Genomic DNA, 57,671 nt, shown 5'->3' on the forward strand with positions numbered 1-57,671 from the left:
TTACTGAAGAGTGATACCATAAAATAGTGTATGTTTTTTCTTTTTGTAGACTACGAGTGTCCATAATATTAAGAACAATTTCTTTTGATTATGAGTACCTTAATTATCTCTTTACTTCTGTTATTTCATCTCCATTCAGATACGATTGATTATTCAAATTATTATAAAGAAGTTATTGAAATAGAAGAGATGATTGCAGATGAACTTTATAGTGATGCATTAAATCTATATCAATCATTATTCAATCAATACCCTTTTATTTTTAAAAGAGACCTAATCATTGCAGCTCAATTGGCCTTATTTTTAAACGAGAAAACAAAAGCCGAGGCATTGATTTTAAGATGTTTTAAATCAGGTTGGGAATGGAAACATTTTAAGAAGAATAAGTGGCTTGATGAAGTTTTTTCAGCTGAAGAAATTAAAGTTTTCAAAGAAAAAGCTGCTCAGTTCAACAAAGATTATTTTTCTCAATTAGATCTTTCTACAAGAGAAAAAGTACATTTGATGTTTAAAAAAGATCAGCAGAAAGCTTTAGGTGCTTTTTTTAAAATGGGAGATAAAGCATATGATAAATACACCAATACTAAATTTGCTCCTCACAGTGAAAATCAGTTGGCGACTTTGAAGGAAATTATGAAAGTGAAAGGTTATCCTGGTGAACAATTGATAGGTAATAGCTATTGGGGTTCTACTATTCTTTCACATCATAATTCAATTTCATATGAATATGTTAAACAGGACACATTGTTTGATGATTTGAAACCTTATTTAAAAAAATCACTTAAAAATGGACAGATTTCCCCTTATGAATTAGCTTTGATGGAAGATTGGAAAAACGCCGTGTTAAATGATACAACCACTAAACCTTTTGGCTATTTAAATCCACCTATTGAAACCAATATTAACCAAATTAATAATAATAGGAGGGGAATCGGGTTGAGATCTGTAGAATTAAGAAATCAATTGGTGAAAATAGAGGAAAAAACGGGCCTCAACTTTTATTTGCCTGATTGGGTGAAGGGAGAAATTAAAATATTAGAAAACTAGATGATCAAATGAACATAACAATATCGAATACAAGAACTATTGATAAAAATAAAATTGTTAAACTTTATGAGTTGAATGAATGGAGTGCGGCTCAAAAGCCAGATGTGCTTTATCAGGCTTTAATAAATTCACATTCTTTAGTTTCTGCTTGGGACGGCGATGAGTTGGTAGGCATTGGAAATGCCATTTCAGATGGTTTTTTAGTAGTATATTATCCGCATTTATTGATTCACCCTGAATATCAAGGGAAAGGAATTGGTAAAATGATCATGGAGAAAATGTTTCTAAAGTACAAGGGTTTTCATATGCAGATGTTGACTTCAGATGGCGAAGCCGTTCGATTTTATGAAAAGATGGGCTTTACTAAGGCTGGAAATACCACGCCAATGTGGATTTATGATGGAAAGGAACATTAATAAAAACTCCAATTACTAATAAGAAGTAATTGGAGTAACTGTAGTTAGGCTAAACTGCTTCTAATTCTGCAATTAAAACATCTGGATTGGGACGTTTTGTGTAATCCACAGAATATTCAGCATACTTTATAATTCCATCCGTGCCGATGATAAATCTTGCAGGAACTGGCAGTGTCCATGAGTCATCACCATTATATTCGTCTAATTTGATTTTGAATGTATCGCGGTATAATGACTTCAATGGATCAACCATTTCCCATTTCAAACCAAATTGACCTGCGGTTGTATTTTCAGTATCTCTCAAAAGGTCGAAGTTCAAACGTTGTTGTTCTACAATCTTAAGGTTATTTGCTACAGTTTGTGGGGAGATGCTTACCATATTGACACCCATTTCATCAAACTGTTTTTTAAATCTTTTCAAGAAGGCCAAATCCGTATTACAGTAAGGACACCAAACACCTCTGTAGAAAGTGATGACCAAAGGACCTTTTTGTAAAAGTTCCTCACTCGAAACCATTTCTCCATTGTGGTTTGGCAAGGAGAAAGCAGGTGCTTCGTCTCCAGCTTTTAAAATTCCGTCACCAATACCTGATGCTTCCAAATCACGAGTGGCTTGGTGCATAATTTTTACAAATTCAGGAGGCATTCCACCTTCAATTTTCTCTTTGAGTCTACTAAGTGATTCTTGTAATTCCATGACTATGCTTTTTGGATTAATTCTTCTTTAATATGTTTTTCAAATCGGATGAAGTCATTTTCCACTTCAGGATTTTTCATCACATCATAAGCAAAAAATGTTTCCATTGGTTCCAATCCAAACCATTTGAAATTAAGGTGCATTGGCAACATCAAATCATCTTCACTGATGCCATTAAAGAATTTTTCATTAGGATTATTAAATGCTTCTTTAGGTGCATTGGCTGTAACTGAGATCATATATTTCCCTTTCAGCAAACCACCTAAACCATAATTTTGTTTTGGGTTTTCAGCAGTTCTGCCGTCGCCTTGAGACATTTTGCCCATCATACCTGCAGTGAAGACATCGTCCAAGTATTTTTTAAAACTCCAAGTGATTCCCATCCAGTTGAGTGGAGTTTGCAGTAAAACAACATCTGCCCAAAGAAACTTCTCCATTTCTTCTTCCACATCATATTCTTTTTCTGATGCAGTGTATTTGATTTCAAAATCAGCCTCTTCCAGCCAATCAGAAGCTTTTTCAATGAGAGTATTATTAAGCTTTCCCTCTGCAAAAGGGTAGTATTGGTGTCCGTTAATAATTAATATTTTTTTCATCTTTTTTTCGATTAATGTTATATTTGTTTCGTAAAGGAACTAACATTGGTTTAAAAATGAAACTAATGAGTTTGATAACTGAAAAAATAGTGGTTACAAAAAGGTGACTTATGGGAAGAAAAGTAATAGATAACCCCAATTTGTGTTCTTTAGTGCATGCAATGAACATTATTGGAGGCAAGTGGAAGCCAATCATTCTTTATTTATTGGCCAATGGAGGTTTACGTTTTGGAAAACTTTTGATGTTTACTCCAACTATCTCTAAGAAAGTATTGACAGAACAGCTAAAAGAATTGGAGGAAGATGGTTTGATTATCCGAAAGAAATTTCCAGAAATACCTCCAAGGGTAGAATATTCTTTATCAGAAAAAGGAAAAGCATTATTGCCTGTTTTAAAAGCGTTGAGTGATTGGACAACGGAAACTTATGGAGATGAAATAGGTTTTGAGCAATGTAGAATTGTTACTATATAGTAATATGAAAGCAGTAATTATTGTAGGAAGTGCTAGAAATGAAAGTAATACATTAAACCTAGCTAAGAGACTTCAACAAAAAACGGATTTTGATGTTGTCAATCTTCTAGATTACAAAATTGGACATTTTGATTACGAGCATCAGAATAGAGAAGATGATTTTCTCCCTTTAATGAAAAAAATTATTGAAAAGTACGATACTCTGATCTTTGCAACACCCGTTTATTGGTATGCGATGAGTGGAAGGATGAAAGTCTTTTTTGATAGAATTACAGATCTCATAACCATTGAAAAGAAATTAGGCAGGCAACTGAGAGGGAAAAACATGGCAGTCATCACTACTTCCAACGGAGGCAACTTAGGGGAAGATTTCTGGCACCCTTTTAAACACTCTGCGTCTTATTTAGGTATGCATTTTTTGGGTGGACAGCATACTGTTAATGAAATGGATTCGGAAAGTGCTCTTCTATCATTTCTTGATTTCTTCAAAAGAAAATAGAACAATTGGTCGTTTCTACAGTTAGTTAAAGACATTATAAACCTACTTAGTAACGATAATGAAAAAAGAGATTTCAATTTTTTGGTTCAGAAGAGATCTTCGTCTATATGATAATGCGGCTTTAAGTTATGCCCTGAATAATGATCACCCCACTTTACTGCTTTTTATTTTTGATACTGATATTATCAACGAATTAGATAGGGATGATGCAAGAATTACATTTATCTATGATCAATTGGAAAAAATAAACCATCAACTCAAAGTAATAAACAGCAGTTTGCTTGTGAAGATGGGTAAACCTCTGGAAGTTTATAAAACACTAGCGGAGGAATATGATATCAAAGGAATTTATACTAATGAGGATTACGAACCTTATGCCATCAAAAGAGATCAAGAGATTGTTGATTATTTCTATCTGAAAAATAGACCTTTCTATCATTTAAAAGATCAGGTGATTTTTGCCAAAAATGAGGTTTTAAAAAAAGATGGCAAGCCTTACACCGTTTTTACACCCTTTAAGAATCAATGGTTAAAACAATTTGATTCCTCAAAAACTTTAGAGTATAAAGTGGACCTAGACGCTTCAAAAGTGATTCAGCATCAATTTGAATTTCCTTCTTTAAAAGATGTTGGGTTTTCAAGGTCTCCGATTAAGGTACTCGATTATAAAATTGATCATTTAGAACATTATGATATAGATAGAGATATTCCTTCAATAAAGGGAACAAGTAATTTGTCAGTACATCTCCGATTTGGGACAGTAAGTATTCGTGAATTGGTACAGAAAGTACAAAATCATCCCAGTTTCTTGTCGGAGTTGATTTGGAGAGAATTCTTTATGCAAATCCTTTTTCATTTTCCAGATGTGCTTAATGTTAGCTTCAAGAAAAAGTATGAACATATTGAATGGAGAAATAATGAAGCTGAATTTGAAAAATGGAAAAATGGACAGACGGGGTATCCAATAGTTGATGCAGGGATGAGGGAACTGAATCAAACCGGTTACATGCATAACAGAGTAAGAATGATTGTAGCAAGTTTTCTCTGCAAACACCTGTTGATTGATTGGAGATGGGGAGAGGCCTATTTTGCTAAAAAGTTATTAGATTTTGAATTATCGTCCAACAACGGAAATTGGCAATGGGCGGCAGGTACAGGTTGTGATGCAGCGCCTTACTTCAGAGTATTTAATCCTACTGCACAAACTAAAAAATTTGATCCTGACTTCAAATACATCAAAAAATGGGTTCCTGAATATAATGGATTTGGCTATCCACAACCTATGGTGGATCACAAAATGGCAAGACAAAGAGCTTTGGATGTCTATAAGTATGGCTTAGCTTTGAGTGAGCAGTAAAAATCCAATTTGTAGGTTACAATAGCCAACCACTCTACTAATAATACGGTGTAGAGTGGTTTTGTATTTATAATAGGTTCTTAAACATTTTTCTTTGCTCATAAAAATTTTTGTTCCAGTGTTTTATTCAATTGGTTTGATGATTTAGAATTTTGGGAATTAAAAAACTCCCTCATAAAAATGAGAGAGTTTTAAGAATTTTAGGTAACCATATGTAAGTGTTCGGAGTACATGAGAATTACAATATTTTAAAGCTGGTGACGAAACTATATTCTGTCAATAAGCCAATTATTACGTTTAAACCTAGTTTTAAAATTTAACTATTTTATTTGTCGCTAGCTCTCCAATGTCACAATTCAAATACTCTAAAATTGAGCAGTTTCTGTACTACCTTCCATTGCTGTTGTAGAAGCGGTACCAGCGGTCACCGTATTCTGAATAGCATCGAAATAAGTAGTACCAACAAAAGTTTGATGTTTCACTGCTCTGAAGCCGTCTGTTTGTAAGCTAAACTCTTTTTCTTGTAGTTGAGAGTAACCGGCCATTCCTCTCTCTTTATATGCTTTGGCCAATTCAAACATACTTGTGTTCAAGGCATGGAAGCCTGCCAATGTGATGAATTGGAATTTATAACCCATATCTGCAAGATTTTCTCTGAAAGTCTCCATTTCCTTTACGCTCAATTTTGAAGCCCAGTTGAAAGAAGGAGAACAGTTGTAGGCTAACATTTTCCCAGGGAATTTTGCATGAATAGCATCTGCAAACCTTTTCGCTTCCTCTAAGTCAGGAAGAGATGTTTCACACCATATCAAATCAGCGTATGGTGCATATGAAAGCCCTCTTGATATGGCCTGATCGATTCCATGTTTAACTTCATAGAAACCTTCAGCAGTTCTTTCACCATGAATAAATTCACGGTCTCTTGGATCAATATCACTTGTCAGTAAATTTGCGGCATCTGCATCAGTTCTTGCAATAATGATAGTTGGTACACCACAAACATCTGAAGCTAGACGAGCGGCTACTAATTTATTAATCGCTTCTTGAGTAGGAACTAATACTTTGCCTCCCAAGTGACCACACTTTTTAGCAGAAGAAAGCTGATCCTCAAAATGTACTCCAGAGGCACCAGATTCAATCATCATTTTCATTAATTCAAAGGCATTCAAGTTGCCTCCAAAACCAGCCTCAGCATCAGCTATGATTGGCACCATATAGTCCGTATCATCTTTACCCGCTACTGACTGAATTTGATCTGCTCTTCTCAATGCATTGTTGATTCTTGCAACTACTTTAGGTACACTGTCGGCAGGGTATAATGATTGATCTGGGTACATTTGCCCAGCTAAATTAGCATCAGCGGCTACTTGCCAACCTGATAAATAAATAGCTTTTAAACCTGCTTCAACTTCCTGAATTGCTTGATTGCCTGTCAATGCACCCAAACCTGCCATAAAATGTTCTGTGTGTAATCCTTTCCAAAATTTCTCAGCCCCTTGACGTGCAAGAGAATGCTCCACAAAAACATTTCCTTGAAGTTTAATTACTTCTTCAGCGGAATAAGGACGTTCAATGTTAGCCCATCTTGGATTTGTTGCCCAATCTTCTTTTAGTGCATTGATTCTTTCTTGCTTTGTCATTTTGTGTTAAATTTACTGTGTTGAAAATGTATAAATGTGTATGCATTGGACCCCCATCCAGCATTCACTTTCATTCGGGGCACTACAATCTGCAGTGCCCTTTTTTATAAATAATGTATTGGTTATTGGTATTTCTGTAAGAAGATGCTCTTCTTTATATTTGTTGATAAGCTGGTAACGTTAAGAATTCAACGAACTCATCTGTTGTTACTAATTCATCAAAAATATTCTTAGCTTCTTGGTATTTACCTTTATTGAAGTAGTCTTCACCTACGTATTCCTTGATGCTATCCATAATCTCAGGAAGCAAATTTCTATAGAGTTCTGTGGTGATTAATGTGCCATCTTCCATGGTAGCTTTATGTTTGATCCATTGCCAAACTTGAGTTCTAGAAATTTCGGCAGTAGCAGCATCTTCCATTAAGTTATATATAGGTACTGCACCTTGACCATCAAGCCATCTAGCAATATATTGAATCCCTACGTCGATGTTGTTTTTCAATCCCTCCATAGTAATATCACCTTCAGGTACTTTCAATAAATCTTCAGCAGTGATTGTTTTATGTGAAATAGGCTTTTTAAGATTGTTAGGACCTCCCATATATCTATCAAAAACGTCTTTTGCAGTCTGAACCAAACCAGGGTGAGCCACCCAGGTACCATCATGACCCGCCATTGCTTCACGCGTCTTGTCTTTTGCAACTTTTTCAATTGCTCTTTGATTGGCTTTCTCATCTTCCTTAATTGGAATTTGAGCCGCCATTCCACCCATTGCAAAAGCTCCTCTCTTGTGACAAGTCTGAATAAGAAGTTCATAATACGATTTCATGAAATGAACTTTCATCGTTACCTGAGCTCGATTTGGTAACATGTAGTTCGGGTCATTTCTGAATTTTTTGATGTAAGAGAAAATATAATCCCATCTTCCGCAATTCAATCCCGCTGAATGATCTTTTAAGGCATATAAAATTTCATCCATCTCAAAAGCGGCCAAAATAGTCTCAATCAAAACCGTAGCTTTAACACTACCTTGTGGCACATCCATATAATCTTGAGCGAAAACAAAGATGTCATTCCATAGTCTTGCCTCTAAATGACTTTCTATTTTTGGAAGATAAAAATAAGGAGCGCTTCCTTTTGCTAGCAAAGCTTTTGCATTATGAAAGAAGTAAAGACCAAAGTCTATCAATCCCCCAGAAGCAGGCTGACCATTGATGATAATGTGTTTTTCAATCAAATGCCATCCTCTCGGACGCACCATCAACGTTGCGATTTTCTCATTTAGCTGATATTTTTTTCCTGTTTTTGGGTGAGTGTAGTTGATTGTACCTCTTACAGCATCTCTTAAATTGATCTGACCATTGATGTTGTTTTCCCAAGTAGGTGAGTTCGCGTCTTCAAAGTCCGACATGAATACATTAGCTCCACTATTTAGGGCATTAATAATCATTTTTCGATCTACAGGGCCAGTGATTTCTACTCGACGATCTTTCAAGTCATCCTTTACCTCAGCAACAGTCCATTCGCTGTTACGGATATAAGCCGTTTCTGCCAAAAAGTTAGGTCGTTTGCCCTCATCAATCATTTGTTGTTTCTTGATTCGAGCTTCCAAAAGAGCAATTCTTCTCTTGTTGAATTTCTCATGTAAACGGACTACAAACTCTAAAGCCTCTGGAGTTAGGATCTCTTCGAATTGTTTAGAAATTAAACCTTTAATCTCTAAATTTTCAAGCTGTGTTATTGGTTGTGCTCTCATAGTATTTAAAGTTTTGTCTGGGTGAATGATGTCTCAAAGATATAAAAAGCGAATTGAATAAAAAAAGCGAAAATTCGCTAGTGAATAATCATTCAAAAATAAAATATATAAATAAAAAAATATGTATGTTATATTTTAAGTGAAATAAACTATTATAATTATTAATATATTTAGTTAAAAAAAATTGCGAAATTTCGCAAAAAAAATAATTTTTTATTTAAAACAAAACTTAAGTCATCTTTTAGGCTTTGAATTAACATATTTGGTTGAATAGTTTTTGAAGTGAAAAAAATAATGTATTTTTATAATAGGCTCCTTGAAGTTGACAATTATATGAAGTGTCACGTTGGTTTAAAACTGTAACATAAAGCAGTCTAAAACTAAATCTTCTTTTGTCTTGTTTTAATTTATACATACTGATATTCACTGAACTTGAAAAAAGCATGCATATGAAATTTATAAAAGCACTAACCTATTTACTTTTTTTTATACTACCATTATCTGTCTCAGCTCAAGATTTTCCATCCGAATACTGGCATCAAGGTGAGGTGGATTTGACGAACGGAAATTCGATGAGAGGAAGAATTAAATATTCATTAGAAGAAGGAGTTGAATCAATTCAAGTGATTGTCAATGGTGTTATTAAATCATATGGTGCCCAAAATGTGCAGTCGTTTGAGATTATGGATGCCATGACTAAAAGACAGAGAGTATTTTTCTCTTTACCCTTTAAAAAATCAAAAGGATATGTTAAGAATCATTTTTTTGAACTGATAGAAGAAGGGGAGCCTTATATTTTATTCGCAAGGGAAAGAATTGCTGAAGTATCAGAGACATCGTATGATCCTTATTGGGGAAGTAATTTTAATACCCGTAGAAGGGTGTTAGTTCATGATTTCTATTTAATGGATATGTTTGCTGATATCAGGCAAGTAGATATGAGGAAGGAAGAAACTATGCTGGCTTATTTTGGAAAGTATAAAGACAAAGTAAAGGCATTCATTAATATTAATAAGTTGGATTATAAAGACCGAGAAGATTTTCTTCAGATTGTCAGGTATTATGATTCGCTAGTAGAAGAAAAAGAAATTTCAAATTAAAAAACTAAATTAGGGCTGTTAAATCAATAGCCCTTTTTTAAGCATCTATCGTGAAAGATGAGATGCTTTTATTAAAACAAAAAAAACTTATGAAACCTTTAATTCTGATTTCTAATGATGATGGAATAACATCAAAAGGAATTAAATTTTTAGCAGATATAATGCGTGAACTAGGGGAAGTGGTGATTGTTGCTCCAGACAGTCCTCAGTCAGGTCAAGGTCACGCCATTACAATTGAAGATCCATTAAGATATCATAAATCAGACTTGTTCAGCGATTGGGGTATTGAAGCCTACCAATGTTCTGGGACTCCAGCCGACTGTATAAAGTTGGCTAAAAATCATATTCTGCCTAAAAAACCAGATTTGGTAGTTAGTGGAGTGAATCACGGTAGTAATACTTCAGTAAGTGTTTTGTATTCAGGTACAATGTCGGCAGCCTTAGAAGGAACAATAGAAGGATTGTCTAGCGTAGGCTTTAGTGTTTGTGATTATAGCTATGATGCAGAGTTTGAACATACTAGAGAATGGGTGAAGAAAGTAGCATTGTCTGTACTTGAAAACGGTTTACCACAAGGTACGGCCTTAAATGTCAATTTTCCAAAATACAATGGAGAACCTATTAAAGGTATGAAAGTAGGAAGACAGGCAAAAGGAAGATGGCATGAGCAGTTTGATGAAAGGGTGAACCCTAGTGGAAGAAAGTACCTTTGGTTGACCGGTAAGTTTGTTAACCCTGATACTTCTGAGGAAACGGATGAATTTGCAATTGAAAATAATTACGGAAGTATTGTTCCTACAAAAATAGATTTAACAGATTATAATTACCTTTCCAGTCTGAAAGAAACCTGGGAGGATTAATTATTAGAAATAAGAGAGGGGCAGAGGGAGAAAAGTCAGTACTGATTTTAGTAATATTATTTTCTTTTCGCTCTACAAAGGGGCTGATTTAGTAAAAAACTGATAGGTTAATCTTGAAGTAATACACTAAAAATGCCTGTACATTTATTGTTTGTCCCTCTTTTATTTGGCTCTATTGTAAGTTTACATTTATTATTTCAAGAATTTCTACCTATGATTCAAGGGATTAATAAAAGATTTTCTTTTTAGGGTATTTACTGTTTGTTTTCTATAAATTAACCTTGCATATTTGCATCGCTTTAAACGAAAAGCATGTACGAAATATAGAATGAACCGCCTAGGTGGTGGAATTGGTAGACACGCTAGACTCAAAATCTTGTGAGCTTTGCTCGTGTGGGTTCGAGTCCCACCCTAGGTACTACGTTCATTTTTTTATATTTTCGCTTGAGTGGTGGAATTGGTAGACACGCTAGACTCAAAATCTTGTGAGCTTTGCTCGTGTGGGTTCGAGTCCCACCTCAAGTACATTTTGTCCATATTGAAGAAATTAAAAAACAATTTGCCTAGGTGGTGGAATTGGTAGACACGCTAGACTCAAAATCTTGTGAGCTTTGCTCGTGTGGGTTCGAGTCCCACCCTAGGTACTACGATTGTTTTTTTATTTCCGCCTGGGTGGTGGAATTGGTAGACACGCTAGACTCAAAATCTTGTGAGCTTTGCTCGTGTGGGTTCGAGTCCCACCCCAGGTACTAACAAGAAGCATTGGTAGAAATATCAATGCTTTTTTTGTGTTTGAATTTTATAGGCTAACGGTTTTTTACCCCTTTAATTTTTTGGAGTATTTCTATACTTATAGTAAGAGTGTACAAGTACATGTGTTTTCATTTTACAAAATTCTTGATTTTAATCTCCCATGTTTTTCTTGTCCTTTTTGGGGTAATGATGGTTTTGTAGGACAGTTAATTGTCAATTTTTTGAAATAAAATCAGATTATATTCGTACATTTTGGTAAATCGTGTTGTCTAGGATTAGTGAAGAATACTTAAAATATTTGGATTGATTAAATATTAATTCCTTGTATTAGGAATAGTTAACAAGTCTATTTAGACCCCTTTAACAAAAGTTGAAAAATAGTTAAAATTAAACGTAAAAAAGTCCTATATTTGTAACACGATAAATGAATAGAGATTACATGTCAATAAAAAATTTCATATACGGATTATTTTTACTGCTACTATTTAGTAGTTGTGACGAGGAAGCGATTGAAGAATCGCTTGCTGAAGACGTATTGTATATGAAAAAATATGAGTTGACTTATTCTCAGCCACTCAAGTTGGATACATTTAGTGCAGAGTTATCCGGAGATGACCTAAATTCTTCTATCCTTCACTTTAAAATTGTCCGTTTCGATGGAATGCTTTTATATGAAGAGTATGTAGATGGTGAAAATGTGATAGGGGATGATAAAGATCTGGATAGTTTAGATATTGATACAAGAAACAAACTAGTACACAGTAGAGTTGATAATTTTTTACAGGATAAAGCAGAAGTGATTATTCTACTTGAAAAATTAAGACCTAAGGTGAAAGCTAAGATTTAAAAAAAAGTATGGATTATAAAAAAACCTTCTCAATTCAATTGAGAAGGTTTTTTTTATTTATAAATGAAATGTCTTAGCATTCTTTTAATCTTACTGTAATGGCATTTTTATGAGCATCTAATTCTTCTGCAGCGGCCATTCTTTCAACATGTGGTCCAAGTGTTTTCAAACCTTCTTTGTCAATCTTTTGGAAAGTGATTTTTCTGTAATAACTATCTAAAGATACACCAGAATAGTTTTTTGCGTAACCATAAGTTGGTAAAGTGTGGTTGGTGCCAGAAGCATAATCTCCTGCAGATTCAGGAGTGTAATGCCCCACAAACACAGAACCTGCGTTGATAATCTTCTCTGCAACCTCTTCAGCATTGCTCAGAGATAAGATCAAGTGTTCTGCAGCATATTCATTGACAAGATCCAAAGCAGTAGCTTCGTCTTCAATCAAGAAGCTTCTGCTGTTGTTTAATGCTTTTCTAGCAATTTCTTGACGAGGTAAAACTGCTAATTGTTTCTCTAATTCCTCTTCCGTCTTACGGATTGTCTCTTCAGACGAAGAAACTAAAATTACTTGGCTGTCTGTACCATGTTCTGCTTGAGATAATAAATCAGCAGCAATAAATGAAGGATGTGCTGTGTCATCAGCCCAAACCAATACTTCAGATGGGCCAGCAGGCATATCAATAGCAATACCCTCTTTAGTGGCTAACTGCTTAGCGGCGGTAACATATTGGTTACCAGGTCCAAATATTTTTGAGACTTTTGGGATACTTTCAGTACCGTAAGTCATGGCAGCAATAGCTTGAGCACCACCTACTTTAAATACTTTGGTCAATCCAATTTTCTTTGCAGCATATAATATGGCAGGGTGGATTTTTCCTTCAGAGTTTGGAGGTGTGCATAAGAATACCTCCTCACAGCCAGCGATAAGTGCTGGAGCACCAATCATAATTACTGTAGAAAATAAAGGAGCAGTACCACCTGGGATGTAAAGACCTACTTTTTGAATGGGAACGCTTTTTCTCCAGCATTGGATCCCTTTCATAGTCTCTACTTTCAAAGTTTCTGTTTTTTGGGCAGCATGAAACTTTGTGATGTTTTCAATGGCGATTGAAATAGATTCTTTTAGTTCTGGAGCAACTAGTTTTTCGGCTTCTTCAAATTCTTCATTACTTACTAAAAAAGAATCAATATCTGCTCTGTCAAATTGTAAAGAAAAAGCACGTAAAGCAGCATCACCTTCATTTTGTACAGCTTTTAAGATAGGCTGTACTTGTTTTTCAATTTCCTCAATGCTCATTGCGGGTCTTAATAGTAACTCAGACCAGCTTTCTCTTGAGGGGTTTTTATATAATTTCATATTTCGTCTTCATTTAGAAGAGAAGTATGATAGAATAAAAAGAAGTTATGATGAGCAGGTTTAGCCCATCATAACTTCAAAACTAATTTTTATAAAATCATCTTCTCGATTGGAACAACAAGAATACCTTCAGCACCAGCAGCTTTCAGTTCTTCAATTTTTGACCAGAAATCATCTTCTGCAATCACTGTGTGAACAGAAACGAAATCTTCATCTGCCAAAGGAAGGATAGAAGGGCTACGCATTCCAGGTAATAAATTTAAGATCGTGTCCAAGTTTTCTTTTGGAGCGTTCAAAAGAATGTATTTGTTGTTGTCAGCTGTTTGTAAAGCATTAATTCTAAACATCAACTGATCAATAATTTCTTTTTTCTCTTCAGAAAGACCAGGAGTGGCAATTAATAATGCTTCCGACTTGAAGATGCTTTCTACTTCTTTCAAGTTGTTTTGCATTAACGTACTACCTGTACTTACTAAATCACAGATAGCGTCAGCCAAACCAATATTTGGAGCGATCTCCACAGACCCTGAGATCTCATGAATATCACAGTTTACACCTTTTTCAGTTAAGAAATCTCCTAAGATTTTTGGGTAAGAAGTAGCGATACTTTTACCGTCTAAATCTTGAATATCATTGTATTCTTGTTCTTTAGGTATAGCGATTGAAAGTCGACATTTTGAAAACCCAAGATGATGGATAGTGTCAACGTTTTTGTCTTTTTCAACAGCCTCGTTGGCACCGACAATGCCAAGGTCAGCTACGCCATCTTGGACGTATCCTGGAATGTCATCGTCTCTTAGGAATAAAAATTCTAGAGGGAAATTACTCGCTTCCGCTTTTAAAGCTCCCTTCATTCTAGGAATTTTGATTCCGCATTGACGGATTAAGTTAAGTGACCCATCACTCAACCTTCCTGACTTTTGGATTGCAATCTTAAGTTTTTGCATAATCTTTTAAATTGTGTCTTACACTTTTAGTGTTTACACACGAAGTGTTAAATGTTCATTTAGTTTTATAATGAAGTGGATAATCCCACACTTCACTCTAATATTAAATTTTATATCAAAGCTACTTATTTTTTTACAAAATCATATTAAAAAAATCTATTAATCGACATATTTATAAAAAATTAATGTATAGTTTGATAATTGTTGATTTAACCGATTGATAATAAGAGCTTGTGTGAACTATCAACGAACCGCGAAGATAATAGCATTATATTTAAGATGCATGATTCAAGTAGGATAATGCATTAAACTTCACTCTTTAATTTCACAAAATAGCCTTTTTTGGCCCTATTTTTATGTTTTATAAAGTATTCTGCATAAATGAATACTTATAAAACTTTTAATAAACTATTATAATATTCATTTTTGTTTAAATTAATAGTAAAATCTATTTTGTATCCACTCCATTGAATTACAAAAAAAAGATAAACCCTAAAAATATATTTTTTAAAGCAATGATCAATTGTCTAAAAAAGAGCTTCAGGATTCTAATTTTATTACTGTCAACCTTTTCATTTGTACCTTCAATGGCACAAGAGTCATTATATTTTTCTGATGAGGTTAAACTGTTTAATAAAGGAATTGTTTTATTTAATGAGAACAATTTTTCTGCAGCTAGAAGGTATCTTTCTCGTTTTCAACAAAAACATTGTGGTGAAGATGAAAAATGTATCGAAACAGCCTATTATATAGCAGTTTGTAATCTTGAATTACAACACCCTGATGCTGAAAGACAGATCGTTGACTTTGTCAATCAATACCCTGTTCACCCTTTTTCTAATAAAGCTTACAAGGTGTTGGGAGGATATTATTTTGAAAAAGGTGAATATGCCAAAGCATTAGAAGCTTTTAATAAGGATCCACTATTTGATTTCTTTGATGATGATGATGTTCGAGTAGCTTATCAGGCCGCTTATTCAAATTTTGACCAAGGGAATATTGATGAAGCTAATAAACTTTTTCAGATCATAAAAAGAGGAACTCATGCTTATGCTTTAAAAGCGAGTTATTATGCCGGATATATAGAGTTTGATAAAGGAGAATTTGAAGCAGCAATTGCTGATCTTGAAAAGTCAACAACAGATCCTTCTATTAGAACTCATGCCTATGCTTTGTTGCCAATTGCTTATTATAAAACAGGGCAAGAGAATAAAATGCTAGAAATGGTCAATGAGGCCAAAGAATCAGGTATTCATCTGCCACCAGATGCATTTTTATTTACTGGTAAAGTGTATTATAAGAAGCACAATTATGATAAGGCCCTTTTTTATTTTGATGCTTATATGTCTGAAGTTCCAATTCAAGCTATCGATAGAGTGACAGCTTATCAGATCGGTTTCTCTAAATTTAAGATGAAACTTTATCATGAAGCCATTCAACCTTTATCAATAGCAGCCGACGAGAAGGACGAGTTAGCACAAGTAGCGTCTTATGATCTTGGGGTAACTTCCTTGTCGATAGGAGAAAAGGATAAGGCCCTTTTGGCTTTTGAACAATCAAGATATTTAACTTTTAATAAAGAGTTGCAAGAACTAGCGGCTTATAATTATATCAAAGTTCTTTTTGATGTGGGGTTGTATACTCAAGTACCTGACGCTTGTGACTTCTTTGTGGCCTATTTTCCAAATTCAGGAAAAAAAGACGAGATAGATCATTTGCTTCAGGTGGCTTATGTAAACTCAGGTGATTACACAAAAGCACTTGAGATGTTTGATAAAATGTCTTATGTCAATGTAGATACAAGACGTGCATATCAAGAGGCTGCTTTTAATAAGTCAGTGGAAAATGCAAATGATGATGATTGGAGGGGAGCAATTAATTACTTACTGAAATCACAACGTTTTCCAATTAATGAAGACTTATTGAATGCCTCCAATTATTGGTTGGGAGAGGCATATTCTTTCTTAGAAGTTTATGACTCCGCTGTTCTATCCTATAATAAAGTTCCTGTAAGCTCTCAGTTTTACGTACCTAGTTTATTTGGTAAAGGTTATGCAAATTATGCTGATGAAGAATATGAGTTAGCCATCAATGATTTAACGGATTATATCAATAAGGGAAGAAATATTGAGTCGAGAGAGAAAATAGGTGAAGCGATGTTGAGAAGAGCAGATTGTTATTTCGGACTTCAAAATTATAAAGTGGCCATCCGTTCTTATAATATGGCCATTTCTTCTGGGGTGGATGAATTGGATTATGTCAACTATCAAATGGCTCAGAATTATAAAGCATTAGGGCAACTGGATAATGCCATTCGTTTGTATCAAAAAGTAGGAAATGATTATAAGAGTTCTACTTTTGCCCCATTAGCTTATTATCAAATTGGTTTGGTGTATGCGGAAGAAGATCGAAATGCAGAAGCAATCAAGAGTTTCACACAAATCATCAATAGATACAAAAACACTGCGGTTTACATTCCTAGTTTGGCAAAGCGAGCTTTATGTTTTCAATTAGAAGGTGAGATGTCTTCGTCAGAAAGGGATTATAAAGAAGTGATTGACACAGATCCTACTTCACAATATGCGGAAGCCTCAATTACAGCATTGCAAGATATCAATTCTAGTGGGTATGCGGTAAGTGAAATCAGTAACTATCAAACGAAATTCAAAGAGGCCAATCCGGAAAGTACAGCAACACTAAGAGGTGATTATGAATTGGCTATTCAGCCTTACCAAAATAAAGATTACGATCAGGCCATCATCACTTTACAGCAGTTTATTGATAATTCACCTTACTCTCAATATACTGATGATGCGGCTTTTGCATTGGGTGTAGCTTATAAATTCAAGAATGAAAAAGAAAAAGCAATTACAGCTTTTCAGATTGTTCAGAAAATGCCGACCAAAGAAAAAGCTTTAAGATATATTGGAGAGTTGCAGTTGCAGACTGAGAAATTTGATGACGCAATTGTGACATTTGTGGAACTAGAAAAAATAGCCACTAGAAAATCTACTTCATGGGCTGTATATGTTGGTTTGATGAAAGCTAATTATGAAGTGAAAGATTATGGAGCTACTAGAGCTTATGCAGATAAAATCATTGAGAATAATGTAAAAAGAAGTCTTTTGGAGGCTGAATTATACATTGCGAAAGTACATCTGCAAGAAGGTAAATTGAATGAAGCGTTGACATTGTTTGATGAAGTAGCTCAAAAAGCAAGCTCAAAAATTGGTGCTGAGGCTCAATATTTTGTGGGATATACTTTAAGAGCCAAAGCCTTGAAAAACGAGACTTCAAAAGAGGTTTTAAAAACAGGGATTGATCAAAGTACAACGGCATTGATTGATGTTCAGAAAAGATTTGCAAGTTACACAGATTGGACCAGTAAAGCTTATTTGTTGATAGCTGAAAATTATATCAGTTTAGAAGATTTTTATCAAGCAAAAGCAACACTAGAATCCATTTATAATTTTACTTCTTCTTCAGTGGACAAAGAGTTTGCAAAGAGAAGAATTGCAGAATTGGAAGAATTGAAAGAGAATGCAAGTAACCAACAACCGTCCAACTAAGAAAATGAAGAACTTTAATAGATATATAATTTTCGCTTTTTGTCTCCTGATTGGTACTCCTCTGATGGCCCAAAACAATGATAACTCCAATCTTGATAATGCTGAGGTTGTGATTGAGAAAAACTCAAGCTATGAACTGCAGACCATGGGCAGGGAATACGATAAAATCCAAAGAATTGAAAAGAAAGTAAAACCTTCACCTCAAAATTATGAGTTGGAATTAATTGGGATGAACTTGAATGATTCATTACCTAAGCAATTGCCAGCCGTAATTGATGATCATGAAGAAAAGAAATATTACAGCAAATACATCAGAGTAGGGTATGGTAATTTTATTACTCCTTACATTGAAGGTGGTTTGAATAGTAATCGTAATCCTGATTTTGATTATGGAGTAAACTTTTTACATCGTTCTTCACAAGAGGGCAGTGTTTCTAGGAAACTTTCTGCGGGAAGCCATAATGCGGTTGATGGTTTCGGTAAGTATTTTTCAGATTATGGTACGTCTTCTTTTTCAGTTGGTTATGATAGAGTAGGGACCCATTTTTATGGTGCTGAAGGAGATGAAACACAGATTAGTCAAGATAGTATCAAACAAATCATTAATAATATTAGCTTAAAAGTTGGCCATGAAATGCCATCTTATCTTACAGGAAATAGCTATTCGCTAAAAGGAGATTTATTCTTTGATTATACTTCTGATAAATTTGATGCTAATGAATTGGAAATTGGAGTTGATATTCATGGTGAGTATGAGTTATTGAATGACGCTAAAATTCATTTAAACCTTATTGGTGCATTCAATCAATATAAAAATCAGTCAACCACAGATCAGGCTATTGAATTAAACAGAAGCTGGATGAAATTTGGAGGTGTTTACGAGGCTAATTTTGATGAGTGGTATATTAAAGCGGGAGCAAAAATAGCTTACAGTGCTGATACCATTTCTTATGATAAAAACTTTTATTTCTATCCTGATGTTTTTGTAGAATATACGATTTCAGAAGATGAATTGGCCGCATTTTTAGAAATCAAGGGTGATTTAAATCTTGTTGATTATAAATCGTTGACCAATGAAAACCCATGGGTGAGTAATGATTTAACTTTGTTGCATGAAAACCGATTAATTGATGTGAGATTAGGTGCTGATGCCATTGTAGGTGGAGATGTTGGGATAAGAGGCAGTATAGGATATGCTGTAGTCCAAAATATGGGATTTTTCATCAATGATCCTACAGATGTTTCAAGGTTCTTAATGGCTTATGCGACAGAGGGAAATACAGGTGTTTTCAATGTGAATGTTGCAGGGTCTTGGACCCAGCGTGAATGGATGGTTACAGCATCTACAAACTGGAATATGTATTCGATCAGTGATGATTTGATCTCGGATCCTTATCATAAACCTCTTGCCGTTAACAATGTTTCTGTAGCCTATAAGTATCTTTCAAACTGGACTTTTAAAGCAGATATTTATAATAAGATTGGTTTGAAGGCCTTGGAGGTAGATGCTCAGACTGCTGAACAGAAAACAATTTCACTCCCAATGATCTTTGATTTAAACCTATCTGCTCAGTATAATATCAATGAAAATTTGGATGCTTTTGTATTGGTTAATAATCTTTTTGCTCAAACTTATGAGAATTATTACCGATACAATGTGAAAGGATTCCAATTGATGGCAGGTGTAGGTTACCGTTTTTAGTCTTATAAAGGTTTAATTTCAGTCGTTTTTTATGGTTTTTATTCCCTAAATGGCTAAATTATCAATCGAATTACAAAATTAATACAATAAACTCTATTACTTTATACCAACATGTGAGTGATTCTACTGAGTAATAGTGTTGTAAAGAAAATTGTTGCATGATTGCTGATGCTATTAAAAATGCTCTCCTTGATTGGGGTGTTGTAGTTGTTCCAGATCTAGGTACATTTTGGTCTGAGGAAAGTGGTGCGGAAGTTTCTCCTTCAGGAAATATCATAAAACCTCCACATGTTACCATCTCCTTTTCAAAATCTGAGGATGATGTTGAGATGTACTCATTGGTGGTATATATCTCCAAAACGGAAGATTTGGATGAAGATGAAGTAGCGATTCAGGTGAGTATGTTTGTGGCTAATCTTCAGCAAAGATTGGAAGATGGTGAGACGGCGCCGATTGGAGATCTTGGGTATTTTATTCAGGATGATAGTGAAGAGATAATTTTCCGTCAGAGAAATGAAAGTAATATCACACCAGAAAGTTTTGGTTTACCTAAAATCACGGCAACTCCTTTGATGGAAGATGAGATTGAAGAAGAGGAGGAAGAATACAATCAGTATGAAGAGGAACCACCGGCCAAAAGACCTATTTGGTTGTTTATTGCAATACCAGTAATTATTATTCTGACTGCTGGAGGATATTATTTCCTGAAACCATCTTCAGAAACTCCTCAAGAAGAAATCACGCAAGAAGAGGTGATTGAAGTAGAAGGTACAAATGAAGGAGAGGTTGTAAAAGAAACAACAGTAACGGAAGAAGAGACGGGGGAAAGTACAACGACAACTGTAGAAGAAACCGTAGTGGAAGAAGCTGAAATAGTTGTTGAAGAGGAAAAACCTCAGTCAGTTGCTTCAAGAAATGGTAATTATCATATTGTTATCTCTTCTTTTGGTGATAAGGCCAAAGCTGAATTGGCAGTGTCACAGGCTGAAAAGAAAGGTTTTGAGCATGTAGGAATTATAGTATCCAAAGGAAAATATAGAGTAGCCTTGAAAGGATTTAATTCTCATCAAGATGCAAAAGAAGAACTGCCTCATGCACAGTCTAAGTTTAAAGGTGCATGGATTTGGAGAAATTAATTTCCAAATCATTTTCATTATCCATATTTATGTCGAAATAAAACACTAACAATAAATCATGAATTTTTTATCGATTTTACAAGGCACAGAAATGCCCGAACAAGGAATGCAAGGTACATTTGAAGAGAGTGTATCATTGTTTCAACTTCTAGAAAAAGGAGGAATTACTATGGTTATCCTTGGGGTATTATTTATTCTTGCCATGTATATTTTAGCGAATAGAGTACTAACGATTCGAAAGGCCAAAAAAGATCCAACTTTATTACTTGATAAAGTAAAAGCACAAGTTTTGAAAGGAGATATTGAAGCCGCTAAAAAATATTGTGCTAGAGATACTACTCCAATGGGAAAAATGTTGGAGACAGGTTTAAAACATATTTCTTCTAATCTGAATACAATTGAGAAAAGTATTGAGAACGTAGCGAAGATTGAATTATATAAGTTAGAAAAAAATGTGGGTATGGTAGGTATGATTTCAGGTGCGGCACCAATGATTGGTTTCTTTGGTACTGTAATCGGTATGATCAACGCCTTTATTGCCATTTCACAAGAAGAAGGGTCAGTAAGTCCTAAGTTGCTATCATCTGGTATTTATGAAGCTATGATTACAACGGCAGGTGGTTTGGCAGTAGGTATTTTTGCTTATGTTTCTTACAACTATTTAGTACGTCAAATAGAAGATGTTGTACATAAAATGGAAGTGGTGACGATTGATTTTATTGAACTATTACAATCACCAAACTAGAGGACTATGGGATTAAAACCTGAAAATAAAATCGACCCTACTTTCAACATGTCCTCTATGACTGACATGATCTTTTTATTGTTAGTCTTTTTTATGTTGACCTCTAACTTTGTAACTCCTTCCGGCTTACCAATTGCTGTACCAAGTAGTAAAGCATCAAAAAAAGTAATGCCTAAAGTGTATGTGAGTATTACAAAAGATCTGCATTATTATGTGAATGAGGTAGAAGTACCTCTTTCTTTTCTAGAAGATGAATTGAAGGCAGTTTTGCCTGCAAAACAAGAAGGTGTTGTTGTTTTAACGGTAGATAAAGATGTACCTGTGCAACATCTTGTAAACGTAGCAGGTATTGCAACGGCACTTAAAGCTAAAGTATCCATCGCCACTACACCGACTTCTTCGGTAGGAAAATAGTTTTGCCATGAAGAAAACGGAACAAGAAAAAAAGCAGGAACGCAAGAATAGAAACCTATCACTATTGATAACATTAATATCTGTAGTGATTTTAGGTGTCTTTGCTTGGTTTACTGTGGTTTGGTCTCCACCAGATCCTCCTATTCCTCAATACGGTATAGAAGTGAATTTCGGTTTGGATGATGCAGGAAGTGGAGATGTTCAATCAAAAGCTCCTTCAACTGAAGAGAGCGAGTCGATTGAAGAACCAAAACCGACTCCAGAAACAGAGACAGTGGAACAACCCGTGGAGGAAGTGGTAGAAGAAGTTGTTGAGGAGCCAATTCCGGCTGAAACAACACCAGAACCTACTCCAGTGGAAGAAGTTGATCCTACACCACCTGCTGTAACGGATGCACCAGTGGAAGAAAGTGTGGAAACAACAAAAGAAACCATTCAACCGAAGGAAGAAAAGGTGGAGGAGAAAGCTCCTGTTGAAGAGAAAAAAGTGGTTCCAGAAAAAAAGGAAGTTCCCAAAATCAATACTCCAGTCACGGGAACATTATTGAAAAAGCCTGAAGGAGGAGATGGAAATTCATCAACTCCCAAAGAAAATAATAATGGAAATGTAGAAGGAGCAAAAGGTGATCAAGGGAGTAAGAAAGGTACTCTAAACGCAGATGCACTTTTAGAATCTGCTGGTGGTGCTGGAGGAACTGCATTAGATATGCCAGGTTGGAACTGGATTGATCCTCCTGAAGTAGATGATAGCTCCAGAGAAACCGGTAAGATTATTTTTGAGATTCAGATAGATGATTTTGGCGAAGTTATTTCTGTAAAGACAATTTACAGGTCAGTCACAAAACAGGTAGTAGATCAGTACAGAGAAGCCGTGGCTGAACTAACATTTGAACCAACTGATGCAGATACTAATATCCAAAGTATCACAACAGGTAGAATTACATTTATTATTCGATCGAAATAATATTCGCAATAAAAATTTTATTATTTATACCCCGAAAATTTCTTTAAAGGTTTTTTCGGGGTTTTCTTTTCAAAGATGAGTTTCAATATTCATTACTATGATTTTTTATTTAATCGTCTTTCTTGTATTCTTCTTTAGTATAGCCTTTTGGATTTATAAAATTATTCAACACTATAGAAGAAGAAATACGATGTCGTTCATTATAAACATCTCTTTATTCTTCTCATTGGTGGTTGTTATTTTATGGAACCTTAGATTATTCCCTCTATCAAAGAACTTCTATATAAAAGATAAGGCTGAACTTCTAACTGGTAAAGAATTTTGGAGTTGGAAGGTGTTTTCTTATGATGAATTTGGAGTCAGAGGAGAAGGTTACACTATTGATATTTATGAATTTGATTGGGAAACCGCGATGTATTTTGAAGATCCTGATCAACAATTTTTTACTAATTTCCCGAAGGAGCTCGAGTATAGAGGGAACTGGAATAGACATAAATGGTATAGAACACCTGTTATAAATTCAGAAGTTCAATTTCTAAAACATTCTTTAGGTCATGGACGAAGTTTTGATGAAGAAATGATGAAATATATCTCTTTTGTAAGGAACTTAGCACAGTCAGAAGGATCATATTATGCTTTCAATCATCTTGGAGATTTGAATGTTGACTTTTTTCTATTATCTCCAAAAGAGAAAGTAATAGTTTTGATCAATCATAATATGTAGTATTTTTTTAAACTGAAACCATTAATTCAATGAAAATTGAGGTCACTTCAAACCCTAAAGCTGAAGATTTAAAAACGATAAGTGAGGGTATTCAAAGTTATAATCAAGAATATATTTCGAATGAGGTTGTATTTGAACAAGATACTAAGTTTGCTGTTTTTGTAAAAGATAATCAAGGCAATGTTTTAGGAGGTATTCGAGCGTGTGCATTTTGGAATTACTGTATAATAGAGTTATTGTGGATCTCAAAAGAGGCTAGAGGAATGGGAGTAGGAAGCCAATTGATTTCATCAGCGGAACGGTATGCAATTGAAAATGGCTTTGAATATATGAGAACGGAGACTTTGAGCTTTCAAGCACGGCCTTTTTATGAACAGCAAGGTTATAAAGTGTACGGTGAATTAGCTGATTACCCTAAAGGACATACAACTTATTGTTTAGTAAAGAAGCTTTAAATGAAAATTTGCTGTATAAAAAAATCCCTCTTAGTCTAAAAGTCTAAGAGGGAAACACATTTTTATGAAATGAAATATTATTACTATTATCGTATTAAATTGGATGAAGATAAAAGTCATCCAATGTTATGTCTTTTATAATTCTTTTGCGTGAGCATTTGATTTTACTTGTCTTAATTCAAAACCATTTAATACTACAGGAACATCCTGAGCGTGGTTTTGCAAGGTCAATCTCACATCTCCTTTGCCATCTGAGTAAATCAAGAATTTCGCTTTAGCAGGATAGAGGTTGCCTAATTTTGTACCGCTTGTAGGTTCAATAGCATGAACAACGGTTCTCTTTCCCTTGCTATCATCCGCAACAATTTGGTAAGTGTTTAATTTCTTCTCCAAAATTGCAGTTCCTTTCAACTTCGCTAAGACTTTGATAGAGTGGTGGTAGGTTACAATTTCATAAGTTCCTTTTGGTAAGCTTTTGAAAGTGACATCCAATTGATCATCACCTTTTACTTTTACAGCATCCATAGCTAAGTAAGGTTGATTCCCCAATAAGCCAAATGCAGTATTCCATTCTAACTTTCCTTTTTTAGCACTAACAGTTACTTCTGCTTTATAATCCTCTAAAGTGTAAGAAGATTTTGAAGTACCGTCCCAACGGTTCCAACCGAATTGTAATAGTTGGTCATCAGCACCCATATCTACTTTTACAATTGGATAATTAAATGCGTCTTTGATTTTTTGTTGACGGATATCTTTGTTGTAAGCTATTGTTTTACCTTCAATAACAGAAGACTTTAAACCTTTCGCCTTGGCTGTGATTTTGAAAGTGCCTTCTTGTAATGTAGACCTTAAAACAATAGAAGCAGTACCCCAATAAGCCTTATTTGGATTGGCACCTATTTCGGCATCACCAACCAAAATTCCTTCACCTTCGATCTTAAACGAAACCATAGATTCATTGTTCACGACATGGTTTCCATCTTTATCCAAAATATAAGCTCTTACCATCCTCATGTCAGAACCACTCGCAAGGATAGGAGCATTTTGTTCCTCAATTTCTAATTTCAGTTGATAAGCCTTTCCATATTTGTTTAATGTATAATCAACTACTTCAACACCTCTGATAAATCCTTTTGCCTTTAAATCTCCTTTTTCTTCATTTAAAATAAATGTATAAGAAGGAGAATTACAGTGGCTTCTATTAGGATCATCATCTGGTTTTTGCTTGGCTACCAATTTTCTATCGTTATAAAGTTCAACTTCATCACAGTTACTGAACACCACCACTTTGTTGTCTCGACTAGCTCTCTCATCTCCGATGTAGACCATTGGAGTTGTTGTCATTTCTGACTTATACCAGAAGTTTACAGGGTTAGGAACTCTATAGAATGAGAAAGGTCTTCTTGGTTGCATTCCCCAATCTTTTTGGAATGAAAAATAATCATGTGCTGTCCAAACTGCTACGCCAAATCGATTGGCAGAAGCTTTGGATTTAGAAACTTCAAATTGATTTTTTAATGCATCATAAGAAGAACCATGCTCACATAAGAAAGAAAAATCATTTTCAGTAACAGGCATATTTTGATAATCCATTGGAGTATAGATGTCACAAATACCCGAATGCACAGGTCCCGTCCAAGGGGCACCATTTGAACCTGTCATTCTTGTAGGATCTTCTTCCTTACAAGCATAGTGTAATCTTTCTACTGGACCTCTATGATTCAGACCACCGCTCCACATCAAAATTGAAGGATTATTTCTGTGGTTGCGAATCATGATTCGAGTAGCTTCTTCAAGGTTGTCAAACCATTCACCTTCAACAAAATGAATCCATGATGGAGCTTCTTCAATCAATAAAATACCTAATTCATCACAAGCTTCAACAAATGAGTTGTCATGAGGATAGTGTGCCAAACGGACCACGTTATAACCTGTTTCTTTTAATTGTTCAGCATCTTTTCGGTGTAAACTGTTAGCTACCGCATCACCTACAAATGGATATTGCTGGTGCTTATTCACTCCAATTAGTTCTACAGGCTCACCATTTAATAGAAAACCTTTTCCATCTATAAAATCAAACCTTCTTATCCCTAATGGGTTCTCTACCATATCCATCAATTGATTGTCTTGATATACTAAAGTCTGTACTCTGTATAAATATGGATCATCAATAGACCATAAATGAAGATTTTCAGTGATACCAGTAGTTTGCTGGAACGTATGATCACTATTAGGACCAACCTGATGTTGATCAATTGCTTTTGCAATTACATATCCATCTTTATCAATAATTCTTTGTTCAACTTTAGCTGAAACAGCTGTATTTTGTTCGTTTCTGACAGTAGATCTAATATTAACAGTAGCATTATTTTTTGATACTGTTGGAGTTGTAATAAAGATTCCCGCATATTTATCTTCCCAGTTGAATGTGATATTCAAAGGATTTTTGACTACTAGATAAACATCTCTATAAAGTCCACTGAATAGGATGTAGTCCCTACGATCACCATCAGGTGGAATATTCGGATTTAATCTATTATCTACACTTAATACAATTGTATTCGGTTTTCCATCTTTATGAACAAAATCAGTAACATCAAAATGGAATGGTGTAAAACCACTTACCATATCCTCACCAACATATTTGCCATTTACCCAAAGTTTAGTGTGTTGGTGAGCCCCTTCAAACTCCAAAAATATTTTTTGACTTGGATTAGCCTCAATTTTCAATTGCTTTCTATACCACCCAATATAACGGTGGAAAGTTTCTTGAAAAGAAGAATCAGTACAATTGTCTAACTCATTAGAAGAGAGTTTCATACTATGAGGTACGTTGACTACTTCCCAATTTGAATCGTCAAATGAAGTAGAAGAGACCACTTTCTCATCTTTTTCACCTCGGTAAAAAGACCATTGTTCATTGATGTCCAACTTTACTCTGGCTTGTTGAAGCTCAATAGTTGTTTGTGCAAAAAGGTTAGAACAGAAAAGAATGCTACCAAGAAGTAGCATTCCTCTGAACAACCCTAAGGGGTTGAATGTTTTCATCTTATTGTATTAGAATTTTCTTAATGAAGTTTTCTTTTTCACCATAAACCCTAATTAGATAAATCCCCTTAGAGTACTGGTTTGTTAGTTTGAAGTTTACTTGAGTATGAGGGATTGGATAGTCAAATTGATCGTAAATCTTTCCATTTGTGTCTAATACCTCAATTTTATAAATCTTGCTGTTTCCTTTGATACTCATCAATTGTTGGCTTTGAGTAGGATTAGGGAAAACAGTAATATTTTCTTCTGTGGTTAATTCGTCTCCAATTGAAAGCACTGGGTCAAATTCAAAGTCTGTCATCACTGCTTCAGCCAATGACATGCCATTCAAACTGTTTGATTTGACAACTTTTGCTACTACTTCTACTTGATCATAGTTCAAAGGTTCAGCAAAAATATTCATATCTACACTGATATTTGATGAACCTTTTTCAACGCTAACTTTGGATTGACCAAGTAAAAATGCATCACCCCAAAGCTCAATAATAATGTCTCTATCTTCAGATGCAGTGTACTCAATTTCAAAAGTATTGACTTCTCCCATTTTGATTTCCGTGTTTGAAGATGTGAAATCAATTGCATCAGAAAGAGTTTGAGCGTTGCTCAGTTCAATAAAATCAATTATTGCTGTTCCTATTACTGAGAAAATTTGAATAGGGTATTTCCCAGCTGAAAGCTCTACTGTAGTTTCAAAATTGGTTTTATCAGTAGTATTGATAGTAATAACTTTGCCTAAAACTTCATTGTGTGACATCAATGCGACCTTAGCATTTTCCGAAGTTGTTTTTCCTGATACTGATAGGGTATAAGTGGCATTTTCTGGAACATCTATACTGTAGGAAGTCCATTCACCTTCTTCAAGAAGAATTTCAAAGTTTTCAGTATTTTTTTGGATATTCACTCCTTCAGATAAACGGTATTGTTTTGAATTATTGATACCATCTAACGAATTGTAACCGATACCTTGTCCACCAATATCAAAGTCTTCGGCTTCAATTTTTTGTGGTAACTCATAACGACTTCCATTGAATGGGAATCTGTTGCCAAAATTATGAATACTATTGACAGATAATACCACAGAGCTTACAGCACCGCCTTCATCACTAAAACTCAATTCTACTGAATTGTTAGCTTTCAGTAATTTGTAAGGTACAGGGACTTCAATAACTCCAAAGAAATCCTCTCTGTCTGCTTGGTCGTAACCTTTCCAGTTTGATAAACTGTTTAGTGTTACACCATTAATTTTTACTCTAGGCTTTTTAGACATGTCATGCTTTCTACCAATGGCCATTCTCAATCTTGCTTCACCCTCCATCGAAAGATCAGTAACACCGTTAAATGCGAATGTCATTTTGTTGTTGGCCTTAATATCCTGCATGTATGTTTTAGAGTAATACTCTTTTCTTATAGCTTTTTTGCTGAATGTTACCTCACGGTCAAGCGTATATGTTAATACTATTGTTTCATGTGGCTCAATACTGATACTAGAAGGTACTTCAGTAAGGTCTTCATCTTTATAAATAGGATCTTCATTTTGATAGATCTTTAAGCTTCTCTTATTGACTTTTTGGAAATCGCCCATTGAAGAAACAAACTGTAAAGCAACATCCTGATTTTTAGTGTCAATATTATTCAAACAGATATATGCGGTCTTTCCATCCACAAAAGCTTGAACAAAAATATCTGGATTAGAGGAAGAACAACGGACACGTTTTCCTTTTACATTGTCCCAAAGATGGAAGAAATCTTTCTTTGCAGTTAATAAAAACTCAGTAGGTTCTCCATTGACGATTGACGACTTTACAGGACGCCATAAGTCCGCTCCATAAGGTTCAAAATCAGCACCCCAATGCCATGGAGATTTACCAGTAATAAATGGAATAGAGATCATTAAACGATCTTCTCTGTCCATTAAACCAAAAATAATATGATTGATAGAGCGAACAGTCTGAATACTTTCTACATCAGTATAGGTATCACCATATCCGCTTGAAATGCCACCATATTCAGTAATTGCGTGGGGCTTCACGGAGTCCCATTTGATATAACTATAAGTCTCAATCAAGTCAAGAATTGCATCTGCATTACTGCCTGACCGTTCTGTGTCCTGTCCTGTGACATTAATGCCGTCATAAAGGTGAGTAGAAAAACCAGCCATATAATCACCTGCTACATCCATAAACATTTTCATTCTAGACTCCCAATGTTCAAAATCCCAAAGTTCCATTGATGGCCAAGCGGAAGAATAACCTATGACTTTTGTTTCTAAACCTTGCTCTTGGAAAGACTTGCCTATTTCTTTAAAATATTCTGCTGTTTTACGTCTTACATCTGCTTCAGAATACTTACCATTTTCAGTATATTCATCAGCGTGTACAAAAGGTTCGTTTACTGGTTCGTAATAATAAGGACGTGTTGCGTCTTCGTAAAAATGTTGGAAATATTGTGCTGCAAACTTTCCAGCTTCCTCAGTATCCATTTCCATACGGATCATTGACACAGGGTGGTCCGTCACTACAAGTTGACGTGAGATATGTTTGTAATGATCTTGTTCTTTAGCATATTTTACGTTGTTTGCACCCTCTTTTTCTACCGTTGAAGCACCAGGGAAAACGCCATTTGTGTTGATATAGTTACTATATCTACCAAATGCCCCCCAAAATGAACGCCCCTGAGTAACCTCCCAATTCTTGAGTAATTCCATGTCATCATCCGTATGATCCTTGTTGGGTATCATGTGTAGATTAAAGAATTTTTTTCGATCTAATTCAGATACATCTTCTAAGTAACGTTGTGTTTGAAAGTCAATTGAGATTGCAGTTTGAGCCGATGTTTCCTGAGCTAATACAAGTACAGAAAAGCATGCTAAAACTTTGCATATAGGTTTGTAAAATATTTTCATCTTAGATTGCTAATTAGTAATAATTCATAATCCAAATATACAGTATGATGCAGGGGAGGTATGGGTATAATTTTGATGAAAATAAGGGGGTAATTATTGAAGTTAGTGCCTTGGGTTGTATAAAAACAAAGATTTTTTTCCAAAGAGCCCTGTTTGAATCAGTGTTAGCTAAATATGAATTATAAGAGTTGGGACGTAGTTGTAGATGAATAGACAGTAAATATTTCGTTTCAATTCGTTTTTCACTTTTTGAAGAAATCTTTTTTATTTAAATTATAATATGCTTCGCTTTTCAAATCATTTAAAAAGTTTTTTCTTTAAGAGTATATTTTAAAAATACTCTAACCCAAAGAATAGCAATTCAAGTTTAATTTCTCACATCCTATTTGCTATTGAAGAAATGAAAAATATTAAAAACATATCACCCACTACTTTTTTTAGTCTAGTTCTTATTTTGTTTGGAACAAATATGCTTTACAATAATTTGACTGAAATTCGTTTCCTTGAAAATTACAGTATTATTGAAATCAGTCAAGATCAAGCCTCCGTTCAATTGACCTCCTCTTTTTCTTTTGATGCTAATTATGGAATCAACAAGGTTAACTTGGGGTATTTAGGAGTAGTGATTTCGATTTTATATCTATCATCAGGCCTTTTTCTTTATTTCTTAAAGGAATCTTCTTTTAATTCTGTGAAAGTAATATTGATCATAAGTATCCTCTTTTCAACCTTCAAGACTTTTTTCAATTTACAAGAGGCCTCCGACCTTTTATTTTATTCCTTAATTTCAAAGAATATAGCAAGTATACTTATTGATATGATGTTGCTTGTGTTTTTTATCATTGAGGTTTTGAAAGAGGAAAAAACAAATGATTTAGGAGGAATTATTGGTTTTTAGTTGAAAGATTGTTTGTTGAAAAAGTATAGGATCATTGATGGTTTAATGGAATCAAAAAATTCTTAATTTAGCCTAACGCATACAGATACCAAGTTTAATGAAACTGATACATACCTTAAAAAAATCAGTTTAAGGAATTAATAAAAATAGAGTAAGGGCAGGCTCATGTGCCTACCCAAGAATGTCAATACAGAGGTTATTCTGCTGTTGTTTGTCTCCTCAATACAGGGTCCAAATTCTGTAAAACTTTGTTCTTCAGTTTTACATCAATATTATTTTTCTCTAAATAACTATTCACCCAATCAATAGCTTGTTGTTCTTTTCTTTTAGCAATAGAACTTTTTAGATAATTGTATGGGAAGAAAATATCTCCTGTTTTCTGAACTTCAGGCAACAGTCCAAGAGTAGGACGAATGTATTTTAATGAGGTTTCAGCATTCAATGGATGATTCAATAAACTTAGCGCCGCTTCAACCCAAGGTTCATTTGCTCTGTTTTTCGCTTCTTTTAAACCTTCAAAAAAGGCATCTTTTTCAATTTCATCATTGCTTGTTGCAGGAGCAATATAAGCTAGGTAATCTTTATAATAAGTAGAACTTAGAAGTTTATTAACCTTGTTTAATGATGCTTCCGATTGATGATGCTTCTCAAGTCTCAATTTCATGAATAGACTGATTCTTTCTCTATCATTGAGACGAGGAGTTGTATTTTTGGTAGTCAGAAAGGTATTCAAATAAGGCAATTGATTTGGTTGATGCTCAAAAAGTTTAATCACATTAAAATAGAAAGCTTGTAATGCCTTGTTTTCTGTTTTTTCAATTTGATTTTGAAGGAAATGGAAATAGGCTTCGCTTATATTTATCCTTTCTTGAGCTGTGATATAATACCAATACAGTTCATTAAACTGCCCTGATAACTGCTTTTTCAAAAGTAAATTTTCTTCCAAAATCATTCTTTCCCAAATGAAATTGATATACCCATCGAGGTAGAGATTATCATTTAAGAAATTCTCCCATAGCGTACTATAAGCAATAGCTTTTTCAGTTTCAGAATACTTTTTAATGTTACTTTTGATCTCATTGATCAGGCCAATGCTTAGTTCAAAATAACCATAATTTTTACCGCTTTGATCTAGTGGGAAACTACCTTGAGGGAGCTCAACAGTGATGTTTTCTTTATCTAACAAAACATCTTTTCCATCCAATAATATCTTCTGAGATTTTTTATAATCTTTTGTAATAATAGAAAGCTGATTGTCTCTTTTTTCAAGTTTATAATGAGGCATTCCTTCATTTTTAACCCAAAGATTAGCCCAGTCTTTTAAATCCACATTAGAAGTAGTGGAGATAACTTCAATTAAATCGTCAAAAGTAGCGTTTCCATAAGCGTACTTTTTAAGGTAAATCTGTAAAGATTTTTTCAAATTATCTTCACCTACTAGTAATTCAATTTGAGCCATCACAACAGGAGCCTTACAATAAATGATGGCACCATAAAGAGTACCAGCTAAGTTTAAATTTTCAAGTTGTTGTTGAACAGGGTGATTGCCGGCAGTTCTGTCAACTTCATAAGCTCTATATTGATGGGAAAGGAAAAACTGTAAGTCATGATTGATCTCAGGATATGAAGGTGTGATTGCTTTGGCGGCAATAAAGTTGGCAAATACTTCTTTTAGCCAAACATCATCAAACCATTTCATGGTCACCAAATCACCGAACCACATGTGGGCCACCTCATGAGCAATTAATTGAGCACGGCGAAGTTTTTCTGAAGGCCCTGCATTTTCATCAAGTATTAGAGAAGAAGCTCTATATTGAATGGCCCCAACATGTTCCATTCCCCCATATTGGAAAGGAGGGATCAATGCAAAATCGAGTTTGTTAAAAGGTAATGGTATGGAAGTGTAATCTTCTAGCCATTGTACAGATTGGGCATGTAAATCAAAAATCTGATCCTGATTCGCATTGATTTTATCCTCTTCTTCTAAATGAAGCATAGCATATTTTCTGCCATTCACCTTTTTTTCAATTCTCTTGAATTCTCCTGCAACAAAAGAAAATAAATAAGTGGAGATTGGTTTTGTTTGCCCAAAAGTAATGACTTTTCTACGATCTTCAGTTTGTTTTGAAGTACCGTATTCACCAGCAATGGCATCCCACTGATCCGGCATATCTAAGCTCAAAATGTATTTTGCCTTAATATCTGGTTGATCAAAACATGGAAATAACGTTCTAGCCCTGTCTGGAACTAGAAGCGTATACATATATTTCTCTTTTCTATTTAAAGATTGGTCACCAGCAATGAAATGGAATGAGATACTATTTTCTCCCTTTTTTAAGTGATCCGTTGGGATAATAATATGTTCTTGTTTGTAATAATGTTCAGAAGGCTGATTATTAACAATCAAGTTGCTGATTCGAGTAGAATCTGTTCTAAAATCTAGAACAATGGGAGTGTTTTTATCTTTTATATCAAACCTTAGATGTAAAGTGGATTGGATTCTTTTTTTGGATGAAGCAGGAAGTACGAGATGCAAATCGTACTCTACATTATTGATATTGTTGAAACGCTGTTGTGCTAGTTGTTGTGAGACTCCTGTTTTTAAAGGTATATCTTCTGGAGATTGACATGCATTTAACATCGATAATAAGCCTAGAATAATAATGTAGAGTTTCTTCATCTGAATATTTTATTTAAAAAATAATTCCAAAGTTGAAAGATACGTTATTATAATTAAGTCTTTCAATCTCATTTTGCATATAATTATACTTTAGGCTAATAAAAATGCTTACTGCAGAGAAAACTTCTGTAGAAATGCCTGCTTCAGGAGCAATACCCATACGCCAGTCTGTCTTTTCTCTTGTCATCACATTGCCTGGGAAATCTCTAGTGCTGATTACAAGACCATGTGATTGACGGTACATACCCAACCCAATTCCGATGTAAGGCCTTAAATATTTACTTTTCAGAAAGTAATAATTAATATGTGCTAAAACGGGCATTGATTTAACATTTGTCATCTGCTGATTGTTAACACCATAAAGCACAGGAACCTCGATAATTTCTTTATCTTTTGAGATATGATAGCCTACAGAGAGACCTGTAGAAATAGGAAGTTTTTTGAAATGATATTGCCATTCCAATTGAAATCCATTCAATCCAAGGTACCTTAAATCACTTACACCTTGAGAACTGCTGTAAGACAAAAGGAATTTATTTTCTTGAGCAATAGCTCTGTTAGCAAAAACAGATAATAGGCCCAGAGATAGTAGAATTAAGAATTTACGGTTCATATTTAAAAATTAGGCTTATTTAAGTATCAGTAAATAGTTTTGACAAAGGTAAAATAAATAATCCTAAAACAATAAATTATCTTAAAATAATGCTATTTAATTTTATTCAGAATTTTATTTCTGATTTTTTGTCACAAAACTTAAGCGAAGCTTGTTTAGGTATTTGTCAAATGAATCAAATTGAATTCATTACTTAAATATTTATATTTTTATACACACACATGACAAAAGAGACAGTACATTTAGTACATAAAATTCGCCAACAAGCTTCAAAGTATAAAGAAAGAGATGCTGTAAGATTTCGTGTAGCAGATCAGATTTGGGAAAGTATCTCATGGAATGATTTTTCAGAAGAAATAGATAAAATTTCATTAAGTCTTTTGTCATCAGGTGTAGGTGTTCAGGAAAAAGTAGGTATTTACGCTCAAAACATGCCTAACTGGACAATTGCAGATTTTGCATCTCAACAAATTAGAGCGGTAAGTGTATCTATCTACGCTACAAGTACATCAAAACAGGCAGCATACATTGTAAATGATGCTCAGATTAAAGTACTTTTTGTTGGAGATCAAGAACAATACGACAATGCGGCTGAAATTGCTGAAGAGTGTCCATCATTAGAGTGGATCGTAGCGATGAAGCCAAGTATTCATAGAAGAGGACATAAATTGGGTATCCTTTGGGATGATTTCATTGAAAAAGGTGAAAAATCTCAAGAAGCTGAATTATTAAAAAGAGTAGAGGATGCTTCATTGACAGATTTGATGACCTTGATTTACACTTCAGGTACTACTGGAGAACCAAAAGGTGTAATGATGGATTATCATAATTTCGGAAAGCAGTTTGATGCACACGATGAGTTCATTGAATTTACAGATAAAGACATCAACTTAAGTTTCCTTCCGTTATCTCACGTTTTCGAGAGAGCATGGTCAACTTATGTTTTATATAAAGGTGGAGTAAACAACTATTTGGAAGATACTAAGCTGATCAAAGAGGCATTAGTGGAAGTAAAACCAAATGTAATGTGTGCTGTACCTCGTTTCTACGAGAAAATCTACTCTACAATTCATGAAAAAGTAGCTAAAGCAGCACCTTCAAGACAGAAGTTGTTCCACTGGGCTATTGGTGTGGGTAAAGCAGTATTCCATCACAAACTAAAAAATGAAACGCCATCGGGCTTCTTGAAATTCCAACATAAGATCGCCAACAAATTGGTGTTCAGTAAATTCCAGAAATTGATGGGTGGCAACATTAAGTTTATGCCTGCAGGTGGTGCTAAACTTGATCCGGAAATTGGTGAGTTCTTCCATGCTATTGGTATTCCAGTAGTATTGGGTTATGGTCTTACTGAGACTGCTGCTACTGTAACTGCGTGGTACATTGACCGTGCTTTCAACCCGAATACAATTGGTACAAAAATGCCAAATGTTGATGTGAAGATTGGTGAGAACGACGAGATATTAGTAAAAGGTGATGTAGTGATGAAAGGTTATTACAACAAACCCGAAGAAACTGCTAAAGTATTTACAGAAGACGGTTATTTCAAAACGGGTGATGCCGGTAAATTTGATGAAGATGGCAACTTGATGATCACTGATAGAATCAAAGAGTTGATGAAAACTTCAAATGGTAAGTACATTGCTCCTCAAGTTGTAGAAGGTAAGATTGGTAAAGATCACTTTGTGGAGCAGATTGCAGTGATTGCTGATGGCAAAAACTTCGTTTCAGCTTTGATCGTTCCTACGTATGAAAACTTAAAAGAATACGCTCAGGAAAATGGCATCTCATATGGTTCAGTAGAAGAATTGGTGAATCATCATGATATTCAGAAGTTGATTGAGAAGAGAGTGGAGGCACAGCAACATGATTTGGCTCCATTTGAAAAAGTAAAACGTTTCACGCTTCTTTCTCAAGAATTCTCTCAAGATAAAGGGGAAATGACTCCTACGTTGAAATTAAAGAGAAAGACAATCAACGAAAACTATAAAAACGAAATTGCTGCGATGTACACAAAATAATTCGCAACTGATTTCAGTATTAAGCCACTATCTATTTTTTTTAGGTAGTGGCCTTTTTTTCTCATAGTATCCGCACCATCTGATTAAACAATCTATTCAATTATCAATTGAAACTTATAGCATTGTATTGTTATGACTAAAGTATTGTAAGAAACCTTTTTATATTATGTAATATATTATATATTTACAATACTTTTTTAGGTAACTATTGCTACTTTATTCTTATGAAATTATTTAAACTTATTTTTTTATTAGTGTTGATCACTAACTCTACACTTTTTGCTCAGATTGAATTTGAATCTGGATATTATATTACAAATATTAATGATACAGTAAGGTGTCAAATCAAGAATAAGGATTGGATAAATACCCCTCAAAAAATCACTGTATTAAAAGGAAATGAGGAAGCTGTAATTGATGATTGTATTGAATTTTCAGTTGCAGGAAGATTTTTTAAAAAATATAAGGTCTCTTTAGCTATAAATGCAGGGAGTAGACCTAAAGTTTCTGATTCGAGAGAACCTGATTTTGTTGAAAAAGATCTTTTTTTAGAAAAATTATATAACGGTGAAATATCGCTTTTAAAATATAGAAATGGTACTTCTAATTTATTTTTTATAAAGCATTCAAATTCAGATACTTTAGAGCAATTGATCTATAAAAAATACAGAAGTGGACCAGAAAGAATAATTGAAAATAAACTTTATCAAGAGCAATTAAAATCTATAATACCAACAGCTAACATATATGATATTATTAATTTGGAATATTCAGAATCTGATATTATTTCAGTTTTAGTTAAATATTTTGGGAAAAATAAATTAAAACCTGAAGCTGATACTTCAAAAAATAATAATGGAAATCTTCATCTATCAATTAAAATAGGTTTAAATATAAGAAGTGCATCAATTGTTAATAGGGGGCTTTTTTTAGATAAAAAGTATGAAACAACAAATACAATTCTTGTGGGTGTGGAATTGGAATGGACAATGAATTTTAATAAGGGTAAATTTAGACTTTTTCTTGATCCTTACTATTCATATTATGATGCAAATCATACAGATAATTATTATTTAAATAAATATTTCCCATCAATTAATAACAGAGAATCTATCATTAAATATCATTCAATAGATATTCCTATAGGAGTTAGGTACTATTCTTTTATGAAAAAGGATAAAGCTCAGCAAATATTTTTTGCTTTAGGAGTTGTACCCACTGTGACTATAGAAGGTTATATGCAGTTGGATAAGAATGATGAAAAAACAAAGTATGAATTAAGCCCTTTATTTAATTATATGATAGGCGTCGGTTATGTTTATAACAAATTTAGTTTTGAATTTAGATATAATACAGACAGAAATCTATTTACTACAAATGAAGATTTTGTATCTGAGTTTAACGGAGTATCTTTTAATTTAGGTTATAAGTTATTTTAAATGAAATACTGTTTGTATGATTGACATTTTCAAAATGTTGATTCCAATAAAGAATTAGTATTTGAAAAGCTCAATTTTACAAACAGTAAGACTATCTATTTTAGTAATGTCATTTAATTGTTAGATCATAATAATACTATATTTATCAAGGCCTTTTAATCCCCAACTTCTTCATTCTAGCTTCTAATGTTGTTCTATTAATATCTAAAATTTTGGCAGCACCACGATCTCCGCTGATTCTCCAATTCGTCATTTTCAATACCTTAAAAATATGTTTTCTCTCGTTCTCAGATAAGGTCAAGACTTCATTTTTTTCCTCTTCTACATTGTTCGTTTTCAATCCTTTAATTTCCAACTTCGAACTATTAGAAATGATGACAGCTCTTTCAATTACATTTTGAAGTTCACGAACGTTGCCCGGCCATTGGTAATTTTTCAATTTATTCATTGTTCCGATTGTAATCGATCGAATGTTTTTACTAAACCTCTCGTTGTATTTTTTCAAAAAGTGCCTAGCCAATAAAGGTACATCCTCCAATCTTTCTTTCAGTGGTGGAACATGAATAGGGAAAACATTCACACGATAAAATAAATCTTCTCTAAACTTTTTGTCCTTTACAGCCTTTTCGAGATTGACATTGGTTGCTGCTATTATTCGAACATCAATTTTTATAGTTTCAGTACCGCCAATTCGTTCAATCTCACCCTCTTGTAATACTCTTAATAGCTTTACTTGAAGGTCAAGAGAGATTTCTCCAAATTCATCCAAAAACAGTGTGCCACCATCAGCCATCTCAAAGCGTCCAATTTTTCTAGCAACAGCACCAGTAAATGCACCTTTTTCATGCCCGAATAATTCACTTTCAATTAAGTTAGCAGGCAAAGCAGTACAATTGACTTTAATCAAAGGTTTATCTTTTCGAGTACTATGATTATGAAGAGCTCTAGCAATCAGTTCTTTACCTGTACCGGATTCTCCTAAGATCAATACGGTGGCATTTGTAGGAGCTACTTGTTCAATTTTAGCAAGAACATTTTCTTTAAAAACATCACTTTCACTAATTAATTCCTCAAAATTATTGTTGAGTTTGATTTCTTCCTGCAAGAATTGATTTTCCTCTTCTAGGTTATCTTTTAATTCTTTGACTTCTTTTAATGCTCTTGTTAGTTCAAGATTTGTCTTTTTAAGCGCCTTTTCCGTTTCTCTTCTATGCGTTATATCTTTAAAAGTAACTACAGCGCCAATCAACTCATTATTATTGTCAAAAAGTGGCGTGCTTACATATTCTACAGGAAATGAAGATCCATCTTTACGCCAAAAAACTTCATCATCACTATGGTGAACTTTACCATCTTTAAAAGAGGCATAAATATTACAGTCATGTTTGTGGTAATGAGAGCCGTCAGGTTTTGTATGATGAATTAAATCATGTTGAGAAACATTGATCATTTCCTCCAGTGAGTAACCGACCAATTTCACAGCGGCTTCGTTGGCAAAAGTAGTTCTTCCTTGTGTATCAAGTCCATAGATCCCTTCACCGGCAGATTGAAGAATAGACTCATGATGTCTTTGCAAATCACGGAGTTGTTCTAAGAGTGCTTTTTTTTCTTCTGAAGTAGAAACATGATCTTTATTCTGAGTGCTTTCACCGGTATTGATTTCACCAATTACTTGTAAAGCTTCATTTAGTTGTTCTCTTAATTGAATGATCTCTGTTATTTCATGACACTTTGTAAAACAGATAATTCCATTGCCAATGTTTACTCCAGTAAAACTTATTTCAACATCCAGATAACGATCATTTTTATCTATAATCGTTGTCTCAAAACTTGTTGTTTTATTTTCTTTTAACTCACTCCATATCTTTTTCCATTCACGTTTAGAAAGGTTTTCATCAATATCGAGAATAGATATTTTACCTAAGTCATTTTCACAGTAACCACATTTTTCATGGAAAGAATCATTGCATTTATCGATGTGTCCATCTTCAGTCAACCAAAATATTAGATCTGAAGAAGAGTTTAATGCTATCTCGGACCATTTCTCATCCCAGACTACTTTTTCTAGCATTTTAGAAGTCATTAAATAAAATTGAATAAATGTAAATATAGTTATAGATTTTTGAATTACTTTATGTTTTTGCCAAAATAATGGCATTTATGAACTTTTAGGTTTCTGTTTTAATGGATTTCATGTGGATTGGTTCTATTCTATGTTATAGGATTGGTGAAATTCTATTCTTCATAGAAAGTTATTTTAAGTAATTACATCAATTATTCAACTGAAATTTATTATTTTAATAATTAGAAATTTCTCATTTTAAATATATAAGTACTAGGACAAAAGAAATGGAATGCTTTGAATGAAGAGGGAAGAATGAAGAATTATGCTTCTTGTTATGGTTTAAAAACCACCTAATAACCATTTTACGAACCATAATTCTACATTCTTCATTAAAAAAGTTTACTAACTTTTTCCAGTACTTAAAATACCCACGCTAATGAAAAAAGTAAAACTAGTAGAAGTAGCTCAACTCTCTGAAAAAACACCTGAAGCATTTCAAGTAAACGGTTTGGATCTTGTCGTTATAAAATACGATAACAATGTCTCTGTATTGTATGGAAGGTGTCTGCATAGGGGAGCATTAATGGCCGATGGATCTATAGTTGGTCATAATTTAATCTGCGGATTGCACGGCTGGGACTACAGATATGATACTGGAGTGAGTGAGTATAATAATGAGGAAGCTTTACATAAATTCACCGAAATTATTGAAGACGGTATATTGTATGTTGATGAAGAGGAAATTGATGCTTATTTAACGGTGTATCCTCAACCCTTCAACAGAGATGAATATTTAGGTCAATATGCAGATACACATCCAGAGGATACTGAACCATACACAGGTTATATTCGGCAATTGGCAAAAGAGGGGTTAAGTAAAATTGGTAAGCATGGACCGTCTTCTTCTATGGGAGTGGACCGTAATACCTTGCCAAAATGGGAACAAATTCAGTTTCTTCCGGCCCAGCTCTCAAAACGCCCATTATTAGATGGGGAAGAAGTCACTACTACAACTGTGATCGGAAAAAAAGCGAAAAAACCGCTTGTCCTTGATATACCTGTTTTTGTTTCAGATATGAGTTTTGGGGCACTATCAAAAGAAGCTAAAATTGCTTTGTCAATGGGAGCAGAAAAGGCAGGTACAGGAATTTGTAGTGGAGAGGGCGGTATGTTGCCAGGTGAACAAGCTGAAAATTCTAAATATTTTTATGAATTAGCTTCGGGTAAGTTTGGTTTTTCTTGGGAGAAAGTGAAAAAAGCACAGGCGTTTCATTTTAAGGCAGGGCAAGGGGCAAAGACAGGGACAGGAGGACACTTGCCAGGAAGTAAAGTAACGGAAGAAATCGCTAAAGTAAGAGGGTTAGAAAAAGGACAGTCGGCTATTTCCCCTGCTGCATTTCCTGATTTTAAATCCGTAGATGACTTTAAACAATTCGCTGAAGAAGTAAGAGAAAAAACAGGTGGAATTCCTGTAGGTTTTAAAATGGCAGCATCAAGAATTGAAGAAGATATTGATTTTGCCTTAGCAGTGGGAGTGGATTATATTATCCTTGATGGTAGAGGAGGAGGAACTGGCTCTGCACCCAATATTCTGAAAGACAATATCAATGTACCTACAATACCGGCATTGGCAAGAGCACGCAGACATTTGGATAAAGTAGGTGCAAATGACGTCACTTTAATAATTACAGGTGGTTTGAGAGTAGCAGATGATTTTGTGAAAGCATTAATGTTGGGAGCCGATGCCATCGCCATCTCAAATTCAGCAATGCAAGCCATCGGTTGTTTAGGCATGAGAGCTTGTTCTACCAATAACTGTCCAGTAGGTATTGCAACTCAAAAAGATCATTTGAGACAAAGAATAAATATTATTAAGTCAGCCAATCAACTTTCCAATTTCTTTGAAGCTTCTACAGATCTTATGAAAGTAGTAGCAAGAGCCTGTGGTCATAATGATTTTAAGGGTTTTAATTTCTCAGATTTATCCACTTTAGATTATAAAATACACCAACTGACTAATATTAGGTTTGCGGGGTATTAAGAGGTAAAATTAAGTCTATGAAAGTAGTATATCAAGAAGTATTGATTGCAGAAAGTGATCAAACTGTTGAAGACTGCGGTGTAATTTATTTCCCTCCTTCATCTGTGAAATTTGAATACCTTGTGGAATCTGATTTTAGAAGCTCTTGTTTATTCAAAAATACTGCAACTTATTATCATATTAAGGTAGGAGAGCATGAGTTTAAAAATGCTGTTTGGAGTTATAAAGATCCTGATCCTGAGGTAGAGAAAATCAAAGGGTGTTTGGCATTTGCTGATGAGTTGTTGAAGTCATAAATAACATCATCATAAACCCATGAATTAATTCATGGGTTTATGATGATTAAACTATATCAACTTCACATCAGCAGCAATTTCAAGCAATCCAGGACCTTGATGAGAAAATAATTTCTGATAGGCTTCCGTGAGTTTTTCTTTATTAGTTACCTTTATTCCTAAAGCACCACAACTTTTAGCATAAGCGGCAAAATCAGGGTTTACCAAATCAGTAGCCCATTTATCCCAACCGCCAGCTCTTTGTTCTTTAGAAATTTTACCTAACTCATTATTATTAATGACAATCACTTTGATCGGCATATTGTACTTAACCAAAGTGGTGATTTCTGCAAGATATTGACACAATCCTCCATCTCCAGCAACAGCTATAATAGGTCTGTCATCACCAACCGCTGACCATGCCCCCATACTTGCTGGAAGTGCAAAACCAATGGAACCAAGATAACCCGACATCAGAAATGTGTGCTCTTGGGTTTCAAAATATCTCCCGAAAGAGTAAGCATTATTTCCCACATCCACGCACATAATGGCATTTTTAGGAGCAGTTTGAGTAAGCTGGGAAAAGATCTCTATGGAGCTAATTCCATGATGATTATCTTCCAATTTCCTTCTTTCTTTTTCAGCTCTCCAAATCGACCACCTTTCCGAAATTTCGTCTATTCTTGATATTTTATTCGATTTGAAATCATCTAAATTATCCAACAGTAATTCCATGGTTCTAGAAATTTCTCCATACACAGGAATATCAACAGAGTGGAACTTTGCCAAAGCAAGAGGATCAAAGTCGATCTGTATGGTTTTCAGTTTTGGAGTGATGCCCGTATGATTTGAAAAAGAAGCTCCAATGACAACCAATAAATCTGCTTCATTCATAAACCAAGAAGCGATAGGAGTACCACTTCTACCTAAAACACCACAGCCCAATGGATGTTGATCTGAAATCTGACCTTTTCCTTTAAAAGTCGTCATCACCGGACAAGATAACCCTTCCGCCAAAGTTGTGATTTTATCCATATCAAAACGAGCTCCATGACCGACGATAATAACAGGCCGTTTGGCTTCTTTGATAGTTTCAATTGCTTCTTGCAGACTTTCTTCGGGAGGAGCGATTTTGAGAGAGGCAATTCTTCCTTTTGGAGAAGAAGCCTTTTGATTTCCGGCAGGAATAGTTTGTACTTGATCCGGAAAGGTGAGGTGGGAAACATCTCTGTTTAAAAGAGCATGTTTGATGGCAAGCGTCATTAATTCAGAATGCTTACTTTGGGATTCTACTCTTTGGTTAAAATCAGCAACATTTTGAAAAGCTCTGACTAAATCCACTTCTTGAAAATTTCCTGTACCTACTACTTGAGTGGCCACTTGACCAGATAAAGCTAATAAAGGTGCTCGATCTACTTTAGCATCCCACATTCCTGTAAACATATTGGTACTGCCAGGACCTGCTATTCCAAAACAAGCCGCAGGTTTACCCGTCAGTTTTCCATATGCTGAAGCGGCAAATGCGGCAGCCCCTTCGTGCCTCACTCCAAAGAATTTTAGTTGCCCACTGTCTTCCAATCGATGAAAAGCATCAGCCAATCCCAAATTAGAATGACCAACTATTCCAAACACTCTATCAACACCCCAATTCACCATAGTTTCAGCCATAATATCAGTGACAGTGGTTTCATGAGGAGCTTCTTCTTCTACTTCCACATAAACAGCATCATTTTCAATTTTGGTTTTAAAAGAAGCAAGACCATCATCAAATCCATCAGAGTCACCACCGCAAGGACTGAAATCCCAGCCATGCCAAGGACATCTTAATTTTCCATTTTCGATTGAACCTTCTCCAAGCGGTCCACCTTGATGAGGGCATTTATTGGTGATTGCATTAAATTTCCCCTCAAAATGTGTAAGACATAATTGTTGATGTCCTGCATCAACTGTCATTACTCTATTTTCATTCAGTTGAGAAGTGTGGTCTAAAACTTTATACCATTTTTTTTGAGCCATGTGAAATAAGAAGTTAAGTGGGTGATGAAGTAAAGCACTAAGGCATGTGATTTTACACATGCCCAAGTCCTCGTTATAATTTACTACTTTATTTCTTTTTCTTCATGTCTTAACAGACATATAGGACAAGTTAAACTGTCTTTTTCTCTGATAAGTTGAATACCATCAAGGTTATTGACCATAAATTCTTTAATGAAAGAATAATTCTCCTTATGATTATTGACATTGATCTGTTTATCTTCTCTTAATTCTCTAAACTTATTATCATACTCTTGTTTCCCCCAGCAGTTTGGACATAATCCTTCCGGTACTTGACCTTCTGTTTCTGATTTTGGCTTACTAAAGAAATTGATTAATGAATTGATAATGCTGTTGTTTTCAATGATATTTTTCATGATAGATAGATTTTTTATTGATGAGAGGTTAAATTTGATTAGAAGTACCTGGAAAGAAGAAAACGGATATTTTATCTTATCTTTTTTATTCTACTCTTCGTTAGATTTTCATCAAGTAGCTTTAGCTATGCTCTTCAAATCTGCCTTGATTAGAATAAAAAATATTTACCTAAAATTATCCCTTCCCCTCTTTCCATGTACTTTATGAGGGATTAGATTAATTCCATCCCAATTTTTTTCTTTCGTTCCAGTATTCTTCAGGGGAAACATAAAATGAAGTAAGAAACTCCAATTCTCCTTTTTCCAGTTCAAATGACTCAGCTTTCAAATTGTCAGTAATATGTTGTTGTTCAGAAGCACCACTTAATACTTTGAAAGGCTTCAGACAATCAATTACGAATCGCAAAGCAATCGCATCAACACCTACATTATATTTCTTAGCGAGATATTCCATTGCTTTATAAAGCGCTGCGTAATGCGGGTAATTTTCATTTCTGAATAAACGACCATTGGCTAACGCCTCTTTGACTATAATTCTTTTATCTTTTAAAAGCTCTTGAATTTCAATGACACTTTGATCAAGAATATTGAAAGTTACTTGGAAAGCGTCAAAAAGCTGTTTTCCATTACGTTCAATTTCTAAAGCACTTTTAATAATTTGTGTCTGATTTTCACCACTTGAAGTCAAACCAATTTTTAGATTATATTCTTCTTTCAATTCTCCTAATCGGTCTAAAACTTCTGTATTATTGAAAATTCCTGATTCAAACGTTGCAGAGTGAATTTGATAAGTAGTTAATCTGGGAAGCAACTTTTGCGTAAAGTCCCATTGTTCATTTAATTTACTTAAGCTATGCTCTTTTACTTCATGTGTTTTAGCATTAGGATCAAAATGTGCCGTATAAGTGTACCCCCATTTTGAAGCAATTTCAATATCTGAATATCCTTTTAAAGCAGACCATTCCAACACTAATTTTTCAGCTAATCCATAACCTGGAGCAGTATCGAAATATCTGATGCCTTGGTCATACGCCTCTTGTAAAACATTCATGCCTTTTGCCTTAAACTCTTCAAGTGAAGTATTGTCTACATTTTCTTGTCTTACATTAATGTACTGAGGACGTCCGATGGCTGCTGTACCTAAACCGATGAAATTTTTCATATTGATAAATTGAGAGATAAAATAATTGTAATTAATAAACTCATTAAGAACACTTTACATAAGAGTAACTGTGCAAGTAACGTTCGATATGTTTATTTCAATCAAAATGCCATAAATGGTTAAATGGTTGATAATTAAGTTGTTAAGGTTGTAATTTCAATGATGTGATGATATCTCTCAATAAAAAACTGACAGTATTTAATAGAATTGCCAAAATGTTGGCATTTACATGATATTTTAATGAGTTGTGGTATTACACGATGTTATTTCGTGCCTTTAAATCTTCAAAAAAGATGAAAAAAAGTGCATTTTCCTTAAATAATTTATGATTTAGAAGAAATTCGAGTGTTTTGTAGCCACGTAGCCCGCTACGTGAAGTCCGAAAGAGGTAGAGTATCCCAATTTTTTTTTCTTGGAGATTGATTCCTCCTTAATTTTCAAATTTCTGTATTTAGAAGTCAGAGACTTCTTATGATCTTTCAAGCACAAATGACGCTGTCGCTTAACATTTGCGCTAGGTAGAAAGTGTTTTGTAGCCACGTAGCCTTCTACGTGAATTCCGAGATAAGTAGAATACCTTATTTTCAATTAAAATTAATTATTCTGACAATAGCATAGCAGGCTACGCTTCTACAATGGATCAAACTTCTTCATTTACTACCTATGCAGGAGGGTGGAAAAAAGTAGATAAACAAAAAGAGGTCACCGAAGTGACCTCCTAAGAGTCTCTGATATTATCATTTCTAAGCTCTTTAAAACATATATTTAATATCAGAGGAGTAGCTTGGGTAGGCAAAAACAATAGTTTTTAACTCCTCAACCGTCATACCTTGATTAATTGCCATTGTAATCACATTGATCTGTTCTTCAGCACCAGGTCCAATCAAGTGGGCACCTAGAATTTTTCTAGTTTTTTTGTCCACAATTGTCTTGAACCCTGAGTATTTTTCATTTACTCTCACTGAAGAATACCATTGAGAAGTTGCTTTATACTTCACCTCAACATCGATTCCTTTGGTTTTAGCTTCCTCTTCAGAAATACCTACAGCAGCTATAGGTGGTAGGGTATACACTACACTCGGGATGGCAGGGTAGATCGTTTTGTGTAGGTCTTTTCCTGCAATTAAGTTTTGACCTACAGTTTTAGCCTCTATTCCTGCTACCGGAGTTAAATTTGGTTTTCCGGTATCTGCACAATCCCCTGCAGCAAATACTTTCGGGTTAGAAATGCTTCTTTGGTATTCATTTACTTTCACACCTTTTTTAGAATATTCTACATCGATTGCTTCTAAATTCAAATCTAGAATATTGGCACCTCTTCCTGCTCCATGTACAATCAGGTCACATTCCAATTGCTGTATACCTGAAGGGGTTTGATAAGTGATGATATAATGTTCACCAACTTTCTTAATTTTTTGAATAGTACTATTCATCTCAATTAGAATCCCCATTTCTTGACTTTTTTGCACTTGCATATTCACCAAGTCAGGATCAAAGTGATTCAATACTCTGTTACCTCTCTGTAAAATTGTCACTTCACTTGCTCCACCTCGTTTTGAAATCTGAGCAAATTCAAAGGAAATAAATCCTCCACCAATAAAGAGGATTCTTTTGGGAACTTCCACCAGATCTAGAAAATCTGTACTTGTTTTGACATGCTCTTCACCATCTATTCCCAATTTTGAAGGACTTGCTCCAGTAGCAATATGGAAATACTCACTATGTAATTTTTGATCACCAACTTGCAGGCTTCCATCATCAATAAACCTGGCTTTTCCATGAAACTCTACAATACCCATTCTTTCCAATGATTGCTCAACTCTATCAGGCATCGGTTCAATAAAGGAATTTTTGAAGGCACTCATTTTTTTCCAATCAATTGCTGCATCTTTCACCACAAATCCTTTTTCACTCATTCTTTCAACAGCATCTATCCCTTCACTTACAGCCAAAAACATTTTCTTAGGGTCACAACCTCTAAGCATACAAGTGCCTCCAAATTTTAATTCTTCTACAATCCCTACTTTCCATCCTTCTAAAGCACATGCTCTCGCTACACTTGTACCTGCTGAACCAGCACCAATAACAATTAGATCAAATTTATTTTCCATGAGTATTTTTAAGATTGATAAGAGAGGTAGGTTGAAATTTCGTGCACCATAGTAAAAAGTTTTGGTGCACGAAATACCCTATTAATGATTTATGAAAGATTTATTTTATACCAAATTCTGCTTCAAAAGCTTTTTTAAAGTCATTTTTCTGAAGGGCACCTTTTTGCATTTTTGGTACATCCTCCATTGGTATGAACAATAGAGAAGGAATACTTCTAATTCCGAACATAGAGGATAACTCTTGTTCAATTTCCGTATTGACCTTATAGATATCTACCTTTCCATCATATTCTTCCGCTAATTCATCAAGGATAGGAGCAACCATTTTACATGGTCCACACCAATCTGCATAGAAGTCAATTAATGCGGGTTTATCACCTTTATAATTCCAATCTTCATTATTTGTATAATCGAATATTTTATCTTTGAATTCCTCTAAGCTTAAATTTTTAACTGCCATAATTGTATAATTTATTGTGTTACTAGATGTATTAATTAAAACTGATTATTTGATTTCTACCCCTTTCCAGAAAGCAACATGATCCTTGATTTCACTTGCCATCTCGCTAGGTCTTTTATAAGTCCAAGCTGCTTTTGCATTGGTATCTCCATTTACATTAATGTTGTAATAAGAAGCGACACCTTTCCACGGACAAGTTGACTTCGCATCAGTATCTTCAAAGTATTCTTTATTTAAAGAAGATGGTGGGAAATATTGGTTTCCTTCGATTTCAATTGTTTGATCGCTTTCCGCTTAAACTACACCGTTCCAAATTGCCTTTTTCATGATTTTATATTTTTAATATTTGAGAGATTGTATTTTGATTTTTTTGGATATAAGAATCCTGTTTTTGTTTAGTTATTGATGAATATAATTCACCTTTTCAGTAGCATTATTTTTTTGACTTGTTTTTTGTTCATCTTGATGCTTATAGTAGAAAGCAATCAACGTCATAAAAATACCTGCGGCTACTAATTTTAGAATTGGACTTTTGATACAACACATAATTGAAATTTTTTGATTAATAATAAATTGTTTTCACTCTTTCATTTGATTTAAGCGACTTGATTAGTTTGAAAGAAATTTCCGAGTTTTTCCTCCCATGAGTAAGGATTAAATTTTACTCTAAAGCCATCTATGTCTATCATTAGTGTCTCTGATATGATTTTCCTTACATTATTGATCCCTCCAAAGTCTCCCATAAACCATAAGAACAGGCGAGTTACATTGACCGTTTTTTTGTCATTATCAAATGAAGTTTCAGCTTCTAGGAAGGAAACCATCGCCATTTGAAGTTGATTGTCGATGTCAATCGGATCATAAAACAGGATAGGAGGGCAACTTGCAGCACCGCAGTTTAATGCAAAGTGAATACGGTAATCTACAGATACTACTGCCAAACTTTTGAGGACCTTTGAAGGGAACAATTGAGGAAGATAACCCAAACCATATTTATATTTGAACCTTCTCAAAATTCCATGCTCTACGTCATCTAAACTAAATTCGTGTCCAGCGATCATAAATAATTTGATCGAATAGATAAGACTTTTTTCATGTCTGAAATTTCTTGCAAGGATTTGATAGAAAGCATTATAAATGTTGATCCAGAATGCCTTCTTTCTATCGTCACTGTACAACTGTTTTTGTAATTCTGTTAGATCAATATGTTTTAAAGCAAACTCAAGTGTAAAAGTAGGCTTGTTTAATTTTACAGCGCGAAGTAGATCTTCAGATAATTTTATAGCGTCGATTTTTTGAGAAAGGTACATAATATTTGAATAGATTTAATGATGAATAATGGAGAGTGCAGTGATTATTTTTTTGAGGCCTTTAATGTCTCCTCTAATTCTTTAGTAGAGTATACATGACTTGAAATCATTCTGAAATTAGTCTGTGCCGCAGCATTTCCATCAAAACCAGGAACCTGTGCAGAGGCGGTAGCATCACCAATTACAGCTATCTCAAATCCGTCTTCAATCAGTTCACGCATATGAGATTCTACACATAAGTTCCCTGACATTCCACAAAGAATTACTTTATCGATTTTCTTTTTTCTCAACTGTAACGAAAGGTTGTTTTGTTCTGGTCAAAATATTTTATGAGGAGTGGCTACAGTTACATAATCCTGCTCAATGTATTGCTTCTAACGATCTAACCAATCCGCTCCAGAACCTTCAAATCCTTCCACTTTTAACTGATCTTCTCTGTCAAACATGTTTATGTGATGCATCAATTCTTCAAGTGCACCTTCAAACTTCCATGAGTGATCGTGTTCATAATAATAATGTGGCGATACAAACACTGGCAACCCATATTCTTTGGCTAGTTGGAATATTTTATCAAGATTTTCTACTGTATTATTTTCAGTAACGCTTTTTCCAACGACATCCCAAGCAGCACCTTCAGGACTTAAGAAATCGTTTTGTGGATCAGTCATTACTATGGCAGTGTATTCGTCGATTTCAAAACCAGGATCTGGTAATTGAGCACTGATAGAAAAAACGATGAATAAATTACTTAACAAAAGAAGTGTAGTTTTGAATAGATTTTTCATGATAAATTGTTGAGATTAAAGTGAAGGGTGTATGATACTACCCTATATTTTTTCTATAGATTGAATATTTGATAACGATAAATTATATTTTTAACTACAAGTACAAAAGACACTCTGTTTTATAAACTCTTTATCTTGATAAGAAATAAATGAGTTGTCAATAACAGATGATTAAGTTAGATGTAGAGAATTCATAATTTTTAAATTAATGTTTGATGCCAATGGAAATACAAGAGGTGTGCCTTTGTTAGTTAAGTGTTTGATTATCAGTTACATGAAAGTTAAAATTATATAAAAATTGAGAGATATCACCAAAACAATGTCAAAATAGTATAATAATGCCAATATATTGGCAATTACCGATCTTTAGACCATGAAGTTGCTCATAGAAGCACAAAAAGGGTCAGCTGTTGAAGTGGAAATCATCTATTCTTACTCAAAAAACAGCTAATATTAACATTAGTTTGTAATTAAACTTCCTTTCCAATATAAAGACTTCATCCACTAGGTAATTTACTTAATCACGCCAATTAAGAATTACTCCAATATTTAAGAAATGTCCATCTTCTACCTTTGTAATATCATAAAACGCTCTCAATCACAATCACTCTCTACCTAACAATCTATTCATAGTGAATGATACAATGTGAATTGAAGGTTTGAAAAATTTATAACCTTAAGAAAAAAGAAAATGAACAAATTAGTAGTTTCTGTCTTTGACAATCAATCGAAAGCATTTGAAGGATTATCTGCAATTAAAGAATTAAATAATAACGGTGATATTACCCTTTATGCTGCTACAGTTATCAGTAAAAATGATGAAGGTGAAATAACAGTCAATGAAAAATCTGATCAAGGACCAATAGGAACGGGCGTTGGTATGTTGACTGGTGCATTTATTGGTATGTTTGGTGGTCCTGTAGGTATGGTAGCAGGTGCTATGGCAGGTTCTGTTGGTGGATTAATTTATGATTTTGATAAGGCAGGAGTAGATACTTCATTTATTGAAGAGGTCTCTGATGCTTTGGATAAAGGAAAAACGGCAGTGATTGCTGATATAGAAGAAGGTTGGAATGCCCCTTTGGATACCAAAATGCAAGAATTGGATGGAATGTTATTCCGAAGAAATAGAGCTGAAATAGAGGAAGAGCAATTTAATAGAGAAGCGGAAGCTATTCAAGCAGAGTTAGCTGAATTAGAACATGAATTAAAAGAAGCTTCTGAGGAATCGAAGGAAAGCATTAAACAGCAAATCGATAATGTGAAAAAGAAAGCAGTGGTACTGGAAGATGTCATAAATCAGAAAATCATTGATTTGAAAATTGAAACGGAAGCAAAATCTTCTGAATTGCAGCAACAATTAGAAAAAGCAAGTGAGAAGAAACAGAAAAAAATAAATAAGCGTAAGGAAGATCTGGAGCTGAAATTCAATAAAAGTTTGAAAAAGCTTTCAGAGGCATCCAATAAGCTTACAGAACATATTTCATAGTTAAAGTTTGGGTTTGTTAATTTAGTTATTAAAAGGTGAAAGCGTGCTGAATTTTGTTCAGCATGCTTTTTTCTTGTATTACATATTGCAGTGTAGAAATAAGATTTTATACATTTTTTAGGTTATTCAAAGACTGTTTATTTTTTTAGTGATATTAAAAATGAGTTTATAAACGCTATTTCCTTCAACCTATGAAAGCAGCTGTTACAACACGAGCAGGATCACCCAATACTATTATATTATTAGAAGTGCCAAAACCAAAAGTAAAAGAGGGTTGGGTCTTGATAAAAATAAAAGCATTTGGGCTAAACCGAGCCGAACTTTTTACACGAAGAGGAGATTCTCCCGGTGTAGATTATCCAAGAATACAAGGAATAGAATGTGTGGGGATTCTGGAAGAGGACCCTAGTAATACGTTTCAAAAAGGAGATAAAGTAATGGCATTTATGGGTGGTATGGGACGTTTTTTTGATGGTTCCTATGCTGAATATACTATTGTGCCAAAAGAGAATGTATTTTCTTTTAAGAGTAATCTTGATTGGGAAACTTTGGGAGCGATTCCAGAAATGTTTCAAACCGTTTCAGGTTCTTTACATCAGGCATTAGAAATTAAAAAAGGGGAAACATTATTGATCAGAGGTGGAACTTCTTCTATTGGTCTTTTAGCTTGTCAGTTGGCAAAAATGAATGGGCTTACCGTAATTTCAACTTCTAGAAATCCTGGACGGGAGGAATTTTTATTAGAAAATGGAGCAGATCATGTCATTATTGATAGGGGACATATTGAAAATGATGTGAAAAGAATTATCCCTGAAGGTGTGGACAAAGTATTAGAACTTGTTGGTACCATCACTTTAAAAGATTCTTTGAAATGTATCCGTTCAAAAGGTACAGTTTGCATGACGGGTATTTTGGGTAATAAATGGGTATTGGAACATTTTATCCCTATGGGTGATATTCCTTCCTTAGGAAAACTGACGGCTTACATGGGAGAAGCAGAAAATATTACGGAAGAAATGTTACAGGAATTTATTGATGGTGTGGAAGCAGGTAAGATCAAGTTAAATATTGACAGTACATATAAATTAGAAGAAGTGGCAAAGGCGCATGAGTATATGGAAAATAATCAAGCGAAAGGGAAGGTAGTGGTTGTAATTTAATTTCTGCTAGTTTTTCTAACAGTTATAACTCTAATTGTAAATAATCACAGATTATTCTTTTTCTGAGAATACCTTATTCTTCAAATTCATATAATAAAACAAAGATCACCCTTTTCTAACTAAAACGTAATTAAATCTTAAAATACCTTTAGATTCTGATTCTAAACTTTAGAAATGTCAAAAATTACAATATTTTTGCTACGTTAATTTTTTGAGTCGAATACAAACAAAATAGTATTTTGAATGGAAGAGAATTCGCTCAGATACATTCTTAATACGTCAAGATATACCGAATGAAAGACATAATAACTCAAGCAGGTTCCATAAGTTTAGAGTTGACCGATGAGTTGACGGATGACGTTGTCAAAATGTTGGATGACACATTATGGGGAACTGAAGGCGGAGTTAGATATACGCACACTGCAACGGAGGAGAACCTAAGATTCACAAAAAAAGCTTATTTCTTAAATCTTAGAAGAGGAGAGAACTTACTGAGTTCAATTACTTTAATTCATAAATCTACAAAATTTGAAGGAAAGGATGTGGAAACGTATCATATCCGTTATTTTGCTTTTGTGAGTTCTTTGCAGAGTACAAAACAAAACCCTAACAAGAAGAAAAAGAAAAACAGCTTCTTGGACCAACAACTAATTAATTTCTTCAATACTTATCAAATGCCTGAAAGCAAGGCGAATGGTACTCCACAGCTATTTCATGCGCAAGTAGAAAATGATAACCTTCGTTCTAAAATGTTTACGGAGAAAGTAGGCTTTAGAACTATTGGTAAAATGACGACGCTAACATTCAGCAGAATCAGCCCGTCACTTCATCCTTCGGTGAGAAGAGCTACTGAAGAAGAGCAGACAAAAGTGATGGAACTTGCAAATGATTTCTATAAAGATTATGCCTTTTATTCTTCTGAAAATATATGTCGAAATGACGATGTATTTGTGTTGGAGGAAAACGGAGAGATTCTAGTGAGTGCCCAAGCCTATAAAGGACATTGGAAATTCCAACACCTTCCAGGAGCAGAAGGTGTAGTAGCCAAATATATCTTACCTTATATTCCGTATGCCAATAGACTTTTCAATTTTAAAAATCATAGATTCATTACTTTTGAAGGGTTAAATTGGAAGAAGGGACATGAACATAGAGTACAAGATTTTATCGGTTCTGTATTAAAAGAATTAAATCAATATGTTTCCTTTTTGTGGATGGATCCAGAATCTGAACATTATAAATTAAGTAAGGAACATGTAGATTGGGGAGTGTTAGACCACTTGAATAGTGGATCAAAATCATCGATCATTATTAGAACGGATCAAGAAGATGAGTATGATCGATATGCTTCACTCGATAAATTTATTTCTAATTTTTATATATTGTAAAACCAGATTAATCTCTGGTTTTTTTTTGATCAAATAGAACTTCATTCTCCATGAATTTTTCAATAGATAGATACAACGAATTCACTGAAAAGCTCGATAAATACCCTGAATCAAGCCAGCATAAATACATTATTTTAATGATTAGTGCAGGTTTACAGGGATTGAACAAAACGAGGCTGAAAGAGTTTTTGAAAGCACTTTTACCTGAGCTTAAAACAGTACAGCTGAACAAAGAAATTACCTCCGTTTTGGACGAACTATTGAAAGATGAGTTGATCTATCCTGTAGAAAATAGAGGAGTGACCTATTTTAGAGTAGATTGTCCAGAATTTTATCTTTCTGTATTGGTAAAAGCCAAAGGATTTATGGATGATAGTGCCTTCAACAAGGCATTCAAAAATATAGTATTTGAACAGAAAAACTATCCAACATTTTGGGGGACCATGAGCTTTAAGCCAGAATCTGTAATCAGAGATTTGGTAGTGCCAACTTCAAAATTAAATTATACGCTACTTATCAGTAACTTTTTTAATCCTGAGTTTTCAGATGAAGTTGATGGTTATTCTTCATCATTATGGTTCGGAATGTATTCATTATTTGCCTTTGGACATATAGAAGATAATGTAAGTCCAAATCTTAGTGTTGAAATTTGGGATTTTCTTTATAAAGGGGCTTATACTGCTTTACTGGATGGTGATGTTGATGTGCATACTTTATCTACTTTTGAAAAGTATACCTCTAAGATGTATAAGGATGAAGGAGTAATGAAAGCTTTGCTTTTGATCTGTCAGGGATATACAACTTCAGCATTAGAAACCATTGAAAATGCTGATAATTTTGATAAGGCATTTGTGGAGTTGTATGTGGCTTTAGCATCCAAAGACAAGGAAAAAGTGCTTGAAAGAGTACTCAATTTTGCTGGGATTGAAAACATTAAAACGCACTTTAAGAAAAAATCTTCAAAATTTTGGAATGCATTAAGTAGTGACCAAGAATTAGTCTTAATGCTTTTAGTTTATCAAAAATACAAGCAACAATCCTTAAGTTTATTAAGAAACAGATACATCTACTTTGATAAAAAATCAAAAGAGGGTTTTCCTTCTGCATTTTATTCTATTCTATTAGAGGCTGTAATTTATTTAAGTACCAATTCTTCAGTAGATGGGTTATTATCAGAGTATGAATTAGAGGAACATTTGCGTTATCATCTTCATGAGTCGTTAGTCAATGGGTACGGTCCCTTGACTATTACTTTTACCTATTGGATTTATGGGAAATTATTTGGTCAAAAAAATACGCTGGATGATTTGACGTATCATTATTTACAGAATAAAACCATCGAATATCAAAAGGGTGGACATAAATGGTACGCCTCTTTATATGCTGATGCTTTAGGTGAAAATACATCAAGTGAAGAAGGGGTAGATTTAAGTTATTTGATTGATGAAGATTTATTCCGTTTTGAGGATACATTGAGTGAAAGTTCAGAGGAAGAGTGGGAATTGTTACTCCAAAAAATGGGTGCTATTGCAGAGGATTTTCAACTGATTGATAAAAAGGAAAATAAAGGAGTCAAAGAAGGTCGTTTGCTGTGGGTCGTTTCTGATCATCGATTGTATGTGCAACCTATGGAACAGACCAAGTTGAAGAATGGGAAGTGGAGTAAGCCTAAAAAAGTTTCTGATACTCGTTTGTTGAAGAAAGGGGTGAAAGGGATGTTGGAAATCGATCACGAAATTCTCGACAAAGCTATTCGTACTTATGGAAGAGGTTATATGGATTTCGATGTTTTAGAAGTGTGGAAACGTTTGGAAGGACATCCTAATGTGGTCTTAGAATCTGATGATAATGTATCGGTTATCGTTGAAAAACGTCCTTTTGAGCTACAAATTGATGAAGCGGGCGAGCATTACCGCCTTTCTTTTGATAAAGATATTAATATTGACTTTCCATTAAAAAGAGAAACTCCAACGAGGGTGATCTATTATAATGTCGATAAAAAAATTAAGCATTGGGCAGAGAGTTTTCCTCAAGAAATCATTATTCCCAAAAAAGGGAAAAAACAATTAAAAGAAGCGATAACTGCTTTGGGGCAAACACTGAATATCCACTCGAATGTAGAAGATATCAGAGAAGAATTGCCAGAAGTGAAAGCAGACCAAACCATTTATGCATTACTCACGCCAAGAGGAAATAATATCCTTTTGGAACTCTATATGAAGCCTTTTAAAACCACTCCTCCTTATGTTACTCCAGCATCGGGCAAGCCTGTCTTGGTGGAAGAAGTGGATAGAGTACGTACTAGAGCTATCAGAAACCTAGAGGAAGAAAAAGCACTGTTAGAAAAATTCTATTACCAAAGACCTTTCTTGGATAACACCAACGATGGGCATCATGCATGGGAATTATCCGACAGGGAAGAAACCTTGAATGCTTTGCAGGAACTTCAGTTTGGCGATTTTAAGCCTGTGGTAGAATGGCCGAAAGGTGTTCGCTTTAAGCTCCTTTCAAAAGTGGGCGGTGAGAACATCACAATGAACATTCAATCCAAAAAACGTGATTGGTTTGCAGTGTCGGGTGAAGTGAAAGTGAATGAAGAAGTAATTGTTTCATTGGAATCATTGCTGAAAGCATTTAAAAATGACCCGAACAGCAATTATGTAGAAATTGAGAAGGATCAGTTTATTGCATTGACAGATTCCCTTAGAAAACAATTGGCGACACTGACAAGTGTTGCTGTGGAAGATAAATTAGATTTTAGAGTTCACCGATTATCTTCTTATGGAGCATTGAATGCACTGACAAATGAAGCTTTAGTAAGAAGTGACAAGTCATGGCAAACATTACAAGAGCAAATTAATACAGCTTCTGAAACTACTTATGTAGTACCAAATACTTTGCAAGCGACCTTAAGGGATTATCAAGTGGAAGGTTATCAGTGGTTGTCTCAATTGGCGTCTTGGGGTGGAGGTGCTTGTTTGGCAGATGATATGGGATTGGGTAAAACCTTACAAGGTATTGCTTTGATGGTGGACAAGGCAAAAGATGGGCCTTCACTTGTGGTGGCTCCTTCTTCTGTAACTTTCAACTGGGTCAATGAAATCCGAAAATTTGCACCTACATTAAAACCGCATTTGCTTTATAATACCAATAATAGAGAGATCTTATTAAAAGAGGCAGGGGCGTTTGATGTGATCATTTGCAGTTATGGATTGCTTCAATCGACCTATAAACCAATCGTGAAAAAAGACTGGAATATAGTCTTATTGGATGAAGCACAGGCCATCAAAAATAAAACAACAAAACGATCTCAAGTAGCGATGCAGTTGGAAGGTAAAATGAGAATTGTGACGACGGGTACA

General features: G+C 34.4%; 45 protein-coding genes, 4 tRNA genes and 2 pseudogenes (2 of these 51 cut by a window edge). 30 read left to right on the plus strand and 21 right to left on the minus strand.

Annotation, left to right across the window (positions count from 1 at the left end):
- The 3 genes from AVL50_RS10545 to AVL50_RS10555 form a co-directional block, all read left to right on the plus strand.
- Positions 1-27 carry the final stretch of a GNAT family N-acetyltransferase gene (locus AVL50_RS10545; protein WP_062616467.1) on the plus strand. 516 nt of this gene lie to the left of the window's left edge, so only the last 27 of its 543 coding nucleotides appear in the window; its start codon lies off the left edge, out of view; it ends in the stop codon at positions 25-27.
- Positions 28-90: 63 nt separating this feature from the next.
- The gene (locus tag AVL50_RS10550) at positions 91-1,047 is read left to right on the plus strand and encodes a hypothetical protein (protein WP_062616468.1); all 957 of its coding nucleotides are present in this window, start codon (positions 91-93) and stop codon (positions 1,045-1,047) included.
- Between the two features lie 8 nt (positions 1,048-1,055).
- Positions 1,056-1,463 carry a GNAT family N-acetyltransferase gene (locus AVL50_RS10555; RefSeq protein ID WP_062616469.1) on the plus strand — a complete coding sequence of 136 codons (408 nt, stop codon included), beginning with the start codon at positions 1,056-1,058 and terminating at the stop codon, positions 1,461-1,463.
- A 49-nt stretch (positions 1,464-1,512) separates the two neighbouring features.
- Here AVL50_RS10555 and AVL50_RS10560 read toward each other — a convergent pair whose 3' ends face one another.
- A complete protein-coding gene (locus AVL50_RS10560; protein WP_062616470.1) occupies positions 1,513-2,160 on the minus strand; it encodes a peroxiredoxin-like family protein in 648 nt (215 codons plus the stop codon).
- Between the two features lie 2 nt (positions 2,161-2,162).
- On the minus strand, positions 2,163-2,756 hold the full coding sequence (locus AVL50_RS10565; RefSeq protein WP_062616471.1) for an NAD(P)H-dependent oxidoreductase: 594 nt from the start codon (positions 2,754-2,756) through the stop codon (positions 2,163-2,165).
- A gap of 110 nt (positions 2,757-2,866) precedes the next feature.
- On the opposite strand from AVL50_RS10565, the gene AVL50_RS10570 reads away from it, so the two are divergent.
- From AVL50_RS10570 to AVL50_RS10580, 3 genes are read left to right on the plus strand one after another with little or no spacing between them, the layout of a single operon-like run.
- Entirely contained in the window at positions 2,867-3,229 is a 363-nt protein-coding gene (locus AVL50_RS10570) for a helix-turn-helix domain-containing protein (protein WP_062616472.1), read from the plus strand.
- Between the two features lie 4 nt (positions 3,230-3,233).
- A complete protein-coding gene (locus tag AVL50_RS10575; protein WP_062616473.1) occupies positions 3,234-3,728 on the plus strand; it encodes a flavodoxin family protein in 495 nt (164 codons plus the stop codon).
- Between the two features lie 58 nt (positions 3,729-3,786).
- Positions 3,787-5,085 carry a deoxyribodipyrimidine photo-lyase gene (locus AVL50_RS10580; RefSeq protein ID WP_172826811.1) on the plus strand — a complete coding sequence of 433 codons (1,299 nt, stop codon included), beginning with the start codon at positions 3,787-3,789 and terminating at the stop codon, positions 5,083-5,085.
- Between the two features lie 365 nt (positions 5,086-5,450).
- Here AVL50_RS10580 and aceA read toward each other — a convergent pair whose 3' ends face one another.
- Both aceA and aceB read right to left on the minus strand, forming a co-directional pair.
- Positions 5,451-6,725 (minus strand): isocitrate lyase, encoded by a 1,275-nt coding sequence (gene aceA, locus AVL50_RS10585; protein ID WP_062616475.1) that lies wholly within the window; start codon positions 6,723-6,725, stop codon positions 5,451-5,453.
- Positions 6,726-6,879: 154 nt separating this feature from the next.
- Positions 6,880-8,481, minus strand: a complete 1,602-nt coding sequence (gene aceB / locus AVL50_RS10590) for a malate synthase A (RefSeq protein ID WP_082795752.1) — start codon at positions 8,479-8,481, stop codon at positions 6,880-6,882.
- A gap of 449 nt (positions 8,482-8,930) precedes the next feature.
- Between aceB and AVL50_RS10595 the strand changes: the two genes are divergently transcribed.
- The 7 genes from AVL50_RS10595 to AVL50_RS10625 all read left to right on the plus strand — a co-directional run bounded on the left by AVL50_RS10595 (position 8,931) and on the right by AVL50_RS10625 (position 12,041).
- Positions 8,931-9,581 (plus strand): hypothetical protein, encoded by a 651-nt coding sequence (locus AVL50_RS10595; protein WP_157491262.1) that lies wholly within the window; start codon positions 8,931-8,933, stop codon positions 9,579-9,581.
- Between the two features lie 89 nt (positions 9,582-9,670).
- The gene (gene surE, locus AVL50_RS10600; protein ID WP_062616563.1) at positions 9,671-10,441 is read left to right on the plus strand and encodes a 5'/3'-nucleotidase SurE; all 771 of its coding nucleotides are present in this window, start codon (positions 9,671-9,673) and stop codon (positions 10,439-10,441) included.
- 335 nt (positions 10,442-10,776) lie between these two features.
- Positions 10,777-10,859 (plus strand) — tRNA-Leu (locus AVL50_RS10605).
- Positions 10,860-10,883: 24 nt separating this feature from the next.
- Positions 10,884-10,966, plus strand: a tRNA-Leu gene (locus tag AVL50_RS10610).
- 36 nt (positions 10,967-11,002) lie between these two features.
- A tRNA-Leu gene (locus AVL50_RS10615) sits at positions 11,003-11,085 on the plus strand.
- 22 nt (positions 11,086-11,107) lie between these two features.
- Positions 11,108-11,190 (plus strand) — tRNA-Leu (locus AVL50_RS10620).
- Positions 11,191-11,633: 443 nt separating this feature from the next.
- Positions 11,634-12,041: a hypothetical protein gene (locus AVL50_RS10625; protein ID WP_062616477.1), complete on the plus strand. Its 408-nt coding sequence runs from the start codon at positions 11,634-11,636 to the stop codon at positions 12,039-12,041.
- Positions 12,042-12,114: 73 nt separating this feature from the next.
- On the opposite strand, the gene hisD is transcribed toward AVL50_RS10625, so the two are convergent.
- A complete protein-coding gene (gene hisD / locus AVL50_RS10630) occupies positions 12,115-13,395 on the minus strand; it encodes a histidinol dehydrogenase (protein ID WP_062616478.1) in 1,281 nt (426 codons plus the stop codon).
- 89 nt (positions 13,396-13,484) lie between these two features.
- Positions 13,485-14,342 carry an ATP phosphoribosyltransferase gene (gene hisG / locus AVL50_RS10635; protein WP_062616479.1) on the minus strand — a complete coding sequence of 286 codons (858 nt, stop codon included), beginning with the start codon at positions 14,340-14,342 and terminating at the stop codon, positions 13,485-13,487.
- Between the two features lie 587 nt (positions 14,343-14,929).
- Between hisG and AVL50_RS10640 the strand changes: the two genes are divergently transcribed.
- From AVL50_RS10640 to AVL50_RS10675, 8 genes are all read left to right on the plus strand, one after another.
- Positions 14,930-17,911, plus strand: a complete 2,982-nt coding sequence (locus tag AVL50_RS10640; protein ID WP_062616480.1) for a tetratricopeptide repeat protein — start codon at positions 14,930-14,932, stop codon at positions 17,909-17,911.
- Positions 17,912-17,915: 4 nt separating this feature from the next.
- Entirely contained in the window at positions 17,916-19,613 is a 1,698-nt protein-coding gene (locus AVL50_RS10645; RefSeq protein WP_157491265.1) for a hypothetical protein, read from the plus strand.
- 158 nt (positions 19,614-19,771) lie between these two features.
- Positions 19,772-20,749, plus strand: coding sequence for an SPOR domain-containing protein (locus AVL50_RS10650; protein ID WP_062616482.1), 978 nt, complete (start codon positions 19,772-19,774; stop codon positions 20,747-20,749).
- 58 nt (positions 20,750-20,807) lie between these two features.
- Entirely contained in the window at positions 20,808-21,494 is a 687-nt protein-coding gene (locus AVL50_RS10655; RefSeq protein WP_253764272.1) for a MotA/TolQ/ExbB proton channel family protein, read from the plus strand.
- Positions 21,495-21,500: 6 nt separating this feature from the next.
- Positions 21,501-21,908: a biopolymer transporter ExbD gene (locus tag AVL50_RS10660; RefSeq protein ID WP_044211903.1), complete on the plus strand. Its 408-nt coding sequence runs from the start codon at positions 21,501-21,503 to the stop codon at positions 21,906-21,908.
- 7 nt (positions 21,909-21,915) lie between these two features.
- Positions 21,916-22,872: a hypothetical protein gene (locus tag AVL50_RS10665; protein WP_062616483.1), complete on the plus strand. Its 957-nt coding sequence runs from the start codon at positions 21,916-21,918 to the stop codon at positions 22,870-22,872.
- A gap of 190 nt (positions 22,873-23,062) precedes the next feature.
- The gene (locus AVL50_RS10670; protein ID WP_157491266.1) at positions 23,063-23,596 is read left to right on the plus strand and encodes a hypothetical protein; all 534 of its coding nucleotides are present in this window, start codon (positions 23,063-23,065) and stop codon (positions 23,594-23,596) included.
- Between the two features lie 29 nt (positions 23,597-23,625).
- Positions 23,626-24,051, plus strand: coding sequence for an N-acetyltransferase (locus tag AVL50_RS10675; RefSeq protein ID WP_062616485.1), 426 nt, complete (start codon positions 23,626-23,628; stop codon positions 24,049-24,051).
- Positions 24,052-24,186: 135 nt separating this feature from the next.
- Here the strand turns inward: AVL50_RS10675 and AVL50_RS10680 are convergent, their stop codons facing one another.
- Together AVL50_RS10680 and AVL50_RS10685 are read right to left on the minus strand one after the other, a co-directional pair.
- Positions 24,187-27,099: a glycoside hydrolase family 2 TIM barrel-domain containing protein gene (locus AVL50_RS10680; protein ID WP_062616486.1), complete on the minus strand. Its 2,913-nt coding sequence runs from the start codon at positions 27,097-27,099 to the stop codon at positions 24,187-24,189.
- A 1-nt stretch (position 27,100) separates the two neighbouring features.
- Positions 27,101-30,001, minus strand: a complete 2,901-nt coding sequence (locus AVL50_RS10685; protein WP_062616487.1) for a T9SS type A sorting domain-containing protein — start codon at positions 29,999-30,001, stop codon at positions 27,101-27,103.
- 469 nt (positions 30,002-30,470) lie between these two features.
- Between AVL50_RS10685 and AVL50_RS10690 the strand changes: the two genes are divergently transcribed.
- Positions 30,471-30,899 carry a hypothetical protein gene (locus AVL50_RS10690; protein WP_062616488.1) on the plus strand — a complete coding sequence of 143 codons (429 nt, stop codon included), beginning with the start codon at positions 30,471-30,473 and terminating at the stop codon, positions 30,897-30,899.
- Positions 30,900-31,095: 196 nt separating this feature from the next.
- Here the strand turns inward: AVL50_RS10690 and AVL50_RS10695 are convergent, their stop codons facing one another.
- On the minus strand, positions 31,096-33,579 hold the full coding sequence (locus AVL50_RS10695) for a M1 family aminopeptidase (RefSeq protein WP_082795753.1): 2,484 nt from the start codon (positions 33,577-33,579) through the stop codon (positions 31,096-31,098).
- A 13-nt stretch (positions 33,580-33,592) separates the two neighbouring features.
- Positions 33,593-34,192, minus strand: coding sequence for an outer membrane beta-barrel protein (locus AVL50_RS10700; protein WP_062616490.1), 600 nt, complete (start codon positions 34,190-34,192; stop codon positions 33,593-33,595).
- Between the two features lie 221 nt (positions 34,193-34,413).
- Here AVL50_RS10700 and AVL50_RS10705 point away from each other — a divergent pair, with 221 nt between their 5' ends.
- Positions 34,414-36,213, plus strand: a complete 1,800-nt coding sequence (locus AVL50_RS10705; protein ID WP_062616491.1) for a long-chain fatty acid--CoA ligase — start codon at positions 34,414-34,416, stop codon at positions 36,211-36,213.
- Positions 36,214-36,437: 224 nt separating this feature from the next.
- A complete protein-coding gene (locus AVL50_RS10710) occupies positions 36,438-37,652 on the plus strand; it encodes a hypothetical protein (RefSeq protein WP_062616492.1) in 1,215 nt (404 codons plus the stop codon).
- Positions 37,653-37,797: 145 nt separating this feature from the next.
- On the opposite strand, the gene AVL50_RS10715 is transcribed toward AVL50_RS10710, so the two are convergent.
- Positions 37,798-39,723: a sigma 54-interacting transcriptional regulator gene (locus AVL50_RS10715; RefSeq protein WP_172826813.1), complete on the minus strand. Its 1,926-nt coding sequence runs from the start codon at positions 39,721-39,723 to the stop codon at positions 37,798-37,800.
- 430 nt (positions 39,724-40,153) lie between these two features.
- Here AVL50_RS10715 and AVL50_RS10720 point away from each other — a divergent pair, with 430 nt between their 5' ends.
- Complete coding sequence (locus tag AVL50_RS10720) at positions 40,154-41,758, plus strand: glutamate synthase-related protein (RefSeq protein ID WP_062616493.1); 1,605 nt, start codon at positions 40,154-40,156, stop codon at positions 41,756-41,758.
- Positions 41,759-41,775: 17 nt separating this feature from the next.
- Entirely contained in the window at positions 41,776-42,054 is a 279-nt protein-coding gene (locus AVL50_RS10725; RefSeq protein WP_062616494.1) for a DUF427 domain-containing protein, read from the plus strand.
- A 51-nt stretch (positions 42,055-42,105) separates the two neighbouring features.
- Here the strand turns inward: AVL50_RS10725 and AVL50_RS10730 are convergent, their stop codons facing one another.
- The 10 genes and pseudogenes from AVL50_RS10730 to AVL50_RS33835 all read right to left on the minus strand — a co-directional run bounded on the left by AVL50_RS10730 (position 42,106) and on the right by AVL50_RS33835 (position 50,272).
- Positions 42,106-44,049, minus strand: coding sequence for a thiamine pyrophosphate-binding protein (locus AVL50_RS10730; RefSeq protein WP_062616495.1), 1,944 nt, complete (start codon positions 44,047-44,049; stop codon positions 42,106-42,108).
- Between the two features lie 83 nt (positions 44,050-44,132).
- A complete protein-coding gene (locus AVL50_RS10735; protein ID WP_063850657.1) occupies positions 44,133-44,444 on the minus strand; it encodes a hypothetical protein in 312 nt (103 codons plus the stop codon).
- Positions 44,445-44,661: 217 nt separating this feature from the next.
- Positions 44,662-45,606 (minus strand): aldo/keto reductase, encoded by a 945-nt coding sequence (locus AVL50_RS10745; RefSeq protein ID WP_062616497.1) that lies wholly within the window; start codon positions 45,604-45,606, stop codon positions 44,662-44,664.
- Positions 45,607-46,358: 752 nt separating this feature from the next.
- Positions 46,359-47,717 (minus strand): NAD(P)/FAD-dependent oxidoreductase, encoded by a 1,359-nt coding sequence (locus AVL50_RS10750; protein WP_062616498.1) that lies wholly within the window; start codon positions 47,715-47,717, stop codon positions 46,359-46,361.
- A 100-nt stretch (positions 47,718-47,817) separates the two neighbouring features.
- Positions 47,818-48,177, minus strand: a complete 360-nt coding sequence (gene trxA / locus AVL50_RS10755) for a thioredoxin (protein WP_062616499.1) — start codon at positions 48,175-48,177, stop codon at positions 47,818-47,820.
- Between the two features lie 45 nt (positions 48,178-48,222).
- Positions 48,223-48,459, minus strand: a pseudogene (locus AVL50_RS32720) (DUF427 domain-containing protein); the annotation flags it as partial.
- 117 nt (positions 48,460-48,576) lie between these two features.
- Complete coding sequence (locus tag AVL50_RS32950; protein WP_157491267.1) at positions 48,577-48,723, minus strand: hypothetical protein; 147 nt, start codon at positions 48,721-48,723, stop codon at positions 48,577-48,579.
- A 50-nt stretch (positions 48,724-48,773) separates the two neighbouring features.
- Positions 48,774-49,487: a DUF547 domain-containing protein gene (locus AVL50_RS10760; RefSeq protein ID WP_062616500.1), complete on the minus strand. Its 714-nt coding sequence runs from the start codon at positions 49,485-49,487 to the stop codon at positions 48,774-48,776.
- 44 nt (positions 49,488-49,531) lie between these two features.
- Positions 49,532-49,786, minus strand: a pseudogene (locus tag AVL50_RS33830) (isochorismatase family protein); the annotation flags it as partial.
- 75 nt (positions 49,787-49,861) lie between these two features.
- On the minus strand, positions 49,862-50,272 hold the full coding sequence (locus AVL50_RS33835; protein ID WP_216639036.1) for an isochorismatase family protein: 411 nt from the start codon (positions 50,270-50,272) through the stop codon (positions 49,862-49,864).
- Between the two features lie 691 nt (positions 50,273-50,963).
- Between AVL50_RS33835 and AVL50_RS10770 the strand changes: the two genes are divergently transcribed.
- From AVL50_RS10770 to AVL50_RS10785, 4 genes are all read left to right on the plus strand, one after another.
- The gene (locus AVL50_RS10770; protein ID WP_062616501.1) at positions 50,964-51,761 is read left to right on the plus strand and encodes a DUF1269 domain-containing protein; all 798 of its coding nucleotides are present in this window, start codon (positions 50,964-50,966) and stop codon (positions 51,759-51,761) included.
- Between the two features lie 191 nt (positions 51,762-51,952).
- Positions 51,953-52,921, plus strand: coding sequence for a zinc-binding alcohol dehydrogenase family protein (locus tag AVL50_RS10775; RefSeq protein ID WP_062616502.1), 969 nt, complete (start codon positions 51,953-51,955; stop codon positions 52,919-52,921).
- 293 nt (positions 52,922-53,214) lie between these two features.
- Positions 53,215-54,309: a hypothetical protein gene (locus AVL50_RS10780; RefSeq protein WP_062616503.1), complete on the plus strand. Its 1,095-nt coding sequence runs from the start codon at positions 53,215-53,217 to the stop codon at positions 54,307-54,309.
- 50 nt (positions 54,310-54,359) lie between these two features.
- Positions 54,360-57,671: the 5' portion of a DEAD/DEAH box helicase gene (locus AVL50_RS10785; RefSeq protein ID WP_062616504.1), read on the plus strand. Its footprint extends 954 nt past the window's final position; 3,312 of the gene's 4,266 nt are visible here — the first part of the coding sequence; its start codon is at positions 54,360-54,362; its stop codon lies beyond the right edge, outside the window.

The organism is Flammeovirga sp. SJP92 (genome assembly GCF_001583495.1).
Taxonomy (GTDB): Bacteria; Bacteroidota; Bacteroidia; order Cytophagales; family Flammeovirgaceae; genus Flammeovirga.

Excerpts from the sequence above, each read along its gene's own strand:
- AVL50_RS10550 (WP_062616468.1), top strand. The coding sequence starts at position 91 with ATGAGTACCTTAATTATCTCTTTACTTCTGTTATTTCATCTCCATTCA.
- AVL50_RS10555 (WP_062616469.1), top strand. The coding sequence starts at position 1,056 with ATGAACATAACAATATCGAATACAAGAACTATTGATAAAAATAAAATT.
- AVL50_RS10560 (WP_062616470.1), bottom strand. The coding sequence starts at position 2,160 with ATGGAATTACAAGAATCACTTAGTAGACTCAAAGAGAAAATTGAAGGT.
- AVL50_RS10565 (WP_062616471.1), bottom strand. The coding sequence starts at position 2,756 with ATGAAAAAAATATTAATTATTAACGGACACCAATACTACCCTTTTGCA.
- AVL50_RS10570 (WP_062616472.1), top strand. The coding sequence starts at position 2,867 with ATGGGAAGAAAAGTAATAGATAACCCCAATTTGTGTTCTTTAGTGCAT.
- AVL50_RS10575 (WP_062616473.1), top strand. The coding sequence starts at position 3,234 with ATGAAAGCAGTAATTATTGTAGGAAGTGCTAGAAATGAAAGTAATACA.
- AVL50_RS10580 (WP_172826811.1), top strand. The coding sequence starts at position 3,787 with ATGAAAAAAGAGATTTCAATTTTTTGGTTCAGAAGAGATCTTCGTCTA.
- aceA (WP_062616475.1), bottom strand. The coding sequence starts at position 6,725 with ATGACAAAGCAAGAAAGAATCAATGCACTAAAAGAAGATTGGGCAACA.
- aceB (WP_082795752.1), bottom strand. The coding sequence starts at position 8,481 with ATGAGAGCACAACCAATAACACAGCTTGAAAATTTAGAGATTAAAGGT.
- AVL50_RS10595 (WP_157491262.1), top strand. The coding sequence starts at position 8,931 with ATGAAATTTATAAAAGCACTAACCTATTTACTTTTTTTTATACTACCA.
- surE (WP_062616563.1), top strand. The coding sequence starts at position 9,671 with ATGAAACCTTTAATTCTGATTTCTAATGATGATGGAATAACATCAAAA.
- AVL50_RS10625 (WP_062616477.1), top strand. The coding sequence starts at position 11,634 with ATGTCAATAAAAAATTTCATATACGGATTATTTTTACTGCTACTATTT.
- hisD (WP_062616478.1), bottom strand. The coding sequence starts at position 13,395 with ATGAAATTATATAAAAACCCCTCAAGAGAAAGCTGGTCTGAGTTACTA.
- hisG (WP_062616479.1), bottom strand. The coding sequence starts at position 14,342 with ATGCAAAAACTTAAGATTGCAATCCAAAAGTCAGGAAGGTTGAGTGAT.
- AVL50_RS10640 (WP_062616480.1), top strand. The coding sequence starts at position 14,930 with ATGGCACAAGAGTCATTATATTTTTCTGATGAGGTTAAACTGTTTAAT.
- AVL50_RS10645 (WP_157491265.1), top strand. The coding sequence starts at position 17,916 with ATGAAGAACTTTAATAGATATATAATTTTCGCTTTTTGTCTCCTGATT.
- AVL50_RS10650 (WP_062616482.1), top strand. The coding sequence starts at position 19,772 with ATGATTGCTGATGCTATTAAAAATGCTCTCCTTGATTGGGGTGTTGTA.
- AVL50_RS10655 (WP_253764272.1), top strand. The coding sequence starts at position 20,808 with ATGAATTTTTTATCGATTTTACAAGGCACAGAAATGCCCGAACAAGGA.
- AVL50_RS10660 (WP_044211903.1), top strand. The coding sequence starts at position 21,501 with ATGGGATTAAAACCTGAAAATAAAATCGACCCTACTTTCAACATGTCC.
- AVL50_RS10665 (WP_062616483.1), top strand. The coding sequence starts at position 21,916 with ATGAAGAAAACGGAACAAGAAAAAAAGCAGGAACGCAAGAATAGAAAC.
- AVL50_RS10670 (WP_157491266.1), top strand. The coding sequence starts at position 23,063 with ATGTCGTTCATTATAAACATCTCTTTATTCTTCTCATTGGTGGTTGTT.
- AVL50_RS10675 (WP_062616485.1), top strand. The coding sequence starts at position 23,626 with ATGAAAATTGAGGTCACTTCAAACCCTAAAGCTGAAGATTTAAAAACG.
- AVL50_RS10680 (WP_062616486.1), bottom strand. The coding sequence starts at position 27,099 with ATGAAAACATTCAACCCCTTAGGGTTGTTCAGAGGAATGCTACTTCTT.
- AVL50_RS10685 (WP_062616487.1), bottom strand. The coding sequence starts at position 30,001 with ATGAAAATATTTTACAAACCTATATGCAAAGTTTTAGCATGCTTTTCT.
- AVL50_RS10690 (WP_062616488.1), top strand. The coding sequence starts at position 30,471 with ATGCTTTACAATAATTTGACTGAAATTCGTTTCCTTGAAAATTACAGT.
- AVL50_RS10695 (WP_082795753.1), bottom strand. The coding sequence starts at position 33,579 with ATGAAGAAACTCTACATTATTATTCTAGGCTTATTATCGATGTTAAAT.
- AVL50_RS10700 (WP_062616490.1), bottom strand. The coding sequence starts at position 34,192 with ATGAACCGTAAATTCTTAATTCTACTATCTCTGGGCCTATTATCTGTT.
- AVL50_RS10705 (WP_062616491.1), top strand. The coding sequence starts at position 34,414 with ATGACAAAAGAGACAGTACATTTAGTACATAAAATTCGCCAACAAGCT.
- AVL50_RS10710 (WP_062616492.1), top strand. The coding sequence starts at position 36,438 with ATGAAATTATTTAAACTTATTTTTTTATTAGTGTTGATCACTAACTCT.
- AVL50_RS10715 (WP_172826813.1), bottom strand. The coding sequence starts at position 39,723 with ATGCTAGAAAAAGTAGTCTGGGATGAGAAATGGTCCGAGATAGCATTA.
- AVL50_RS10720 (WP_062616493.1), top strand. The coding sequence starts at position 40,154 with ATGAAAAAAGTAAAACTAGTAGAAGTAGCTCAACTCTCTGAAAAAACA.
- AVL50_RS10725 (WP_062616494.1), top strand. The coding sequence starts at position 41,776 with ATGAAAGTAGTATATCAAGAAGTATTGATTGCAGAAAGTGATCAAACT.
- AVL50_RS10730 (WP_062616495.1), bottom strand. The coding sequence starts at position 44,049 with ATGGCTCAAAAAAAATGGTATAAAGTTTTAGACCACACTTCTCAACTG.
- AVL50_RS10735 (WP_063850657.1), bottom strand. The coding sequence starts at position 44,444 with ATGAAAAATATCATTGAAAACAACAGCATTATCAATTCATTAATCAAT.
- AVL50_RS10745 (WP_062616497.1), bottom strand. The coding sequence starts at position 45,606 with ATGAAAAATTTCATCGGTTTAGGTACAGCAGCCATCGGACGTCCTCAG.
- AVL50_RS10750 (WP_062616498.1), bottom strand. The coding sequence starts at position 47,717 with ATGGAAAATAAATTTGATCTAATTGTTATTGGTGCTGGTTCAGCAGGT.
- trxA (WP_062616499.1), bottom strand. The coding sequence starts at position 48,177 with ATGGCAGTTAAAAATTTAAGCTTAGAGGAATTCAAAGATAAAATATTC.
- AVL50_RS32950 (WP_157491267.1), bottom strand. The coding sequence starts at position 48,723 with ATGTGTTGTATCAAAAGTCCAATTCTAAAATTAGTAGCCGCAGGTATT.
- AVL50_RS10760 (WP_062616500.1), bottom strand. The coding sequence starts at position 49,487 with ATGTACCTTTCTCAAAAAATCGACGCTATAAAATTATCTGAAGATCTA.
- AVL50_RS33835 (WP_216639036.1), bottom strand. The coding sequence starts at position 50,272 with ATGAAAAATCTATTCAAAACTACACTTCTTTTGTTAAGTAATTTATTC.
- AVL50_RS10770 (WP_062616501.1), top strand. The coding sequence starts at position 50,964 with ATGAACAAATTAGTAGTTTCTGTCTTTGACAATCAATCGAAAGCATTT.
- AVL50_RS10775 (WP_062616502.1), top strand. The coding sequence starts at position 51,953 with ATGAAAGCAGCTGTTACAACACGAGCAGGATCACCCAATACTATTATA.
- AVL50_RS10780 (WP_062616503.1), top strand. The coding sequence starts at position 53,215 with ATGAAAGACATAATAACTCAAGCAGGTTCCATAAGTTTAGAGTTGACC.